The organism is Paenibacillus sp. J31P316 (assembly GCF_056269105.1).
In genome coordinates this window covers 57,672-115,342 of sequence record NZ_JBWDNI010000011.1, presented here as the reverse complement: position 1 = coordinate 115,342, position 57,671 = coordinate 57,672, and the positions used below count along the sequence as shown (strand labels likewise).

The following is a 57,671-nucleotide window of genomic DNA, read 5'->3' as shown; positions in this document are numbered from 1 at the left end:
CAGGCTGAGATTGTTGATGCAAGCGCGTCGTACGACCGGCAGGCCGCCAGCTTGAAGCGGCAGCTTAGCAGTGTCGAAGCGGCGCTTGACGATTTGAAGCAGGCTGAGGAAGAAAAACAAGATGATGCAGCGATTCCGAATACCGAACCTGCTGATGAAACACCGGATGAGCCGGTAATTGAAGAGCAGCCAGTAGCGTTGCCGGGAACGGAAGAGACGGACGGACAACAGCCTTCAGCCGAAAAGCAAGATCAAGCACGGGATCAGTCGCAGGAGCAACAGCAAGACCAAATAAACGCGATTCCAGCTGCAGGACAACCCCAAGAAACGCAAACTCCTGCTCAAGCGGAGCCGGAAGCAAAAGGCCAACAATCCATCGAATCAGGCGGTGCACCCGAATGAAGCTAGTCAAATCGATTCTAAGCAAGGCTGTAACTGTCATGCTGCTGTGCGTTTTTCTAGTCGTAGCCTACTCAGTTATCGTCTCTAAAGCATCTGGAGGCGAACCGGCATTCTTCGGCTATCAAATAAAAATCGTCCTCTCCGGTTCCATGGAACCAGGCATTCAAACCGGATCGATCGTGGCCATCAAACCCGGCGGTGATATGAACCGCTTTGTCAAAGGCGATGTCATCACGTTCAAGAATGACGAGGATCTAGTCGTGACGCACCGGATTGCAGAGGTTGGGGAAAGCGATGGTCGGAAGCTGTACACCACGAAGGGCGACAATAATGATGCGGCCGATGCGGCGCCCGTTCCATCTTCGAGAGTCATGGGGAAATACGCTGATTTTACCGTGCCTTATGTCGGCTACGGCATGAACTACGCAAATACCAAAGAAGGCAGCCTCGTGCTTATGGTCGTGCCCGGAGTGTTGTTGCTGCTGTACTCCATCATCACCACCTGGAGAGCGCTGTCCGAGCTGGACAGCAAGAAATCGCGGCAGACTCCCCCGAATACGGATGCACCGCTGTCGTAAACTACGGTTGTTCTCCTTACGCAACGTAGGGATGCAATAATATTACTGACCTCGTAAAGAGGATCCTGGGGAGGAAATAGGAATGAGTCTGAAAGTTAAATTGGGCTTGGGCTTGGCAACTGCGGCGCTTGGTTTGTCGCTGATTGGCGGTGGAACGTTTGCATACTTTCAAGATACAGCAACTGATACATCTACATTCGCGTCAGGGCATATCGACTTGGGTGTTGGACAGAACGGCTCGGCAGAATCAGTGGAGTTGAATTTGAAGGATATGTCGCCTGGCGATACCTGGACGAAAAATTTTGAACTTCGCAATAAAGGTTCGGTTGATATTAATTCTCTTGTCTTGCACGTTGCCTTTGAAACGTCAGACGGGGGCGAAGGATTAAAGAGTGCAATCCAATTTAAATATAATGGCGTGTGGATCGATTTGGACAACCTGAAACAAATGGGTGACAATCTAGAACTGTTATCCTTTGTAGGGAAACCTGGTGTATTGGAAAAAAGTGAAATAAAACCGGGAAGCTCGATTACAGCACCTCTTCAGTTCAGATTTAATGATGCGGGCAATCAAAATAGCCTGCAGGATCAAAGTGTAAAACTCAAATTAACTTTCGATGCTCGTAAAGGGGCTAAATCCTAAATAGTCGGTTTCATGTAATTAAGGAACGTCATGCTAATAGTCAATCTTCTTAAAAACAGGCCAAGAGTGTCAATGACGCTCCCGGCCTGTTTTCTATTTCAGGGAAATTTGTGCAACCACCCGGAAAATGATAAACTTCATGGTGCACCGATGCGTGAAAGTTCCGTGACAGACGAGGGATTTCAGGGCAATGCCTGACTTTAATGCGAAACTTTGCTCCAGGGGTGCCGTATAGTAGTAGTATAGCAAGAATGAACTCATAGGAAAGTAGCGTGATAAACCGTGAGCGAAGGGAATGACATCCCTGTGATCGGGGGCAAGAGCTTCACTGCCGTCGCGATTAATTGCGCGGCCAAGGCCGGTGAATGGATCAAGACGAAGCTTGGCAATCACACAAGCCTATCGATAAAGCATTCCGCGCAAGATTTGGTGACGGAAGTAGATAAAGGCGCGGAGATGATGATCCGCAATTTGGTGGGAACGCATTTCCCCCATCATTCGTTCCTCGGCGAAGAAGGCGTGCAGCCTGGTCCCGAAGCATCGACGAAAGCGCTGCAAAGCGTACAAGATGCGGAATACCTCTGGATCGTGGATCCGATTGACGGCACGACAAACTTCGTGCACGGCTTCCCGTTCTTCTCGGTGTCCATCGCGCTCGCTTACCGGGGCGAAGTCATCGTCGGCGTCGTATACGACCCGATGCGAGACGAGCTGTTCGTGGCGGAGAAAGGCAAAGGCGCCTATGTCCGCGGCCGCCGCATGGCGGTCTCCGGGGAGACGACACTCCGCGACAGTCTGCTGGCGACGGGCTTCCCGCCGGATCCGGATTACGCCCGGCCGCTGAACATGAAGCAGCTGCAGGCGCTCGCGCCGCAAGTGCGCAACATCCGCTCGGCCGGCTCGGCCGCGCTGCATATGGCTTATGTCGCCTCAGGACGCTTGAGCGGCTTCTGGGAGATCGGGTTGAACTCCTGGGATTTGGCGGCAGGAGCGCTGCTTGTGAAGGAATCGGGCGGCACCGTAACGGACGTCCAAGGCAATGACTATCATCTCGGCGTTCGCCACGTCGCAGCCTCCAACGGCCGTGTACATGACGAGTTCGTGAAAGCCTTGCAGCAGGCAGAGGCCGACAGCTGACAATCGAAGAACGTCTCTCATTCCGTCCGCATATGACGGGAGAAGAGGCGTTCTTTTGCATAGAATAGCATAAGACGCTATGGGATGGGGGCTGGCGGGATGTTTATCGAGCTTGACGTGCAGGGCGATGTGCCGCTTCACGAGCAGATCGCGCAGCAAATTATCGCGGGCATTGCTTCAGGGACGCTGAAGCCGGGCAAGACGCTGCCATCGGCCAAACGGCTGGCGGCGGACCTGCGCATTAAATCGACGACGGTGCATAAAGCCTATCGGAGCCTATTCGACGAAGGCTTTCTCGTGGAACGCTATGACGGGCGGCTTGGCATGCTCGTGCCGCCGAAAGAGGAAATGCCGCGGCTCACGGAGCGGTTCTTGGAACGGATGCAAAACCAGCTGCGCGCATTAGCGGTTGAAGGCAGGGCGAGAGGCATGACGGAGACCGAATTCAGTAAAGCCTGCGTGAAGATTTACCGCAGCGATTTATCAAGGATGGGAGATTCGCTCGAATGAAGAAAGGAACAAACAACCATGGAAGCGTGCTGTCGCTGCACTGGTACTGGGTGCAGGCACTGCTGATTGCAGGCTCCGCGCTGGCCGCGGCATGGCTGTGGAAGGACATACCGTCTACGTTGACGACGCACTACAATATCCGCTTCGAGCCCGACGGTTATGGCGACAAGAGCTGGGGGACCGTGTTTTTGTTCAATTTCGTGCAGCTTTGTCTGCTGGCGACGTTATTGGGCACGAACGCGGTCATCGCGCAGACGAAGCACGCGGAGGGTTCGGACAGCGGGACAAGCGAGAACAAGCAGCGCAAGTTCCGGTACGTGAACAGCGTATTTCTATACGGACTGTCACTGCTGTTAACAGTATTCTTCAGCTATATTCAAGCGACGATGCTGTACGGATGGCCGACCAAGGCGCTGTCTATCGTGACCATCGTCGTGATCACGCTGATCGTACTCGGCGTCATCGGACTCATCGTGACGGTGAGGCGGCTCGGTTTGCGGGAGGGGTCAGCCAAGGACGAGGAGCACTGGCTTGCCGGCGGCGGCGTTTATTATAATCCCAATGACCCTGCCGTCTTCGTTCCGAAGAAACTGGGCATCGGCTGGACCGTCAACTTCGGCCGCCCGATGGGCTGGATCGTGATCGCCACGCTGATTCTGATTCCTTTCGCCATCGTCATGCTGGTTGCATTGATGGTGGAATAGCGTTGGAGCTTGATTGAGCGGACTGCCTGCTGGCGGCAATAGAAAACCCTCGATTCCCGCAAGCAAGCGGAGATCGAGGGTTTTTTGGCTTATTCGGCCCCAATTTATTTACTCTTTCATCGCAGCAAAAGCATGCTCCGCCGCCGCGATCGTGGCATCAATATCCTCGTCCGTGTGAGCCGTGGTCAGGAACCAGGCCTCGTACTTCGAAGGAGCCAGGCAGATGCCTTGGTCCAGCATCAACCGGAAAAACCGCGCGAACGCTTCGCCGTCGGTATCCTGCGCTTCATCGTAGTTCGTGATGGGATGGCTGCAAAAGTGAGCGGAGAACGAGCCGCGGATGCGGTTGATCGTAAGCGGAATGCCGTGCTTGTCCGCCGATGACTGCAGCGCATCGGCAAGCCGTGCTGCCTGGGTATCCATGCGGTCGTAGACGCCCGGCTGCCGCAGTACCTCGAGGCAGGCGATGCCGGCCGAGATGGAGGCCGGGTTGCCGGCCATCGTGCCGGCCTGATAAGCCGGTCCGAGCGGCGCGACCTGCTCCATGACTTCCTTGCGGCCGCCGTAAGCGCCGATCGGCAGGCCGCCGCCGATAATCTTGCCGAGCGCCGTCAAATCCGGCTCGATGGCAGCGTGATCCGGGAACGCGGCATAGGTTTGCGCGCTGCCGTAATGAAAGCGGAAGGCGCTGATGACTTCGTCGTAGATGACAAGGGCGCCTGCCTCGCGAGTCATCTTGCAGAGACCCTCGAGGAAGCCGGGCTCCGGCATCACCATGCCGAAGTTGCCGACGATGGGTTCGACCATCACGGCCGCGACGTCATCGCCGAACGTATCCAGCGCCGTGCGCAGACCGTCCAGATCGTTGAACGGAACGGTGATGACCTCGCTTGCGATGCTGACGGGAACGCCGGCGCTGTCGGGAATGCCGAGCGTCGACGGACCGGAGCCGGCGGCCACGAGAACGAGATCGGAATGGCCGTGGTAGCAGCCGGCGAACTTGATGATCTTGCTCCGTTTCGTGTAGGCGCGGGCCACGCGAATCGTCGTCATGACGGCCTCCGTGCCGGAGTTGACGAAACGGACTTTATCAAGCGAAGGAATAGCTTCCTTGAGCATTCTTGCCAGTGTGATTTCAAGCTCCGTCGGCGTGCCGTAGAGCGTGCCGTTCACGGCTGCCGTAGTGATTGCTTCGGTAATATGCGGGTGCGCATGGCCGGTAATGATAGGGCCGTAGGCGCACAGATAGTCGATGTAACGGTTATCGTCGACGTCCCAGAAATGAGCTCCTTGGGCGCGTTTCATGAAGACGGGCGCGCCGCCGCCGACGGCTTTGAAGGAACGCGAGGGACTGTTAACGCCCCCGACGATATGTTGAAGCGCCTCGGCATATAGGGCCTCCGAGCGCGGTCTGTGCTTAGTGGACATGAGTGTTGCCTCCTAGATTCCTGATTCAATGGTCGATGAAATGAAACGACGAACGCAATGCCCTTATTGTAACGCTGCCAAGCCGGCCAGCACAACAAAAGAGAGCGGCCGATCGCATCGGCGCGCTCTCTTAACTGTTCTATTGCCTGCCTTTGTGCTTGAACGCTGTATGGGCTGTCTTGGTTCTTCATCGTTCTATGGGTTGTTCTTCAACGTGCTGGCTATTCTATCTCCGAACTATCGGCTGCCTTCATTGGCGGTATTCCCGCTGCCCGCGGCAGTCGAGTTCGTTCCCGTGTTGGTCACCGTTCCGTTGCCGCTCTGAACGGACGTATCGGTCGAAGCCGGGATCGTGGAATCCTTGGTGAGCTCATCCTGCACGAAGTCCAATACTTTGTCTTCATCCGAAATCGCGAGGACGGAAGCGCCGTTTACTTTCTCGCCGCTGATCAGGTCCATCGGAGGCACTTGGGCTTGGCCGGCGATATGGCTGTTGACGCCGAGTTGGCCGAGCTTGATCATATCGGATACTTCGATGTTCGTTTTGACATAGCCGTCAACGCTGTCTACGATTTTCTTCATTTTCAGCAGGTTCCAGCCGTTCTTCATCTTGTCGGCCACGGCGCCTAGCAGCTTGCGCTGACGCTCGGTACGCGTGAAGTCGCTCATCGCATCATGACGGAAGCGGACGTATTGCAGTGCTTTGGTACCGTCAAGGTCCTGAACGCCCTTCTTCAGATGAATGTCGTACCGGTTGCCGTCCGCGTTGTCGACGTAGTTCATGTCCTTCTCGACCTCGAAGTTTTGAATGCCGCCGATCGCGTCGATGACCGACTTGAATCCTTCGAAGTCCGTGTACACATAATACTGGATATCGAGCCCAAGCACGTTGCCGATCGTCTGCATGGCAAGCTCGGAGCCGCCGAGCGCGAACGCCGTATTGATGCGGTCATCCCCATGTCCCGGAATGTCCACCCACGTGTCACGGAGAACGGAGAACAAGTGAATGTCTTTCTTCACCGGATCCAAGGATACGACCATCATGGAGTCGGAACGGGCTTTATCGTTCTCGGCCAAGCCGCGGTTGTCGCCGCCCATGATGAGGATGTTAACGCGTTCCTTGCCTTCCCATTCGGGAGGCTTCTCGGTTGCGACGACGTCGTAATCGGTGAATTTCGGATCATTCGTCGGATCGCTCAGCTTATTAAGTCCGTTATAGGTGCCGTAAAGTTCGTAGAAGATGTAACCGCCGACCGCCAAAATCACGACGGCAACGCCTAACAGCGCCCATCTCCAGGGTCTTTTTCGTTTTGGTTGCTTCGCTTTCGCACGCGCCATGTTCGTTTCAGTTCCTCCTTGGAATAGGTCCGAATCGGACGAGGAGTTAAACCCCGCTTCGGAACAATAAAGTATGACGTCCAATAGATCGCTATCAGGCAGAGCAGATTGACCAAACTTTTGTAAACAGTATAGCATTACATATCATAAAATTATAAAATGGATTGTCATAGAGAAGCAAGTTTTATCTGATTGGATCGAATGAGGCGGATATTTCCTAGGAAATGTCGAAAAAGGAAGGAGCCGGACGCAGAATGCTGGCGATTGATGTACAAGATTTAAGGAAGCAATTCCAGGTTCAGAAGAATCGCGAAGGTCTCGGAGGCGCGCTCAAGGATTTGTTCAAGCGCGAATATCATTCGATCACCGCGGTGAAAGATATCAGCTTTCAAATTCCGCAGGGCGAGATATGCGGCTACATAGGAGAGAACGGAGCGGGCAAATCGACCACGATCAAGATGCTGACGGGCATCCTCGTTCCGACCTCGGGACACCTCAAAGTAAATGGCTACGTGCCTTATAAAGACAGGGAAAAATTCGTTCGCGGCATCGGCGTCGTATTCGGTCAGCGCAGCCAATTATGGTGGGATATCGGCGTGATCGAGTCGTTCCAATTGCTGCGGAAGGTGTACCGGGTGTCCGAAGCCGACTACCGCAAACGGCTGGACGAATTGGTGGAGCGGCTGCAGCTGGGCGACCTGCTCAATCGTCCCGTAAGGAAGCTCAGTCTTGGTCAACGGATGCGCTGCGAGCTCGTCGCTTCGCTATTGCATAATCCTTCGATTCTATTTCTGGACGAGCCGACAATCGGTTTGGATATTATCGTAAAGACGGAAATCCGCGAATTCTTAAAAAAAATTAATCGAGAGCAGGGCACGACGATTCTGTTGACGACGCATGATTTGCAGGATATCGAGGCGTTGTGCTCGCGCGTCATCATGCTCGACGACGGCCGCATTATCTATGACGGCGGCTTGGAGGAGCTGAAATCGCGCTGGAGCAAAGGCCGGGAGCTGCAATTCCAGTTCGGAGAGCACCCCTCGCTGGATACGCTGCGCAGCCTGACGGAAGGGCTGGAAGGCGTCGAGTGGAGCATCGACAACGAGCTGACGGCCACGATGTGGCTGCCGCATGCGGTAAACGTGTCCGACGCGCTCGCCCGCGTCGTCGGCGGCAGCTCGGATATCCGCGACATCAAGATCATGGAGACGAATACGGATGAGATCGTCCGCGAGATCTATTCCTCCGGCTCGGCTTCAAGCGAGGCGGCCGCGAAGCTTGGCGCCGGCGCCGCGTCCGCAGAAACGGAAACCGCGTCACGAACAGAGGAACAGCCGCAGGCAGCATCCGTGATGTCAAAGCCAGTAACTGCTGCCGCTACGTCCAACGACACTATGGCAGCTGCCGCCGCAGCCAGGGCTGACGATGCAGACGATACCGCGTCATCCGAGTCCGGCGAATCCGCGCAGCCGGAACCGCAAACAGCCGAACCGGTGCTCGCAGGCGCCGACTCCAAGAAGGAGCCCAATTCATGAATAGCGCGTACTTGGACTTGATCCGCATTCGTTTTCTCATGATGCTGGCGTATCGCGTCAATTATTACAGCGGCATCGTCATTTACACGATCAACATCGGCGCGTACTATTTTCTGTGGGAAGCGATCTACGGCGATCAGAAGCTGCTGGCGGGCTTCACCCTGGCGCAGATGACGACGTATGTAGCGGTATCCTGGATGGCGAGGGCCTTTTACTTCAATAACCTGGATCGCGAAATCGCAAACGAAATCCGAGACGGCAGCGTGGCCGTGCAGTTTATCCGTCCCTACAACTATCTGTTCGTGAAGCTGATGCAGGGGTTCGGAGAAGGTCTGTTCCGTCTGCTCCTGTTCATGGGACCGGGCCTTGCGCTCGTATGCCTGATCTTCCCGGTGAAGCTGCCGTCGGATCCGGGCATCTGGGCCATCTATCTGGTCATGCTGCTGTTCAGCTTTCTTATTAATACGCAGATCAATATGCTCGTAGGCTTGTTTGCTTTCTTCGTCGAAAATAACGAGGGCATGCTGCGCTTGAAGCGCGTGCTCGTCGACCTGTTCTCGGGGGTCATCGTGCCGATTACGTTCTTCCCGGGCTGGCTTGCCGTCACGATGAAATGGCTGCCGTTTCAAGCGATTACGTATATTCCGAGTTCCGTCTTCACCGGCCGGATTGCCGGCGCGGAGGTCATGCGTTTCTTCGGCATTCAAGTCTTGTGGTTCGTCCTATTGATTATTCCGATTGCATGGGTATGGCGCCAGGCGCGAACCCGGTTGTTCGTGCAGGGAGGTTGAGGTACTGATGTTTTATTGGTCGCTTGCCGCAGAGTATATGAAGAATTACGTGAAAACAAAGCTGACCTACCGGATGGATTTCTGGATCGAAGTGCTGTCGGACCTGCTGTTCCAAGCCGTCAATCTGATTTTTATCCTCATCGTGTTCCGGCATACGCCGACGCTCGGCGGCTGGACCGAGGCGGAAGTGGTGTTCGTGTACGGATATTTCATGGTGCCGTCGGGTATCTTCAGCGCGCTTTTCAACATTTGGAATTTCAGCGAACGGTATATCGTCAAAGGCGAAATGGACCGCGTGCTGACGCGTCCGGCCTATAACTTGTACCAGGTGCTGCTTGAGAATCTCGATCCGCCGTCGTTGTTCGGCTCGTTCATCGGCCTGCTCATCATGATTTTGAGTTGGGGTGACCTGGGGCTAGCCTTTCATCTGACGGATATATTGATGCTGGCCGTGTTCACGATCGGCTCCGTCATGATCTATGCGGGCATCTTCACGTCGCTCACGGCGATTTCGTTCTATTCCGACGCGCCGACGGGCATTCTGCCCTTGATGTACAATATTTCGACCTACGGTCGTTACCCGGTCAATATTTATAGCAAAATCATCCGGTTCTTCCTGACCTGGCTGCTGCCGTTCGCATTCGTCGGCGTTATTCCGGCCTCGTATTTCCTGGGGCGGAACGAGACGGGCCTGTCGGATCTTGCTCCGTACACACCGGTCATGGGCATCATCGTCATGGGGATTGGGCTGCTCATCTGGAATCACGGCGTCACGCGGTATCGGGGCGCAGGGTCATAAGAACTTGATTGTAAGGGGAGAGAAGAAGCAATGGCAATCAAAGCGAAAGCGGTCGTGGGGAAAAAAGCGCCGGATTTCAAGCTTCCCGCGGGAGGCGGGCGCGAGGTCAGCTTAAGCCAATACGCCGGCCACAAGGTCGTCCTATTCTTCTATCCGAAGGATATGACGCCGGCGTGCACGCAGGAATCGTGCGATTTTCGCGACGCGTACGCGGAGTTCGGCAAGCATAATACGGTCGTGCTCGGCATCAGCAACGATCCGGCGGAGCGGCATGAGAAGTTCGCGGCGAAGTACGAGCTGCCCTTCGAGCTGCTGGCGGATACGGAGCATCGAGTGTGCGAGCTGTACGGCGTGTGGCAGCTGAAGAAGCTGTACGGCCGCGAGTATATGGGACTTGTGCGCTCGACCTTTCTCGTCGACGAGAAAGGCAAGCTGGTGCGCGAATGGCGCAACCTGCGCGTGAAGGGCCATGTGCAGGACGTGTTGGATGCGGCGATCGAGCTGTAACCAGAAATAAGCTGCAAAAGCTGCAAAGACTGCAAAAGATGCAAAAGCTGTAAATAAATAAAGAAACAAAGTGGTAAAGAAAAAGCCTTTGAGGACGGTGCGGCTCGCCGTCTCAAAGGCTTTTTTGTGTTCAAAAGCAGCTTGAACCATGCGCCATCACGAAGCTCCGGCGTTTGCGTCAACCGTTCATCGCTTCGGAATCGGCCGCCGTGGCAGCATTGAATCGCGTCGCGTACTCTTTCGGCGTCATGCCGAATCTCGTGCGGAACAGCTTGTAGAAGTAGGATTGGTTCTCGTAGCCGACCTGAAGGAGGACGTCGTACACGCTGAAGCTGCCGGTTTCGAAGAGCTTGGCCGCATGGCATAACCGCACTTCGTTGATCTGTTCGCCGACCGAGATGCCGGTCGAGGTCTTAAACAGCTTGGCCAGCTTGCGGGAAGGCATCTTGAGCGTCGCGGAAATGCCGTCCAGGCAGAGCCCGTTGTCGGCATAGCTCAGCTGGATGATATTTTGCACGGTCTCCACGACGAATTGCTGCGAGCTGGGATGCTCCGCTTCGACGGAGTCATCCAGAGCGCCTTGGAGCAGGGCCTGCAGGCTCCCGAAGCATTCCTCGAGCGTATCGATCGTGCCGATCGACTTCAGCATGGCAAGCAGGTGGTCTTCGCCGGCTTCGGTCGCCGGAAGCCGGAGATGCTTGAGGCAAGTACGGACTTCGCCGACTAGGCGCATGAACGAAGTGACGAGATGCTCGTAGTTCATGCCGCTCAGTTCCGCTTGCAGCGCGTCGAGCGATTGCTTGACGCCGGGGTAATTGCGTTTTTGTATATGTTCTAACAGAATCGTCTCCGTCCGCTTCGTGTAGGCGACGCTGCGATTGTCGACGTTCGCCTGCACGAGATCGGCGGTGATGACGCTGCCCGTGCCGAGTACGAACCGGTAAGAGGCCAGCTTGACGATGGCGCGGTAAGCGTCGGGCAGACCGGGCGCGCCGTCGATCATGCCGCTTACGGTCATGGTGACGGACAAACGGTAATAGTCCTTGATGAATGCTTGCGCCGAGCGGAGCTTCGCGTACAGCGACGCCTCGTCCTTGGCGTCGCCGCCGAAAGGCAGGAGCAGCAGCAGCTCGTCGTCCTGGAGCGCGGTCTCTTCGGCGCGGCCGAAATCTTGCAGCGACTCGCCGACGATGTTGCCGATGGCGTACTTGATGAGCTCCCGATCCTGCAGGTTATAGCGCTGCTGGAGCTGAGGGAAGCCGTCGATTTTGACGAGAAGGAGCAGGTACAGGCCGTCGTAAGCGAACGGCATGCGCTGCTCGCGGCACAGCTCTTCGAAGCTCTCCTTGGAAAGCGGGCGTTCGCCGACCAGCATGCTCTTCAGGGCATAGGCTTTCAGAATCGATTGCACCGATTGCCGCTGCGAGTCGTAATGCTTCACTTTGGACAAGGTGTCATCGTACATTTTGCTCAGGAACGAGATTTCGTCCCGGGTCGAGAGGGACTCGCCGCCGCTCGCGACGTGCTTGACTAGCCGGCGAATCGGCGTATACACGATGCCCGAGGCCATCAGCGAGAACAGCAGCGCAACGATGACGAAGATCGCGACGATGATGAGCAGGAACGTGCGGAAGGCATAGAGCGAGCCATAGACCGTGGAAATCGGCTGGATTTTGAATATCGTCAATTCCTGGTCTTTCAGCTGAAGGTAGGAAACGACGTATTGCTTGCCGTTCAGTTTACGAACGATCGCGCCGGAGCCGCCCTTCGGCGGCTTCTCTTTATAGTCGCGAATGAGCGAATCGCGCAGTCCGGCATTCGCCTTGCTCTTATCCAGAAAACCGCCGAGATCGCTGTAAATATAAGCGCTTTCACCTTTCTTGTCGTTAACGAAACTGAATTGCTTCAGGTTATCCATGATCCAGTTCGGATTGAGATTAATGGCGACCGCGGAGTCGATCTTGGCCGGATCGCCCGAAGCTTCGTACATCAGATAGGTAATAACGGGTTCTTTGACCGGCTTGCGGCCGTACATGCTTTCGATTTCGCGGAAAATCGGTTTCATTCGCGGCGCGTTCGGATAAGCGTCGATCATGGTTTTCATGCCGAGGTCGTTGTAATACATCTGCTTGCCGGCGTAATAATATTGCTCGTTGTATTCATTATAGAAGCCGATCGATTGAATCGACGTGTTCGAAGTGATGACGGAGGAAGAGATGCGGTTCAGCTTGGAGTAAATTTCGTCTTGGCCGATGTTGCCGGTGTTGTTCAGAATCGTGGCCGCATCCGGAGTGACGAATAAATAGATCGCGATGTTGCGAATTGCGGCGTCCATCTGTTCGATCGAATATTTGGCTTGATTCAGCAGTTGACCGTTCTTCTGCGTCTCGAGCTCGTACAGCTTGTCCTTGCCGTATAAGTACAACGCGCCCGAAAGCGTGCAGACGAGCAAGGTAGCGACAAGGCTGATGGAAAGGATGATGCGCAGATAAAATTTATTCTGCTTTCGGAACGTGGCGTCCAATATTCGCACGATGCTTCCCCCCTGTCCAGCTCCTGGTAGTTCAATCCTATACAACCGACGGGGAAGTTGTAAATAGCTTGAATACAGGGATGCGCCTTTTTGAATACGCTTACGAAAAGTGCAGTCCGCATTTGTGCATAGGTCGACGGAAAGTGCATGCATCAATTGCACTGCCGCGCATGATTTGCACTATTCGCGACGGCGGAGGCAATTACATAATGGGAACAGAAGCAGCCGCCGGGCGAGAGAACGCCGGATTGGCTGGTAAGCAAGAAATGGAGGAATGAAGTCACCATGTCCAAACATCTGAAGTATTTTCGCAACAGCTTCGGGATAACGCTGCTGGCGTTACCGGCAATCGTCTTCATCTTTATCTTCAGTTACGTACCCTTGTACGGACTCGTGCTTCCATTTAAAGAGTACAACTTCGAAAAAGGATTCTGGCACAGCCCGTGGATCGGAACGACGAACTTCGAATTTTTGTTTAATTCCGATCTTCTGCCGATCCTGCGCAACACGGTCGTCATGAACGCGCTCTTCATCTCGCTCAACGTTATCGTGGAAGTCGCCGTGGCGCTGCTGCTTTTCGAACTGGGCAAGCGCGCGACGAAAATATACCAGACGATTTTGTTCCTGCCTTTCTTCATCTCGTGGATCGTCGTCTCCTACGCGGTATTCGGCTTCCTCGATTCCGACACCGGCATCGTGAATAAACTGCTGGAGTCGCTAGGCGTGGATTCGATCCTGTTCTACAACAGTCCGGGCTACTGGACGGTCATTCTGGTCGTCGCCCATGTATGGAAGTTCCTCGGCTACGGGACGCTCATGTATTACGCCGCACTGATGGGGATCGACGCGGAGTATTACGAAGCCGCCCGGCTTGATGGCGCAAGCCGCTTCCAACAAGCCTGGCATATCTCGATCCCGCTCATCCGCCCCATCATTATCATCATGGTGGTGCTGTCGATCGGCAATATCTTCTATTCCGACTTCGGTCTGTTCTACAGCGTGCCGCAGGACAATGCGCTGCTCTACCCGACGACGGACGTTATCGATACGTACGTGTACCGGGCGCTGCGCCAGCTTGGAGATTTCGGCATGTCTTCGGCAGCGGGCTTGTTCCAATCCGTATGCGGTTTCGTCGTCGTCCTGCTCTCCAATTACGCGATCGGCAAATTCAGCAAAGAAGACAAACTTTTCTAAGGCGGTGCAACGATGATTCAATCGCAAAAACGATTCAACGTCTTCCTTCATATCTTCTTCATCGCGCTGTGCGCCATCATCATATTGCCTTTCATCATGATCCTCGCCGCGTCGTTCTCCAATGAACTCGGAATCATCCGTCACGGCTATGCGTTCTGGCCGCGCGGTTTCTCGCTCGATGCGTACCACTTGTTGGGGAAGAATTACGAACAATTGCTGCGGTCCTACACGGTCACGATTATTACGACGGTGGCGGGCACTGTACTCGGCTTATGGCTGATGACGACGCTTGGCTACGCCATCAGTCGCCGCGATTACAAGTACGGCAGCGGCTTGTCGTTCTACATCTTCTTCACGATGCTGTTCCGCGGAGGCCTCGTTCCCAGTTATATTCTCGTTACCCAATGGCTTCACATGAAAGACACCATATACGCGCTGTTCGTGCCGGCGCTCGTCAACGCCTTCTATGTGCTGATGCTCAAAGGCTTCCTGCGCAGCATTCCCGATGCCCTGTACGAATGCGCCAAGCTTGACGGCGCAGGGGAGTTTACGATCTTCACGCGAATCGTCCTTCCGCTGGCGACGCCGGCGATCGCCACGGTCGGCTTGTTGATGGCGCTGCAATTCTGGAACGATTGGTTCTCGAGTCTTCTCTATACGGACAGTCCGACGCTCTTGACGCTGCAGGCGATGCTGCAAAAGATGTTGACCAACATGCAATTCCTCGCCATTATCAAGCCGGTGAGCATGTCGAGCGGCGCGCTGCCGCAAGCGACGTTCCGCATGGCCGTCTGCGTCATCGCCGTCGGACCGCTGCTGCTCGTATTCCCGTTCTTCCAGCGTTTCTTCACGCGGGGCTTGACTGTAGGCGCCGTGAAAGGGTAGGTTAATTCAGCGCAGTCTAGCCTCGCCGCTAGCCGCTGTTAACACATATGCCGAAGGGGGCAGGGCCCGCCGCCTTCGAATTGCTAGGCATACAAATTAGGGGAGGGTACACGAATGACAAGCAAAACGAAACGCAATTCGTCTTTACTATTGCTTGCTACGATGCTTGCCGCGACAACGGCGCTGACCGCTTGCGGAAGCAGCAACAACAACACGAACGATAGCGCGAATTCCGCGAACGCGACGAACAACGACAATACCGCATCGAACGCCGGATCCGGCAACGACGGCAGCGCGAACAGCGGGGCTACAAATGAAAACGCTTCCGAAACGGCTGACACGAAAGACTTCGTCAACCTGACTTGGTATATTCTTGCGCCGCTCGATCCGCGTCCGAACGAAACGAGCGTTATGAAATATTTGAACGAGCAGTTGAAAGAAAAGCTGAACGTTAACCTGGAGTTCAAATTTATCGACGGCGCGACATATGCGCAGAAGATCAAAGTCGCCGCGGCATCGGGCGAGAGCTTCGATATCTTCACGGATATCAACAATATGCTCGGCTTCGCCAATAACGTTTCGAGCGGCATCGCGCTGCCGCTCGACGATCTTCTCGGCAAATACGGCCAAGACATCGTCAAGAAAGTGCCTGAACAAGCATGGAACGCCGTTACCACGCAAGGCAAGAAATACGGCATCGCCAACCCGAGCGCATGGGTGACGTCCTATAACATCGCGTATCGCAAAGACATCGCGGACAAATACAGCATCGACTACGGTGCCATCCATACGTGGAAAGACCTTGAGCCGACGCTTGCCATGCTCAAAGAGAAAGAACCGGATCTCATTCCGTTCATGGGCACCATTAACATGCCGCAAACGATCGACAGCATATCGCCGATGGTTGGCTACAGCATGACGGACAACAAGTGGGAAAGCATGGTCGAAAATACGGACTGGATCAACGTGACGAAGCTGAAAGCCGACTGGTACCAGAAAGGCTACTTGCCGAAGAAAGTCCTTCCGGTCGGCACCGACCCGGCCACCGAATTCAAAACCGGCCGTTATGCCATTACCGGCTACCATGTGTACGACAAATCGTTCGTTAAACCATCTTCCGACTACGGTACCCCGATGGTGCAATCCTTGCTCGACGAGAAAGCGGTCGTAACGGGAAGCTCCATCCGCACGGTCGTCAGCTACGTCAGCAAGACGAGCAAAAATCCGGAACGCGCGATGATGCTCCTCGACCTGCTTTACGCCGACAAGAAATTGTTCAACGAATTCTGCTACGGCGTTCAAGGACAAGATTGGAACTACGTCTCCGGCGAGGGCACGGACAACCCGACGGTAAAGACGCAAGATCAACTGGGCTGGGCGATCTGGCATCCGTTCATCGGCAGCCTGTGGGATCAATGGCCGTCCAACTGGAACAGCCAAGAAGTGCTTGACGGTCTGAAAGCGGCGATCGACAAAGCCGATTACTCTCCGTATGCTGGCTTCGTGTTCGACTCCACGCCGGTTAAGAAGGAAATGGCGCAAATCGACGCGCTGCAAGCAGAGGCGAACGCCATCTACGTGAGCAAAGACGTCGACGGCAAGATCAAAGAATACCAAGACAAAGTGAAGAAAGCCGGGTTGGACAAAGTACTGGCCGAAATCGACAAGCAAGTCGCGGCATGGAAGGCGGCTAATGGCCAATAACGGCCGTACAACGTAATCTCAAGAATAACGCGCGGCATGGTTAAGTCGCGACGCGGGTGCATGCTCTCCATTCGGCGATACGGCCGAGTGGAGAGTTTTTTTGCGTTCGTCGTTGCTCTCGTTCATCTTCGCAGCACCTCATCTCCATTAGACCCTCGTCTTCGTATCGTCAACCCTCGCATCTCCGACACCCGTGAAAGCTTCGCTCACCTCTAATCACTGACAGCCCTGAAGCCTCGACCGCCTCGCAATGCCGCCACCTTCCGCCTTTGAACGCTCGCTCAGGACCGCTACAGTTGCTGCTCATTATGCGCATAGTCACAAGGCGAATCGGATTTTACATCTCCCAAACCAATTCGTGCCGTTTTGTCTCGCTGCGCAGGTGTAAAGGCGGCGTTAGATGGCGAAACTAGCAACTAGAACGATTCAATAGGTTGGAAGAGTAGGAGATGACACGTAATGCTACCAAAACAATCGGTGCAGCTCGGGGGAACCGGGGCTGAAGCCGGGGCCGGAGAATCGCTTCGCGCTTCGGATCCGGACATGTGGCCGGAAGCTGCGCAGCAGTCGCTTCAGTTGATGCTGGCTCGGGTCAATAGCGTACTGCTCGGCAAAGAGCAAGTGGTATCGCAAGTATTCGGCGCGCTGCTGGCCGGCGGCCACGTGCTGCTCGAGGACGTGCCGGGCGTCGGGAAGACGCTGCTCGTGCGCGCTATTGCCCGGGTAATAGGCGGCGAGTTCCGCCGTATTCAATTCACGTCGGACATGCAGCCGGCGGATGTCGTCGGCGGGATGGTATGGGACGGCAAACGCGGCGAGCTCATTTTCCGCCAAGGGCCGCTGATGGCGAATGTCGTGCTTGCCGACGAAATCAACCGTACGCCGCCGCGTACGCAGTCTGCGCTGTTGGAGGCCATGGAGGAACGGAGCGTGTCGGCGGACGGCGAGACGAGGCCGCTGCCGGTACCTTTCATGCTGCTCGCGACGCAAAATCCGCTGCGCGACGACGGTACGTATCCACTGCCGGAAGCGCAGCTGGACCGATTCATGCTGCGGCTATCGATCGGCTATCCTTCGCCAGAGGACGAGATCGGCATGCTGGCTTCGGGACGCCAGCGCCTGCTCCCCGAGCTTCTTCGTCCGGTCATCGTACCGGAAGAGTGGATGCGGATGCAGAAGGATGCGCAGTCGGTGCATGTCCACCCCGCGCTGCTCGCGTACGCGGTGCATATCGTCGGGACGACGCGCACGTCGCCGGAATTGCAGCTGGGGGCCAGCCCGCGCGCGACGCTGGACTGGATCCGAGCTTCGCAGGCGGCGGCTTACGTTGCGGGCAGGCGGTACGTCGTGCCGGACGATATGAAACAGATGGCCGAGCCTGTGTTGGCCCATCGCCTGCTGATGAGGGACGAGGCTTGGGCAAAAGGGAAAACGCCAGCCAAGGTACTGGACGATATTTTGTCGGCGGCTCCGGTTCCGATGCCGGCCTCCGAAGGCGGCCGTCGCAGATGAGCAGGGCGTGGACGGCGCGAAGGCGATTGTCGCTCGTCATGAAAGCGGTGGGATCATGAAGGCTTCAGGAACGGCGAAGAAACGGAAGCAGATGAAATCCGCGGCGGCGGGAAGCCTTGGCAGCGGCATGAAAGGCTCAGCAGTTCCGGCATCATCAGACGGTACGGACGCGGCGACGGTATCGCAAGGCATCGGCAACGGTGCTGCTTTAAAGATTGCCACGCCATCGTCTATTTCGGGTTCTCACCGGCTGCGCAGCCGGGTGATGACCCGGATCATGGCCGCTGTCGTGCTCGTTATCGGCATCTTTGCGCTTGTCGAACGGGGAGGCGCGGTCGAGTGGTTGTTCGCGGCCGTGGCGATCTTGACCGCGGGGGGAAGCATGCTCCTTCCTTACGTAGCACTAGGCCGTGTCGAAGCGGAACGAATCGTTCATGAGGCGGGCGAGCTAGTCGACGGAGGTTCGATGCGCGTTGCGGTGACGCTGAAGCTGAGCCGGATGCTGCCATTCCTGTGGGTAAGCCTGCAGGAAGAAATCGTGAATGCCGTTGCTCCTCAAGGCAGCGATATCCGTATCATGCGGGCAATGCTGCCAGGTTTTGCCCGTCAGTTGACGTTGTCCTACACGGTGAAGGATTTGAGACGGGGCGAGCTGGAGTTTCGCTCATTGACGATTGCTGCCGGGGACATGCTGGGGCTGACGGTGCGGAACATCGTCGTCGATTGCCCCGGACGGGCGATCGTAAGACCGGTCCCGCCTGCCGGAGAGGGGATCGGCGAGCTGCCCGGGTTCGAAGCGGAACGGACCCGGCAAGGGGCGCAGCCGATCGCTGTGTTCGGCGGGCAGATGATGGCTGCGGCATCCCGGCTTCGCCGGGACGGCGCGGGGCCGGAGCTGCGCGGCTATATACCCGGCGATTCTCTGCGGCGGGTCGATTGGCGGGCCATGGCGAGAGGGCTTGGCATGCAGACGCGCATGAACGAAGCGGAGGCGGCGGGCACGGTTATCATCGTGCTGGAAACCTCCGCGTCCGCATACGGCAAGCAAAGCCGATTGTTCGATGCGAACGCAGGCCGTGCTGCGGCTATGATGAGGCAGGCGGTGCAGGAAGGCAAACGAGTGAAGCTGATCACGAATGCGGTCGCGGAGAGCGTCGTTTATGACGGATCCGGCGCGAGCAGCGAGCTGCGCGAGGCAGAGAATCGTCTTGCGCGGCTGCGGCTCGGAGCGCTGGCCAAGCCAATGTCGCAGCGGCTGTCCGATGTCATTGCAGGCGCACCTCGCGGCGCTTCCGTACTATGTCTGACGGCGGGCAAGACGGGAAGCGCGGATGCGATCGCCAGGCCGTCGGGAGAACCCGGCAATATTTCGTACGGTGCCAAGCTGGCCGGCGTGCGCGGCATTAAGCTTATGCTGCTGCTGTCCGTTCCGGCATCCGGAGGCGAAGAAGCCGCGTTGAGCTGGCAGGAACGGCTGCAGGGAACGGGCTGCCGCGTCAGGGCCATGCCGATGACTGCAAGTTATGGAGGCATGAGGCCTTCCGCGGAAGATGCGTCCGTGCGCTCAGGCAAGGGAGGTGGCGGAGTACATGTCGAAGCCGCAAGGGGATCGTAACGGGAACGGACAGCAGAGCATGGGATCGGCCGATACGAGCGCTTTTTCGGCGTCTGGAGCTGGGAAGGGAACTTCGGGATCAAGCGTGATGGCGGCGACAAAGGCAAGTGCGAGATCGGCCGGAATAAGCGGGACAACGGGCCAAGGCATCGTACGCCCTTCCAAACGCGCGGAGGAGCGGGAGAGCTTGTACTTCTTCCGCTTCGGCTCCCGGCGGCTCATCACGAGCTTGCTGCTGTTCGGACTGATCGTGGAATGGCTGCTGCCGTTGAATCAATTGAAATCCTATACGGAGCTGTACGAGATCAGCCCGCTGCTTACGGCCGTCGGGTTGTTTCTGACCGTCGGATTGTTCGTACCGCCGACTTGGGCAGCACTGCTCGCGAATGGCATGATCGCGATCGGAGCGGTTCTCTTCTTGTTTCAGCCTCATTACGGTTCGCTGGCGCAGTCTTTGCAAGGCTTCGTGCGGGCTGCTCAGCATGATGCGGCGGGCATTACCGACGGTAATTTCATGCTCAGCGGGGAAATCAGGACGCTGCTGCTCATCGGCGGTCTCGGCATGATGGCGATCGCCGTGCAGTCCTTGATGTGGCTGCGACAGTGGGGGCTTGGATTAACCGCGCTGACGGCCGTTTATTTGCTGCTGCTGTATGGTTTTCTGGGTTTGGATGTATTTCCCGGCTTGCTGCGCGCCTGCGCGGAAGGGTTGGTGCTGAGCGCGCTTGTGACGGTACCTCGCATCGAGCGGCTGTCTGGCATGCCGGATTTGTTTGCGAAAGGAAACGGCAGCTCGGGTAGTCTGGCCGGCTGGACGCTCGGATGGTGGAGCGGCGCGGCTTGGCTGGCCGTACTCATTCTGGCGGTAAGCGTCGGAGCGGCCTGGGGCTGGTCGAACGGAGTGACGTCGAAGCAAGCGCCGTGGGCCGCGGATGCGATCGAATGGGGCGAGCAGCGGTTTCAAGGGACGGATAGCCATTCCGCGCCGGCGGCCATGACGGCCGAGGAGGCGATGGCCGAAACCGGCTTGAACGGTTCGGGGAAAACCGGCTACGGCTTCGATGACCGCCGCCTGGGCAGTCCGTTGACGTCGGACGATACCATCCTGTTCACGGTGGCATCCAAGGAAGCGGGGTATTTGCGCGGAGACAGCGAAGCGTTCTATAACGGGAAGGGCTGGGAGCAGGAGGACCACGATTGGCAGAAACGAAGCGTAACGGACGCGCCTCAAGCATCCGAAACGGACGTATTCGTGCAAACGGTGACGCCTGCGAGGCCCACGGTCGGTTATCCGCTGTTCGCCGGCGGGGCGGATGCGAGAATCACGGCATTGAAGCTGCAGAACGCGCCGAGCAGCGACGCGGGCAAGTATTGGCAGGATGCCTTCACGGGCGCCATGTTTGCGTCCGGCGACGAGAATCGGGTCGTGCAGTATACGGTGGAGACGTATCTGCCGAACGAAGCGGCCGTGCAGGGAGATGCTGCTTCAACAGCTGCTTCCGATCATGAAGCAAGCGGCAGCGACTCGGTTCAGCTGACGGATCAAGAGACGCGCGCGTATACGCAGCTGCCGGCGGGGCTGCCTGCTCGCGTCGGCGACCTTGCGGCGCAAATCATCAAGGATGCCGGAAATCCGACCGATCGGTATGCGCAGGCAGAGGCCATCGTCGATTATTTGAAGTCGAACTATCCGTATACGCTGGCGAACACGCAAGTGCCGGGGGCGGGAGCGGATTTCGTCGACGATTTCTTGTTTCGGCAAAAGCAAGGCTATTGCGTGCATTTTGCTTCCGCTTTGACGGTCATGCTGCGGACGCAGGGCATCCCTGCCCGGTACGTGAAAGGCTTCGCGCCGGGCGAGCCCAGCCTGGCGGCGCTCGGAGGCGCAGCCTCCCAGTACACCGTGCGCGCGAGCGACGCGCATGCATGGGTGGAAGTATGGTTTCCGGGCGTCGGCTGGCTCACCTTCGAGCCGACGCCGGGTTTTGCGGCACCGGAGGCCGGTGCCGCCAGCGGCGAAGCCGCCTCGCCCGCATTGGCGGGCGAGCAGTCGCAGCCGGATGACGCGGCTGCGGCTGCCGAGCGCGGCGAAGCCGCGGACGCCCGCGACGCAGCCGGGCGCATGGCCGCGCAGCTGCGCGCTGCCGCGGAGCGCGGGGCGCATGCCCTCGCGGACGCGGCCGGCGGCGCCATGGCTTCGCCGCCATGGGCCAAGGCGGCCTGCGCCGCGGCCCTTGCCGGCGCGGCCGGGCTCGCCATGGCGGCGCGCCGCAGGCGCGAACGCTTCGCGTTCGGAGCGGCGCTGCGCCGCTACGGCAGCGCGCTGCGGGCGGGCCGGCACACCGCGGCCCGCAGCCAGTTCCTCCAGCTCGCGGACGCCTTATGGCGCGAGCTGTACAAGCAATGCGGCGCGAGGCCCCCGCACCGCACGGCGCGCGAATACGCGGCGGCGCTTCAACTGCCGCCGCAGACCGCGCCGCTGGTCGCGGATTTCGTGCGCTGGGATGAAGAAGCGCGCTTCGATGCGTTCGCGCATCGCCTGCCGACGCAGCAGCAAATTGCCGAGCTGGTCGCGGGATTGACCGTTGCCAGATAGAACGACAAAAGCCGCAAGCCAGCGTTTATGCTGGCTTGCGGCTTTTTGCTTGTCTTCAAGGGCAGAGCCGGAGGACTTACAAGTAGAGAATCTAGTCTTTCAACGTCGAGGTTCTGTCTATCCGACAGCCTGGAACTGCGCTGCCTGACTGCTCGTTATAAGTTGAAATTCGCTACCAGTTTCTCAGCAGGGCTGCTGCTTCCTCTTCCCTCGGGCCCTTCGACACTTTGCTTGGCAGAGCTTCACTATTCGGCTGAGCCGTCCTGCCTTCAGCAATCGCTGCAAGGGTCGCTGCTGCTTCGCGGGACGGCATCACTTGGCTGATCTCGGCTTGCGCTATATGAGCAAGTGCTATGTCTTGTAGGGGCTCGAAGACAGTCCAACCAGGAACGGATGCTCCGCTGGCCGGAGGCTCTTCTTGCAAGGAAAGGCTCGCGACGATATCAGCTTGCGGGCCTTCAATTGCGGTGGCAGCTGCCAATTCAGCCAACAACGAAGCCTCATCTACGTTCTTCTCCACAGCTTCTGTAATTGCATCCACACTCACAGATCCTGCATTCGCATCCGTTTCTATAACTGTGCTCGGCGTAGATGCTTCCGCACGCGCACGCTTGCTCTCGATCACAGCTTCTTCATTTACATCAGCAGGTTCTGCTGCTGCAGCTCCTACATTTGCATCTGCAATCTCCGCTATAACTTCTTTGCTCGCAACCGCAGCTTCCTCAGCCGCCGTACTCAATGCTTCAATCGTCACCCCGGCATCTTCAGCCGCCATACTCAATACTTCATTCGAAACCGCTTCTTCTACAGCCGCAGCTTCATCGTACACGGCTGCATTCGCAACCACGTTCACCGCCGCAGTTTCCATGTGCGCCGCAGCTTCCGCACTCCCCGCGGCGAATTCCGCAACCGCGCTTGCAATTACGCTGACTGCTGCAACCTCCCCGGCATCTCTCGGACGCACCACCGCTTGACCAGCCGGTTGACCCGGAACGCCCAGCGCGGCCCGTTCTGCCTCGCTTAGGCCTTCGCTATACGTCTCGTGCTGCCGGCTGCTTGCGTACTTGTTCTGCATGAACGCCCGGCCGCTCTCGCGAAGCGGATCAACATAGGAAGCCGACGATCCGCTTACGGTTTTCAATTCTTCGTCTCTCAAGGCCCCAGCGTTTAAATCTCCGTCTTTCGAGCCCACGGCTTTCAACTCTCCGTCACTCGCTCCAACAACCCTCGACGCATCGCCTTTAGCGCTCACGGCTTTCAACTCTCCGTCACTCGCTCCAACAGCCCTCGACGCTTCGCCTTTAGCGCCTGCGTCTTTCAACTCCAAGTCTCTCGAGCCCGAACCCTCCAGCCCATCACCCGCCAAATCTGCGGAAGACGCCTCCTGCTTCTCCGGTGCGCGGAAACTGAACGTTCGCGATTGCAGGGCGGATTCCCGGTCCCGCCGGTCAAAGCCGCTTCGGCGCTCTTCGCCATCGTAGGCAGCCCCGTTCGCGGCGCGGCGGTCGCGTCCGCCGCGCCGCTCGATCGGACTGACGACGGGCGCTCCCATATCCATGGCGCTATTGCCTTGGAAGACGCCGCCTTCTTCGATGGCAATCGTAGCGGCGTCCATGTCGCCGTACAGTTTGCCGGTCGACGTGATCGTCAGCTTGCCGCTGATGCGCACGTTGCCCGTCACCTGGCCGGCGAGATATACGTTCCTTGCCGTAATGTTGGAGATGGCAAAAGCGCTCTCTCCAAGCACGACATCCCCCTCGCTGAATACGTCGCCGCGCAGCTGGCCCTCCAGCCGGACGCTGCCTGCGGAGCGGATCGCGCCTTCGACGATCGTACCTTCTCCGATGAACGTATCGGTCAGCAGCGTGCTAATCTTGTCTCTCTTCCAAAATTTGAACATCGGTCGGCAGCTCCTTCATGGCCATGTTTAAATACGGTTTCGGATCGACGGGCACGCCGTGCTCCAGCACCTCGAAATGAAGATGCGGCCCCGTGCTGCGCCCGGTGGAGCCCATGGCTCCGATAACGCCGCCCTGCTTGAGAACGTCGCCCTTTCGGACGAAAATGCCGGACATATGCATGTATTTGGTCGAAAGGCTTCCTTTATGGCGGATAAGGACATAGTTGCCGAGCGTGCTCGTAAACCCGGTTTCGCTCACCGTGCCGTCGGCCGCGGCATAGACGGAATCGCCGAAATGTCCGGCGATGTCCAGTCCGGTATGCTTGGCCGGATTACCGGTGAACGGGTCGATCCGCACGCCGAACTGCGACGTGATGCGCTGCGAATGCGTCGGCCAAAACGTCGGCACCGCGCGCAGCTGCTGTTTCTTCTTCACGACCGCGGTATGCGCGCGCGTCAGCGTTGCCTTCAGCTCGCCGATCTCGGAGCCGAGCGCGGCGTACATCTCGTCCATGCCGTCCGCCAATTGCCTGTAATCGCTGTCGGTTGCGGTGAAGAGTTCTCCCCCGGTGCCGTCTTCGGATTTCTCCTGCGAGGAGGCATCCTTCAGGCCGACATAGGATTGCATGGCCGATGCCAGCTTGTTTAGCTCGTCCAAGCGCGACTGCACGTCGGCAGCCTGCCCGGCGAATTCGACCACTTGCTTCTGGAGGTTATGGATTGAGGCATCCTTGTAGGCGATTTCGCTTCGGTACGAGCCGGAGCTCATGGCGATTTGCTGATGGAGCCGATCCAGTTTCCATAAGCTGCGCTCATGCAGCAGATAGAGCGTCGATGTCGCCCCGGCCAGCGCGAGAGTCAGAATCGGTATAACCGCCAAGAGGAGGGTGGAAGCCCGAAACTGCTTGGAAGGACCGCCGTCGTCAGGAAGAACGAGAAACGTATACCGGCCGCCCGCAAGACGTCTTTTCTTCTTCATGTCTGTCTCCTTAACGTTTTAGGGTGATTATGCCGAAAACACATATACCGATTAATTTCGGCAGACATTCGCAAAAAGCTTAGCTTTGAAATAAATTCGACATCCATAAAGGAATTTGTCGGATGATGGCGAAATGATGACCCACTATGCAGATTAGCCAGCCGCTGAATCCCGCCATGCAGGCGCATGCGGCGACCCGGCTTCAAGACATGAACGGAGGAACTCATTGTGATCAAGCTCGCAGGTATAGACGTAGGAAACGACAGCATCAAGTTGATGATCGACGGAGCGACCGAGCCCGTCGTCATTCCGAGCATTCTCGCGCCCGGCTACGAACGGCATATTTTCCAAGAGGAAGATTCGCCGCTGAAGGCGCTGGACGTGCGGATCTTCAGCCCGAAGCTGAAAAAGAACAATCAGCGGTATTTCGTTGGAACGCTCGCCATGGAGGACCAGGACAACTCCGAGCTGGAGGAAACCGACAACAAGGCGACCAGCGACCAGGCGCTGATCGTGGCGTTGACGGCGCTTGCTTACGCGGGGCTGACGAGCGGGGCCTACCAGCCGTCCGAGGGACAGATAAGCCAAGTCGTCGAATATATCGTCGGCACCGGGCTTCCCGTCCGCACGTACGCCGGCTTCCATAAGCAGTTCGAAGAGCGTCTCGTCGGCGAGCACGAAGTGACCTTCCTCTCCACGCCGAAGCTGCGCGGGCGCTCCATCAAGGTCGTTATCAAGCGGGCGGTCATATCGATCGAGGGTGCTGCGGCACTGTTCCATATGGCGACGCATGACAATCTGGCGGTGCGCAACGGGGAGCTGTATTACGGCTGCATCGGCATCTGCGAGATGGGCGCGCTGACGACGGACTTCCCGGTCATCAAGCGGATGAGCATCGACAACCAGTTCAGCACGGGCGAGCAGTTCGGGCTGGCCGGTTACCTAGACCAGATCATTCGGGACGTCGAGGATCAATTCGGTCACCGTTTCCCGAGCCGTACGAAGCTGATTCAGAAGATCAAGAGCGGCGACTACCTCATTCATCGCATCGGGGAAGGGCAGGCGGACATCCGTCCGATCGTGGACAATTATTTCGGCCGCGCGGCGAACAAGGTGCTGGACCTGATCGTGAAACGGTGGAAGAAGAACCCGGATATCCAGTGCTTCTACGTCCTAGGCGGCGGGGCCGCTGCGCTGCGGAGCTACCTGAACGACGCGGCGGGTTCCATCCGGCTGCGCTTCGTGGAAGACAGCGAGTTCCAGAACGTCTACGGCTACTTGAAGCTGGCCAAGAACAAACAACAGCAGGCTCTTGCCGCAGCCGCGGTCGAGCAAGCCTGATCGATTCCCTATTCATGAGAGAGCTGGATGGCCCCGCAATGGGTCCGTCCGGCTCTTTTTTGCATGATACGACCCGTATTTTGGCATCATTTATTCAGCGGCAGCGGTTACATTTTTCTGCCTTATAATTGCCGCCTTCGTTTTCTTGACTGTCCCATAACGCCTATATATAATTGACACAATGATTTGAGGGAGGCTTCTACAAAAGTGAACAAGCCAAATGAAATGATCGTTGTCCTCGATTTCGGCGGACAGTACAACCAGCTGATTGCAAGACGTATCCGGGATTTGGGCGTATACAGCGAATTGCTGCCTTACAATACCTCGGTAGAACGGATCCGCGAACTGCAGCCGAAGGGCATCGTGTTCTCGGGAGGACCGGCAAGCGTATATGAGGAGAAGTCGCCGCTCGTAGATCCCGCGATTTATGACTTGGGATTGCCGATCTTCGGTATTTGCTACGGCATGCAGCTGATCGCGCACCAGCTTGAGGGTAAAGTAGAACGCGCCGGCAAGCGCGAATACGGCAAGGCGGAAGTGGATTTCGTAGCGGGCAGCGAGCTCGTGAAGGATCTGGACAACCGTCAAACGGTATGGATGAGCCACGGCGACCATGTCGTGCAGCTCCCTGAAGGATTCCGCGTCGATGCAAGCACGGACCATGCGCCGATCGCGGCGATGAGCCATCCGGAACGCAAGCTGTTCGCGGTTCAATTCCATCCGGAAGTGCGCCACTCCCTTCAAGGGAACGAAATGATCCGCAACTTCCTCTACAACGTGTGCGGCTGCGAAGGCAACTGGAGCATGAGCACGTTCATCGACGACACGATCCGCGACATCCGCGCGCAAGTCGGCAACGGCAAAGTGCTCTGCGCCCTGTCCGGCGGCGTGGACTCCTCCGTCGTGGCGATTCTGCTGCATAAGGCGATCGGCGATCAACTGACTTGCATGTTCATCGACCACGGGTTGCTCCGCAAAGACGAAGCCGAAGGCGTCATGGAGACGTTCGTCGGCAAGTTCGATATGAAAGTGGTCAAAATCGATGCCAAGGAGCGCTTCATGGGCAAGCTGAAAGGCGTCGACGACCCGGAACAGAAACGCAAAATCATCGGCAACGAGTTTATCTACGTATTCCAAGAGGAATCGGAGAAATTCGACGATTTCGAATTCCTTGCTCAAGGCACGCTATATACCGATATCGTCGAGAGCGGCACGGCGACGGCGCAAACGATCAAATCGCATCATAACGTCGGCGGTCTGCCGGAAGACATCAAGTTCAAGCTCGTCGAGCCTCTCAAAGCCTTGTTCAAAGACGAAGTGCGCAAGGTCGGCGAGGAATGCGGCCTGCCTGAAGCGATCGTATGGCGTCAGCCGTTCCCGGGCCCGGGTCTTGCGATCCGCGTGCTGGGCGAAGTGACGGAGGACAAGCTGAAGATCGTGCGCGATTCCGATGCGATCCTTCGCGACGAGATTGCCAAAGCCGGTCTCGACCGCGAGATCTGGCAGTACTTCACGGCGCTGCCGAATATGAAGAGCGTCGGCGTCATGGGCGATGCCCGTACGTATTCCTACACGGTAGGCATTCGCGCGGTGACGTCCATCGACGGCATGACGGCGGATTGGGCGCGTATCCCTTGGGACGTGCTGGAGAAAATCTCCGTTCGGATCGTCAACGAAGTCGAGAACGTGAACCGGATCGTGTACGACGTCACGTCGAAGCCGCCGGCGACGATCGAGTGGGAGTAAGCGATAGCGTGACATTGAAGGCCGTTCGGGGCAATCCCGGACGGTTTTTTTGCGCCGCGAAGCCGATTCTTCCGATTTTTGCCGATCTTGGGGAAAAACCTGCGTTTTTTCGTCTGATTTCCGAACGTTTTCCATTGACAGGCCGTGAATAATCTAGCTAAAATGTTGACAGACTCAATACAAACAAATTGCATGTCTTTTCGTATAATCTCAAGAATCGGCTTGAGAGTCTCTACGAGGTCACCGTAAATGACCTGTCTACGAAGAGCAAGAACGCGCGCGCGAACGGTCCATTCGCGGGCTCCGTGTCTTGTTTTTGCGTAGAACCTAGAGAATAATGCCGAAGCGTCGGCGTTTTTCTCTAGGTTCTTTGTTTGTTCTGACAACATTTTTTGGGAGGGTTTTAGAAAAATGGGTGGTTTCTTTCGATTGAAGGAACACGGAACAAATGTAAGAACGGAAATTATGGCGGGCCTCACGACATTCATGACAATGGCATACATTTTGGCCGTCAATCCTAGCATTCTCGGAGGCGCTGGACTGAACGTGTACTCCGTATTTCTGGCTACGGCGCTTGCGGGCGGCATCTTCACGATCCTCATGGGGTTGTTCGCCAACTTCCCTGCGGCGCTTGCGCCGGGCATGGGCTTGAATGCGTACTTCGCATCGACCGTGTTGGCTTCGAAAGCGACGAATTCGCCGATTTCGCCGGAAATGGCGCTGACGGCCGTCTTCATCTCCGGTATCATCTTCTTGATTCTGACGGTCACGCAGATTCGTCAAATGTTGATCGTCGCCGTTCCGGACAGCTTGAAGCATGCGATCACGGTCGGCATCGGCTTGTTCATTACGATCATCGGCCTCAAGAACAGCGGCATCATGACGGTAGGCGTGGAATCGCTGAACGACATTCCGAAAGGCACGTTCACGGATGTGCTCGGCTTCGAAACGGTGCTGCACATGGGCAGCCTGGAGAGCTCCAGCGTATACCTGACGCTGATCGGCGTTCTGCTGATCGCGGTGCTCATGGTCATGCGCGTGCCCGGCGCGATTCTGTTCGGCATCATCGGCGTGACGATCATCGCGATCATCACGGGCGACGTCAACGTTAGCGAAACGCTCAAAGGCCAAAGCTGGTCCCCGAATTTCAACGAACTCAGCTTCTGGGATTTCGATTTCAAAGGCGTATGGCATACGGGCTTGATCTCCATCATCGCGACGTTCACGTTCGTGGAATTGTTCGATACGTTCGGTACGCTGGTCGGTACGGCTAACCGCGCCGGCGCGATGAAGGATCCGGTCAAAGGCAAGAAGCTCGTCGGCAAAGCGATGTTCGTCGATGCGGTCGGCGTCAGCGGCGGCGCGATGCTCGGCACGAGTACGGTAACGGCGTTCGTCGAGAGCTCCGCCGGTATCGCGCAGGGCGGCCGTACGGGTCTGACTGCGGTTACGACAGGCGTTGCCTTCTTGGCGGCCCTGTTCCTGTGGCCCCTCATCTCGCTCATCCCGGGCTCCGCGACGGCTGCGGCGCTCATCATCGTCGGCGTGCTGATGGTGCAGTCGATCAAAGAAATCGACTTCCAAGACATGGTGTTCGCGATTCCGTCGTTCCTGACGATCGCGCTGATGCCGTTCACGTACAACATCGCCAACGGCGTGTCCGCGGGTATCGTATCGTACGTGGTGCTGGCAACGGTGGGCAACCTGTCCGGCAAAGGCAAATACAAAGTCCACTGGCTCATGTGGGTGCTCGCGATTCTTATCATCGCGCGCTACGGTTGGATCGGCAGCCAGGGCTAATAGAGAGAGAGACTTGAGGCACAGCGCGGACCGGCGCTGTGCTTTTTTGTGCGTTCATTTTTTGCGCGTTCATTTCGCGTTCATTTATAGAAGCTTCATTTTATTATTCCAATGTTCGGGAATCGGTACTATAGTGAAGCTAGAGAATGAGGAATGTCCGGGTGAGATCCGTGTCTTGCAGCTCCCGTCCTCGTTCCGATGTTCAGGGTGCTTTAGAATGAAGGCTTCGACATGAATTCGTTCCAGCGGTTCAAATTCAAGAAAGAGGTGTCTGCCCATGGATGCAAGGCTGAAGGAGCAGTTTGCAACGAACGGCTATGTTGTTCTTAAACAGCTCTTCAACGAGGACGAGGCGATTAAGCTGAAGGAGGAGGCCAAACGGGTACTCGAAGAGAACGGCGTCGATAAGTCGGGCGTGTACGTCGGCATGGCGGTCGCGAGCCCCGCCTTCAAGGAAGCGGCGGCACATCCGGTGCTCGCGAGTGCGCTGGAGCAAATCATCGGAGACCATGTGCTGTTCCTAAGCGACAAGGTAGTATTCAAGAGCGCATCCACGGATTTCGGGTCGCCGTGGCATCAGGACTATCCATATTGGCATGGCAGTCATAAATTTTCCGTGTGGATCGCGCTGGACAACGCCGTGCCCGAGAACGGCTGCCTGCGCATCGTGCCCGGTTCGCATCACGACGACGTGGAGCATGCGGATTTTACGGGCAGGGAAGAAGGCTTCAGCAACCGGCTGAAGGATGAAGACATCGATCCGGAGCGCATCGTCGATCTCGCCGCTTCGCGGGGGGACGCGATTATTTTTCACGACTTGCTGTTCCACGCTTCGCATCCGAACCGTTCCGGCGAAGAACGCTGGGCGCTGATATCGACGTACAAGGACGGCAGCCTGGAAGATCCCGATTACAGCTGGGCGAAAGCCGCGTTCCGGGTGGACGGTCCGTCGAAGCAGAATGCTTAATACGTTAGCTTACTGCTCCTCAGTTCGCTGCTCCTGAGTTTCCTGCTCCTGAGCTTGCTGCAGTCGGATGATTTCGGCCGCGTCGAAAAGCAGGTTGCCGCTCCGAATGTTTTTGCCTTTCGAGAACGTAATTCGAATGGAATCGCCATTAGCGAACTCTTTTAACGTAAGCGGCTTCCCGTCGGCGTCCGTAAGCTTGGTCTCGTCCGTTACCTTAATGTTGCATAAGTAGCCGATGTCTTCGATGGGACCATGTTTGCCGCGGTTGACTTGATCCGAGCAATTCACGAGAAAGCCATGATTCTGCATGGTGTCGACGGTCGACTCGAAGCTCTTCACCGTCCCTTTTCCGCCCGATGCGAACCAGAGGACAACGAGAAGAATAACGAGAAGCGACAGCGCCAGCTTGACGAGCGTCTGTTGTTGAATAGGAATTCCCCCTTATATACGTCTTACGTGGAGCTTTATGGATAGTTATTAAACGCAATCGAGGCAGTTGAAGTTGCATGACCGGCAAAGCCGGTGCATTCGACATTCGGCCAAACAAAAAGGCGTTCGGCTGCATCCCTGACTTCGGCAGGAACGCAGACCAAGCGCCTTTATTGCTTATACACCCCGTACTTCACCATATCGATAAAATCCTCGGACTCCTCGATCAGCATCGCCTGCAGCGACTCATGCGTATAGCCGCCGCCTTGATACAGCTGCAAGTATTTGGCGGAGTATTGGTTCAGCACCATCATGACCATGCGGAACACCTTATCCGGCGTGATGCCTTCGCGGAGGGGACCGGAGGCCAGCAGCTCGGTCTTGAACAGGCCGTTCAGCATGAACGGCTCCGTGTACTTGGTACGATGCGTGGCGAAGAACGCATCGAGTTCTTCCTTTACTACCTTCGGCGGATGGAGCATGGCCCGCTGCACCAGCTCGGCCTCCGGCAAGTACCGCAAGGTCACCCGCTGCTTGGCGAGAATGATTTCCTTCAGACGGTCGAAGAAATCCGCCGTTTCGATGCGTTCCACTTCCTCCATCGTCCGGTCTATGAGCAGTTGCGTGCAGTGAGTGACGACGGCCATATATACGTTTTTCTTGCTTTTAAAATAATGGAACAAAATGCCCTTGGAGATGCCGGCGCGCGCGGTAATCGTATCCGTCGAGGCATTGTCGTATCCGTTCTTGGCGAACTCTTCGATACATATGGTCATGATGAGCTCCTGTTTCTCTGCAGGAGCCTTCGCGAATGCGGGATAGATGCGGCTCACCTCGTTCTGCGCGTTAGACGGCAATGTCTTTTTTACTATAATACCAGTACGCGGACAGGAAGCAACCGATGATGACGACCCCCATGATGACGCCGTAGACCGGATGGAACCTGCTCTCCGTCAGGATCTGCGCGGAATCGGCGTATTTGAAAGGACTGACGTATTTCAGCCAGGACAGCCGGCCCGAGATGCCTGCGACGACGCTGAGGAAATACATGATGAACACGGTGCCGAGCGACAAGGAAATGATCGACCTCGTCCGGCGCGCCACGGCGGAGAACAGGAAAGCGATGCCGGCGAAAGTCAGATGCATCATCAGCACCGCCAGCTCGAGCAGGAAGAACGCCTTGTAGGGCAGCTCCTGGTCCGCCGCGAATTGGAAGCCGAGGAGCGACGACGCGACGATGACGAGGTTGAACAGCAGGACGTTCGCGAGAACGGCAAGCCCTTTGTGCGCGATGATCGTCTGGCGCGAGATCGGCAGCGCGAGCAGAAACTCCGCCGTCTTCTCGTTCTGCTCCTTGGCGACGATGCCCGATGCCAGCATGGCCGCGTAGATGCTGCCGAGCAGCGTCGTCATGAGATGGATCTCGATTCCGTAGAAGCCGAGCAGCGTGCCGAGGCTGAGCCGGTCCATGCCGAATGCCTTCTGCATGCCTTCCGGAACGGCGTTGACGAGGTTATCCATATTCGCCTGCTCCTTCGCCATCGAGGGGAAGATGCTTAAGTACATGAGAATAATGCCCGCGATAATGATGCTCCATATGATCAGGCTCCGCAAATTCCGTTTGAACTCTCTTCTGAACAGCATGGCGATCACGCTCCGTTATTTCATGTAATAGTGCAGGAAAATTTCGTCCAGCGACGGCTCTTCGATCAGCATATCGGTGAACGGACAATCGGCCACGCCTTGGACGAAGCTTCGCATATCGCCTTCGTACAGCAGCTTCAGATGCGTGCCGAGGATCTCTTGCTTGACGATGCCGCGGATTCCCGACAGGTCGATGCTCTCGGGCTGCAGAGCGGTGAGCGTAATATGCCGAAGGTTATTGCGCATCAGGTTCTCGATCGTCTCGACTTTGATCAGCGCGCCTTCCTTGACGATCGCGACGCGGTCGCACATGCGCTGCACCTCGCTCAGAACGTGCGAGGAGAAGAAGATCGTCGTCCCTTTGGCGCGCTCTTCCTTGAGCAGCTCGAAGAACGTATTTTGCATGAGGGGGTCGAGTCCGCCCGTCGGTTCGTCCAGAATCAGCAGCTTGGGCTCATGAAGCAGCGCTTGAACGATGCCGGCTTTCTTCCGATTGCCGAACGAGAGGTCCTCGATTTTGCGATTCAGGTCGAGGTCGAGCCGTTCGGCGAGCTCGGCCATTCGTTTCTCGTTCCGGCAGCGGTGGAAGGAGGCGGAGAAACGGAGCAGGTCGACGACCTTCATGTCGTCATAGTAGAAAACCTCCGAAGGCAGGTAGCCGATTCCCTCCCGGATCTCCTTGGAATGCGCGACGATGTCCTTGCCGAAGATGCGCGCGCTGCCCGAGGTCGGGAAGATGATGTTCAGCAGCGTTCGGATCGTCGTGCTCTTGCCCGCGCCGTTCGGACCGATGAATCCGAATACTTCGCCCTCTTCGATGGAGAAAGTAATGTCATTGATGCCCCGGCTTTTGCCGTAGGTCTTGCTCAAACGTTCGATGTCCACGATCGGTTTCAAGGGGATAACCTCCTTAGAATAACAGGGAGACGAGCCGTATTGACTGCTCAGTCAACTTAGTTATAGCTCGAATTGACTCGTGAGTCAACAGAAAGTTGGTTGAGTTTTCTGACAAAATAAATCAACTCAAGGACAGGATGAAATGCAATTGGTATGAAATGGTGCCTAAATACGAACTATTGGAGATAATTCGTTGTTAATGTTCGTGTTTTCGCGTTGACATTCCACGTGAGGATTGATAAACTAGGAGTAGCTAATGAGATAAGAAATTTGTCGAAACATCTCGTATATCCTTGGGAATCAGGCCCGAGAGTATCTACCCGAAAACCTTAATTTTCGGACTACGAGACATTGCCGCGAAGGACCCAGGTTGCCGCCAAGACGGGGCAGCCTGATGTTGTCTTCACGTACCTGCCACTCATCCGGGTTGATCGGATGGAGCAGCCGGGAACGCCTTCGCCGCAGGTCTTGGAGATCCCGAAGCATGCCAGGTTTTTGGAGCGATGCTGAGGGATTTTTTTGCGGAATTTTACCTATGAAAAGGTGGTCGTAAGCAAATGGCGGTACAAGTGGGCGTTATCATGGGCAGCAAGTCGGATTGGGAAACGATGAAGCTTGCCTGCGACGTTCTGGACGAACTGCAAATTCCGTACGAGAAGAAGGTTGTCTCTGCGCACCGGACGCCGGATTTGATGTTCGAATACGCGGAAAGCGCCGCGGAGCGCGGCTTGAAGGTCATTATCGCCGGAGCGGGCGGAGCCGCTCATTTGCCCGGCATGGTCGCTGCCAAGACGATCCTGCCGGTTATTGGCGTTCCCGTCAAATCGTCGAATTTGAACGGCCTCGACTCGCTGCTCTCCATCGTGCAGATGCCTGGCGGCATCCCGGTGGCAACGGTGGCGATCGGCAATGCGGGCGGCACGAATGCCGGACTGCTTGCGGGTCAGATCATCGGCGCCTTCGATCCGGCGGTACAAGCCCGCGTGCAGGCGCGCCGCGATCGGATTCAGCAAGAAGTGCTGGAAAGCAGTGAGACGCTATGAGCGGAACGGCTAGAGACGCGAAAGTGATTTTGCCGGGATCGACGATCGGTATCTTAGGCGGCGGCCAGCTGGGACGGATGATGGCGAATGCGGGCAGCGCGATGGGGTACCGCTTCGTCGCCCTGGATCCGACGCCGGACGCGCCTACCGGACAAGTCGCGCAGCAGATCGTCGCGGCTTACGATGACCGCGACGCCGCCAAGGAGCTGGCAGAGCGCGCGGACGTGATCACGTACGAGTTCGAGAACGTCGATGCCGGCGTCGCGGCGATGCTGATGGAACAGTCTTACGTGCCGCAGGGCAGCGAGCTGCTCTATACGACGCAGCATCGTCTGCGGGAGAAGCGGGCCATCGAAGCGGCAGGCGTGAAGGTGGCGCCGTATGCGGAGGTTCGCAGCGCGGACGAGCTTCGCGAGGCGGTCTCGCGGTTCGGACTCCCTTGCGTGCTGAAGACGGCAACAGGCGGTTACGACGGCAAAGGCCAGTGGGTTATCCGCAGCGAGGACGAGATCGGCGAAGCGTTCGAGACGTTGAACCGGGCCGGCACGGAGCTGGTCGTGGAGCAATTCATCCGCTTCCGGAAGGAGCTGTCCGTCATCGCGGCGCGCAGTCCGCAAGGCGAGATTCGAACGTTCCCGGCAGCGGAGAACATTCACGTCGATAATATCTTGCATCTGTCCATCGTGCCGGCGCGCATCGACGCAGAGCTTCAACGGGAAGCCGAGCGGCTCGCGGCGCGCATCGCGGAAGGGCTTGGAGCCGTCGGGCTGATCGCGGTCGAGCTGTTCCTGACGGAGGACGGCGAGCTGTTCGTGAACGAGCTCGCGCCGCGTCCGCACAACAGCGGGCACTATACGATGGAAGCTTGCCGGACGTCGCAGTTCGAGCAGCATGTGCGCGCGGTATGCGGATTGCCTCTAGGGGATACGGCGCTGCTGACGCCGGTCGTCATGGTGAACGTGCTCGGCGAGCACGTGGAACCGCTTCTGGAGCTGGTCGCGCGGCAGGATCCTTCGGCCGAGCGTTTGGGCGTCGCGCCTAAAATTCATTTATATGGGAAACATGAAGCCAAACATAAACGCAAAATGGGACATGTCAACGTGCTTGCCGAGAATGTCGAGCAGGCGCTGGCGTGGATTTCCGATACGAATATTTGGAGGGTTTAATTGATGCTACAGCGTTACAGCAGACCGGAAATGAGAGCGATTTGGACCGAAGAGAACAAATTCAAGGCATGGCTCGAAGTTGAGCTTTGCGCGTGCGAGGCTTGGGTAGAGCTGGGTATTATTCCTCGCGAGGACGTCGAGGCGCTGCGCGAGAAAGCGACGTTCGACATCGACCGCATCAATGAAATCGAGCTGGAAACCCGCCATGACGTCATCGCGTTCACGCGCGCGGTGTCCGAGACGGTCGGCCCTGAACGCAAATGGGTGCACTACGGCCTGACGTCCACCGATGTCGTCGATACGGCGATGGGCTACCTGCTCCTGCAAGCCAACGAAATCCTCGAGAAAGACATCGAGAACTTCATCGAAATCCTCCGCGGTCAAGCGGTTACGTATAAAGACACGGCCATGATGGGCCGTACGCACGGCGTGCATGCCGAGCCGACGACATTCGGCCTGAAGCTTGCGCTGTGGTACGAAGAGATGAAACGGAACCTGGAGCGCTTCCGCCATGCGGCGAACGGCGTGCAATTCGGCAAAATCTCCGGCGCTGTCGGCACGTACGCCAACATCGATCCTTTCGTAGAAGAATTCACTTGCCGCAAGCTCGGCATCACGCCGGCTCCGATCTCGACGCAAACGCTGCAGCGCGACCGCCATGCCGAATATATGGCGACGCTGGCGCTGGTCGCAACGTCGCTCGACAAGTTCGCGACGGAGATCCGCGCCCTGCAGAAGAGCGAATTCCGCGAGGTGGAAGAGCCGTTCGCGAAGGGCCAGAAGGGCTCGTCCGCGATGCCGCACAAGCGCAACCCGATCGGCTGCGAGAACATCTCCGGCTTGTCCCGCGTCATTCGCGGCCACATGCTGACGGCATACGAGAACGTAACGCTGTGGCACGAACGCGACATCAGCCACTCCTCGGCAGAACGTATCATCCTGCCGGATGCGACGATGCTGCTGAACTACATGCTGAACCGTCTGGGCAACATCTTGAAGAACCTGCAAGTGTTCCCCGAGAATATGAAACGCAACATGCAGCGCACGTTCGGCGTGCCGTTCTCCGGCCGCGTCATGACGAAGCTGATCGACAAAGGCTTCAGCCGCGAGCAAGCGTACGACACGGTACAACCGCGCGCGATGCAGGCTTGGGAAGAACAGCGCCAATTCCGCGACATCATCGAGTCGACGCCGGAGATCACGAGCCAGCTGTCCGCCGAGGAGATTGCCGATTGCTTTAATCCGGCTTGGCATTTGAAGCATGTCGATACGATTTTCAAGCGGCTTGAGTTGATTTAAAGGCAGACTCCGCATGCGAGAACGTCCTACGATCGCTGTTGTACTCGGAATTTATTGATTTCACCCTCGCGGTGAAATTCCGAGTACAAAGGCGAATGCTTCAGTTGATTGGTTTGCGTTTCCAGGCGGATGCCTGGGAATGCAGCATTCACCTTCGCTTCTTCGGACTGTTCTCGCCTGCTCCGTCCTATTACCTTTAAAAACAAAGACAAGCCCTTGAATGGGGCAGGAGGAGAGGGAGAAATGACGCAAGCATTGTCTACGGCAGCAGAGTATATCAAGGCGCCGCTTATTTATAAAGGCAAGGTTCGTGAGCTGTATGATCTCGGCGAGCATTTCCTGATCGTCGTAACCGACCGCATCAGCGCGTTCGACTACGTGCTGGATCCGGCCGTGCCGGAGAAGGGGAACGTACTGAACCGTTTGTCGGCTTTCTGGTTCGAGCAGACGGCGGACTTGATGGCCAATCACGTCGTTCACACGGACGTGCACAAGCTGGGGGGTCTCGTGACGGAGCCGGAATTGCTCAAGAACCGCATCATGGTGACGAAGAAAGCGGAGCGGATCGACATCGAGTGCGTCGTGCGCGGCTATATCACCGGCGGCGGTTGGAGACAATACGTGAACGCATCGGCAATTAACGGCATCGAGCTTCCGGCCGGACTGCGGAAGAACGAACGCTTCGCGGCGCCGCTCTTTACGCCGGCTGCCAAGAACGACGTCGGCCATGACGAGGACATCCCGTTCGCGCGCATGCAGGAAATGGTCGGCGCCGAGCTCGCCGAAGAGCTTCGCGACAAGAGCATCCGGCTGTACGAATTCGCCCGCGCGTTCTGCGAAGAACGCGGCATCATCCTGGCGGACTGCAAATTCGAATTCGGCCTGATCGACGGCAAAGTTATTCTGATCGACGAGATTTTCACGCCGGACTCCTCCCGTTTTTGGGCGAAAGCCAACTATGCGTTCGACATCGAAATCGACAGCATGGACAAAGAACCGGTCCGCACGTACCTGCTCGGCTCGGACTGGGATCGCGACAGCAAGCCGGCTCCGTTGCCGGATGCGGTCGTTCAAGAAACGACGAACCGCTACCTGGCGATCTACGAAGCGCTGACGGGCAAGCCGCTGAACTAGGGGCTGGACGCCGGTCAGGAGGATCTTATTTGCAACAACTCCAACAACACGCGGGACAAGCAAAGATGTCCCGCATCACATAAATCGCCAGCGGCGTAGAGCCTGCCGGCACAAAGAACAATACCCCCAAAGCGGCACGAGACCGCTGGCGCGAAGAAATTCGCCGCGCGGCGCAAGCCCGCGGGCACCAAGCAATCCCGCAAGCGAGGCGGAAGCCAGCGCAGCGCGCATGCTGCTCCCAAGAGCATCATGCAAAGTTTGATCTTGAAAATGGGTGGAGCAAATAAGCGGGTTGTCGAGCCGAAGAGCGAAAGCGATCGCCTTTGAACTCGGGAAACAACCGCAAGGTTATTGTTCAAGTTTCCCGAGTTCAACAGCGACGGAGGCCGACAAGTCCGCGTTTTGCGGAACGTTCCCATTTTAAATTGAAAAATATCAGGAGGCGACCCCCCTAATGAAGGCTAAAGTCTACGTAACGATCAAAGAAAACGTGCTCGACCCGCAAGGCAGCGCCGTACAAGGCGCCCTGCACACGATGGGCTTCGAGGAAGTCGGCAAAGTCCGCATCGGCAAGTACATGGAGCTGAACCTGGACACATCCGACCGTGCAGAAGCCGAAGCGCGCGTGACGGCAATGTGCGAGAAGCTGCTCGCGAATACGGTCGTTGAAGACTTCCGCTTTGAATTGGAGGGGTAACACGATGAAGTTCGCGGTACTCGTATTTCCAGGCTCCAACTGCGATATCGACTGTTTCAAAGCCGTAGAAGACACGATCGGTCAAGAGGTCGACTACGTCTGGTACACGGCGACGGACCTGTCCGCTTATGACGCGATTCTCGTGCCGGGCGGCTTCTCGTACGGCGATTACCTGCGCTGCGGCGCGATCGCGCAATTCGCTCCGGTCATGAACGAAGTAGTGAAAGCGGCGGAAGCCGGCAAATTCATCCTCGGCATCTGCAACGGTTTCCAGATCCTGACGGAAGCAGGCCTGCTCCCGGGCGCGCTGCTTCGGAACAACGGCATGAAATTCATTTGCCAGCAAACGCCGCTGGAAGTCGTGAACAATAACACGGCATTCACGAGCCAATACAGCCAGGGCGAGATCATCAACATTCCGATCGCGCACGGCGAAGGCAACTACTTCTGCGACGACGCGACGCTCGCGCAGCTGGAAGCCAATAACCAAATCGTGTTCCGCTACGCGGGCGAATCCAGCCCGAACGGATCGCTTAAGAATATCGCCGGCATTAGCAACGAGCGCGGCAACGTGGTCGGCATGATGCCGCATCCGGAGCGCGCGGTGGATCAGCTGCTGGGCTCGGAAGACGGCAAACGGATGTTTACATCGATTTTGAACGCATGGAGGGAACAGCATGGCGCAGCAGTTAACGGCTAAGGAGCCGACGGCGGAACAAATCGCGGATCAACGCATTTACACGCAGTTTGGCGTAACGGATTACGAATACGAATTGATCGTCGGGTTTCTCGGGCGCAAGCCGAACTACACCGAGATCGGCGTATTCAGCGTAATGTGGTCGGAGCACTGCTCCTACAAGAATTCCAAGAAAATCCTGAAGAAGTTCCCGATCGACGGCCCGAAAGTCCTCATGGGACCGGGCGAAGGCGCGGGCATCGTGGATATCGGGGACAACCAAGCGGTCGTGTTCAAAATCGAATCGCATAACCATCCGTCCGCGGTCGAGCCGTACCAAGGCGCGGCAACGGGCGTCGGCGGCATTATCCGCGACATTTTCTCCATGGGTGCCCGTCCGGTAGCGCTGCTCAACAGCCTGCGTTTCGGTAACCTGGAAAATGCGCGCGTCAAATATTTGTTCGAGCACGTGGTCGGCGGTATTGCCGGATACGGTAACTGCATCGGCATCCCGACCGTAGCGGGCGAAGTCATGTTCGACGAAAGCTACGAGGGCAACCCGCTCGTTAACGCAATGTGCGTCGGTCTTATCGACCACGACAAAATCCAGCGCGGCGTGGCAAAAGGCGTGGGCAATCCCGTGTTCTACGTTGGCCCTGCAACAGGCCGCGACGGCATCCACGGCGCGACGTTCGCTTCGGTCGAGCTCTCCGAAGAGTCCGAAGAGAAACGCACGGCTGTCCAAGTCGGCGATCCGTTCATGGAGAAGCTGGTTATGGAAGCGACATTGGAACTCATCGATTCCGGCATCGTTGTCGGCATTCAAGATATGGGGGCAGCGGGTCTGACTTGCTCCAGCGCGGAAATGGCATCCAAAGCCGGCAACGGCCTGGAGCTGTACCTCGACGAGGTGCCGCAGCGCGAAGAAGGCATGACGCCATACGAAATGATGCTGTCCGAGTCGCAGGAGCGCATGCTCTTCGTCGTCGAGCCGCAGCATGAAGCGCAAGCGCAAGAAATTTTCGACCGTTGGGGCATTATCTGCGTGAAGGTCGGCAAAGTTACGGATGACGGCCGTCTCCGTTTGTTCCACCAAGGCGAAGAAGTTGCCGACATGCCGGTCAAGGCGCTCGTCGACGAGTGCCCGATGTACGACAAACCGTCCAAGGAGCCTGCGTACTACGCAGCGAACGCGGCGATCGATACAACGGCTTACCCGGAAGTAACCGATCTGACGGACGCATTGAAAAAAGTGCTTGGTTCGCCGACGGTGGCGAGCAAAGAGTGGGTATACAATCAATACGATTACATGGTTCGCACGAGCACGGCGGTTCAACCGGGTTCCGACGCAGCGGTAGTCACGATTCGCGGCACGCGCAAGGCGCTCGCGATGACGACGGACTGCAACGGCCGTTACGTTTACCTGGACCCTGAAGTGGGCGGTCAAATCGCAGTCGCGGAAGCGGCGCGCAACATCGTCTGCTCCGGCGCGGAACCGCTCGCGATCACGGATAACCTGAACTTCGGCAATCCGGAGAAACCGGAAGTGTTCTGGCAAATCGAGAAAGCCGCGGACGGCATCTCCGAAGCCTGCCGCGTGCTGGATACGCCGGTTATCGGCGGCAACGTCAGCTTGTACAACGAGAATGCCAAAGGCGCGATCTACCCGACGCCGGTTATCGGCATGGTCGGTCTCGTGCAAGACGTCGACCATATTACGACGCAAGGCTTCAAGGCAGAAGGCGATGTCATCATCCTCGCCGGCGAAACCAAGCATGAGCTTGGCGGCAGCGAACTGCAGTACGTCCTTCAAGGCAAGAGCGAAGGCCGTCCTCCGCAAATCGACCTCGCGGTCGAGAAGAAGCTGCAGCAAGGCGTGCTCGGCGCAATCAAGCAAGGTCTTGTCGCTTCGGCGCATGACCTTTCCGAAGGCGGCCTAGCCGTCGCGGTTGCGGAATCCGCAATCAGCGGCAAGCTTGGCGCCGAAGTCAATGTCGTGACTGACCTGCGCGCGGATGCTGCGCTGTTCAGCGAAACGCAATCCCGCATCCTGCTTTCGGCGAAAGCGGATCAAGCGGACAAGCTAGCGCAATACTTGACGGAGCAAGGCGTTCCGAATGCAATCGTCGGCGTCGTACGCAGCAGCGGACTGATCATCAACATCAATGGCAAACCGGGCGTCAATACGCCGGTTGAGCAACTGGAGAAGGTCTGGAAGGATGCGATTCCATGTCTGATGAAATAAAACAGCTGCCGAAGCTGTGGTTGGGCGATCATTATAACGAAGGCATCGGCCGCGATGATATTTTCGATAAATTGCGCGAGGAGTGCGGGGTGTTCGGCGCGTTTAACGTGCCGGAAGCCTGCTCGCTCGGCTACTACGGCCTTCACGCTTTGCAGCACCGGGGCGAAGAAAGCGCCGGAATGGCAACGGTTGAATCCGCCAGCGGCAAGTTCTCGTATCACCGCAACATGGGTCTCGTGAAGGAAGTATTCGACCAAGCTACGTTGGAAGGGCTGCCCGGCGACCGCGTCATCGGGCATGTCCGTTATTCGACGGCAGGCGAGAGCAAGCTGGGGAATGCGCAGCCGCTGATTTTCAAATACCGTGACGGCGACCTCGGCGTCGCGACGAACGGGAATATCGTCAACGCCCCTTCGATTCGCAAGGAATTGGAGATGCAAGGCTCGATCTTCCAAACGACGAGCGATACGGAAGTCATCGCGCATCTGATCGCGCGTTCGAGCAAGGACTTCGTCAGTGCGGCGAAGGACGCCCTGCAGCGCATTATCGGCGGCTTCGCGTTCCTCATCATGACGAACGACAAGCTGCTCGTCGCATCCGATCCGCACGGCCTGCGTCCGCTGGTTATGGGCCGGTTGGGCGACGGGTACGTCTTCGCGTCGGAGACCTGCGCGCTGGAAACCGTCGGCGCCGAGTACGAACGCGACGTCCAACCGGGCGAGCTGCTCGTTCTGGACAAGGACGGCCTGCGCGTCGATCGTTTCGAGAAGCTGGAGCGCCGCGCTACGTGCGCGATGGAATACATTTATTTTGCCCGTCCCGACAGCGACATCAACGGCATCAACCTCCACTCCGCCCGCAAGCGGATGGGACGCCAGCTGGCGTTGGAGTCGTTTATCGATGCGGATATCGTGACCGGCGTGCCGGATTCCAGTATTTCCGCGGCGATCGGCTACGCCGAGCAGACGGGCATTCCGTACGAGCTGGGACTCATCAAGAATAAATACACGGGCCGGACGTTCATCCAGCCTTCCCAAGAGCTGCGCGAGAAGGGCGTCAAGATGAAGCTGTCCGCCGTCCGCAAAGTGGTGGAAGGCAAACGCGTCGTCATGATCGACGATTCGATCGTACGCGGCACGACCTCCCTGCGTATCGTCAACATGCTTCGCGAAGCCGGCGCGACTGAAGTGCACGTGTGCATCACGTCGCCGCCGTTCAAGAACCCTTGCTACTACGGCATCGATACGCCGGATCGCAAGGAGCTTATCGCTTCGCAGAAGACGGTGGAAGAGATCCGTCAAGCGATCAACGCCGACACGTTGTATTTCCTGAGCAACGATGGCTTCGTCGACGCGGTCGGCGGCAACGACGGCGAATACAACCGGGGCATGTGTCTCGCTTGCTTCGACAACGATTATCCGACGCCCGTGGATCCGACGTCGGAGAAGAGCTGCAGCTGCTAGCGTGCGGAATGCGCCTGCGGGGCGGGCGGCCTCCGGCCGATGTGGGTCTCCGATCGCTGTTGTAGATGGATTTCTTGATTATCAACCTTGGCGGTTGAAATCCATCTACAAAGGCGACCACTTAAGGATTTTCGCGAGAAAATCCACTTCGGAAGCATAAGCTGTTTCTCCGACTCCACATCGGCCTCCGGCCTCTCCGCTGCGCTCAACCATTTTATATACACAGAGGGAGCTTACGCGTTTACTATGTGCGCTCTCGCTTGAATAGAGATTCAATAAATCTTCGGGAGACCGGAGGCGGGATTGTCCCGCAAAAACCTTTGAAGGAGCTGACCCAAGCGTGGCAGAAGCGTATAAACAAGCCGGCGTCGATATCGCGGCAGGCAACGAAGCGGTCGAACGGATGAAGAAGCACGTGAAGAAAACGTTCCGCCCGGAAGTGCTGACGGACCTTGGCGGTTTCGGCGGATTGTTCGGACTGAACAAAGACAAGTACGAGGAGCCGGTGCTCGTATCGGGTACGGACGGCGTAGGCACGAAGCTGAAGGTCGCTTTTGCCATGGACAAGCATGACACGATCGGCATCGACGCGGTCGCGATGTGCGTCAACGATATCATCGTACAAGGCGCGGAGCCGCTGTTCTTCCTGGACTATCTGGCTTGCGGCAAAGTCGAGCCTGCCAAGATCGAAGCGATCGTCAAAGGCATCGCCGACGGCTGCGTGCAGTCCGGCTGCGCCCTAATCGGCGGCGAAACGGCTGAAATGCCCGGCATGTACCAAGGCGACGAATACGATATCGCGGGCTTCACGGTCGGCATCGTGGACAAGAAGAAAATCATCGACGGCAAAACGATTGCGCCGGGCGATGTCGTACTCGGTCTCGCATCGAGCGGCATTCACAGCAACGGCTACTCCCTCGTTCGTCGTTTGCTGGTCGACAACTCCGGCTACGGCTTGGACGAGAAGCTGCCTGAGCTAGAAGGCAAGACGCTGGGCGAAGTCATCATCGAGCCAACCCGCATTTACGTGAAATCCGTGCTGGAGCTAATCAACCGCGTGACGGTTAAAGGCATGGCGCATATCACGGGCGGCGGCTTCATCGAGAATATTCCGCGGGTGCTGCCGGAAGGCGTCAACGTGGAAATCGCATACGGCTCGTGGCCGATCCAACCGGTCTTCAAGCTGATGCAGGAGAAAGGCGGCATCACGAACCGCGATATGTTCACGACGTTCAACATGGGCGTGGGCATGGTCGTCGTCGTTGGCGCCGAGCAGGCGGAAGAAGCGCTTCGCGCCGCGAAAGAGCTCGGCGAAGATGCTTACATCATCGGCAAAGTAACGGAAGGCAGCCGTATCGTGACGTTCACGGGAGCGGACGTCTAATGGCAGGACTTCGTGTTGCCGTCTTCGCCTCGGGCCAAGGAACCAACTTTGGCGCGCTGGCGGAAGCGGCAAAACAAAACAGGCTCGATGGCGCAAGCCTCGAGCTTCTTGTTTGTGATCGGCCCGGGGCTCCCGTGGTCGAGCGGGCGCAGAAAGCCGGCATCGAGACGTTCGTGTTTCGGCCGAAAGACTATGCTACTCGCGAAGCGCATGACGCGGAGATTCTGGCGGAGCTTCAGCGCCGCGGTATCGAGCTGATCGTGCTTGCCGGCTACATGCGGATTATTACGCCAGTGCTGGTGGAGCCGTTTTACGGGCGGATGATCAACGTGCATCCGTCGCTGCTGCCGGCTTTTCCGGGCGTAAACGGCATGAAGCAGGCGCTTGACTACGGCGTCAAGCTGACCGGCGTCACGGTCCACTTCGTGGACGGCGGCCTCGACAGCGGGCCGATCATCGCGCAGCGTATCGTCGAGATCGCCGAAGGCGAGACCTTGGAGACGCTGGCGCCGCGCATGCACGCGACGGAGCAGCAAGTACTCCCGTGGGTCGTGGGACGGATCGCCGCTGGCGCGGTTGAACTGGACGGACGGAACGTCAGGGTTAGGTAGGCGGTTTCGATCGCATTAGGGTGATTGGATCACCCACATGAGCGGAAATCGACGGTATTGATCGCAAGAGGGTGATTGAATCACCTACATGAGCGGAAATCGACGGTATTGATCGCAAGAGGGTGACTGGATCACCCACATGAGCGGAAATCGACGGTTTCGATCGCAAGAGGGTGATTGAATCACCCACATGAGGGGAAATCGACGGCATTGATCGCAAGAGGGTGAATGGATCACCCACATGAGCGGAAATCGACAGTTTCGATCGCAAGAGGGTGATTGGATCACCACATGAGCGGAAAACGGCGGTTTTGATCGCAAGAGGGTGATTGGATCACCCACGTGAGCGGAAAACGGCGGTTTCGATTGCAAGAGGGTGATGGGATCACCCACGTGAGCGGAAATCGACGGTATTGATCGCAAGAGGGTGATTGGATCACCCACATGAGCGACAACCGAAGGGTTTTAATCGACTGGGACACACATAAGCGGGCTCGCGGCAGCCGCGCATCAAATCATTCAGGAGGTATCATTGTGACTATTCGCAGAGCATTAATCAGCGTATCGGACAAGACGGGGATTGTGGAATTTTCGCGGGCGCTTGCCGGCCTGGGCGTACAAATTATTTCGACGGGCGGAACGGCGAGCCTGCTGGAAAAAGAAGGCGTACCTGTGATCGGCATCTCCGACGTAACGGGCTTCCCGGAAATCCTCGACGGACGCGTGAAGACGCTGCATCCCGCGGTACATAGCGGCTTGCTGGCCGTTCGCGACGACGAAGAGCATCAGAAAGCGATGCAAGAGCTCGGCCTGGACTACATCGACCTCGTGGTCGTGAACCTGTATCCGTTCGCGGCGACGATCGCCAAGCCTGACGTATCGTACGAAGACGCGATCGAGAACATCGATATCGGCGGCCCGACGATGCTTCGCTCGGCTGCAAAGAACCATGCGTTCGTCACCGTTGTCGTAGACGCGGCGGATTACCAAACCGTGCTCGACGAAGTGAAAGCAGGCGGCGACACCACGCTGGACACGCGTAAAGCGCTCGCGGCGAAAGTATTCCGTCACACAGGCGCGTACGATGCTCTCATCTCCGACTACCTTTCCAAGCTGCAAGGCAACCCGTTGCCGGAGAGCCTAACGGTTACGTACGAGAAAGTACAAGACCTTCGTTATGGAGAAAACCCGCATCAGAAAGCTGCTTTCTACCGCAAACCGCTTGCCGCGCAAGGCAACATCACGACGGCGGAACAGCTGCACGGCAAAGAATTGTCCTACAACAACATCAACGACGCGAATGCGGCGCTGGCCATCGTGAAGGAATTCAACGAGCCTGCCGTCGTCGCGGTGAAACATATGAACCCTTGCGGCGTGGGTATCGGCCAAGACATCCACGAAGCGTATCAAAAAGCCTACTCCGCGGATCCGACGTCCATCTTCGGCGGCATCGTAGCGGCGAATCGCGAGATCGGCGCGGCAACGGCGCAATTGCTCAGCGAAATCTTCCTGGAAATCATCATCGCGCCTAGCTTCACGCAAGAAGCGCTCGATATCCTCACGAAGAAGAAAAACATTCGCCTGCTGAAGCTCGGCGAGCTGCAAGCGGCCGGCGAGCGCAAGCCGGAATGGCTCGTCACGAGCGTGGACGGCGGCATGCTGGTGCAAGAGAGCGACGTGCACAGCTTGACGGAAGACGACATCAAAGTCGTGACGAACCGCAAGCCGACGGAAGAAGAGCTGAAGCAGCTGCTGTTCGGCTGGAAAGTCGTGAAGCACGTGAAATCCAACGCGATCCTGCTCGCGACGGACGACATGACGGTCGGCGTAGGCGCAGGCCAAATGAACCGCGTCGGCGCAGCGCGCATCGCGATCGAGCAAGCGGGCGATAAAGCGAAAGGTGCCGTGCTGGCCTCCGACGCGTTCTTCCCGATGGGCGATACGCTGGAAATGGCAGCGAAAGCAGGCATTACGGCAATCATCCAGCCTGGCGGCTCCATCAAGGACGAAGAGTCCATCGCGGTCGCGAACGCGAATAACATCGCCATGGTTCTGACGGGCGTTCGTCATTTCAAACACTAGCACGCGGACAGCGGCTTGAGGAGGTTTTCCATTGCGTATCATGGTTATTGGCGGCGGCGGACGCGAGCATGCCATCGTTTGGGCGCTCGATAAGAGCGAGAAGGTAAGCAAAATCTTTTGCGCGCCGGGCAACGCGGGTATCTCGGAACTGGCGGAATGCGTGCCGATCCCGGTTAATCGGTTCGATGATCTCATTCAATTCGCGTGCGACAACGAAGTCGATCTTGTCGTGGTCGGCCCCGACGATCCGCTCGCGGACGGCATCGTAGACGCGTTCGAAGAACGCAACATCCCGGTTTACGGTCCGCGCAAGAACGCGGCCGAAATCGAAGGCAGCAAGATTTTCATGAAAAACCTGTTGAAGAAGTACAATATCCCGACGGCAAAATACGAAACGTTTACCGATTACGAGTCCGCGCTCTCCTATTTGCGGGAGCAGCAGGCTCCGATCGTCGTGAAGGCCGACGGCCTGGCGGCAGGCAAAGGCGTAACGGTCGCTTATTCCATCGAAGAGGCGGAAGAAGCGCTGCACGGCATGATGGTCGGCAAAGTGTTCGGCGAATCCGGCGGACGCGTCGTCATCGAGGAGTTCCTGGAAGGCCAAGAGATGTCCATTCTCGCTTTCGTGGACGGCGCAACCGTTCGCGCGATGGTGCCGGCACAAGATCATAAGCCGGTCTACGACAACGACAAAGGACCGAATACGGGCGGCATGGGCACATACTCCCCGCTGCCGCACATCGATCCCGCGCTCGTCGAGGATGCGATCGAGAACATCATCAAGCCGACGGCCAAAGCGATGGTCAGCGAAGGCCGTCCGTTCCGCGGCGTGCTGTTCGCTGGTCTCATGATGACGAAGAACGGCGTCAAGACAATCGAATTCAACGCGCGGATGGGCGATCCGGAAACGCAGGTCGTGCTGCCGCGTCTCAAAACCGATCTGCTCGACATCATCCTCGCTTCGCTCAACGGCCGCTTGGAGCAGCTCGACATCGAATGGAGCGACGAGGCTGCGGTGTGCGTCATCGCCGCATCGGAGGGCTATCCGGGACCGTATCCGAAGGGGCTCCCGATTACGGGGCTTGAAGCCGCCAAGGAACAAGGCGCGCTGGTCTTCCACGCCGGTACGGCGCTCAAAGACGGCGATATCGTCACGAACGGCGGACGCGTGCTTGGCATCGTCGGCCGCGGCCGCGACATCGCCGAGGCTCGCGCCCGCGCGTATGAAGCGGTCTCCGTCATTCATTTCGACGGCATGCACAGCCGTTCCGACATTGCTGCGAAAGCGTTGAAGTAAGCCTCGCCATCCATAGGGATGAATGAAACTGAAAAGCTGTTCCGTTCGTCATTGCCGACGACGGAGCGGCTTTTTTGCGTTTATTGGAAAGCCTGCCATCGGATACCTGCGACATGTTACTTCTTTGTAACGACTGCTTGCTTCGAATCTAGTAATATGGGGGGATAGAACCTAGAGACTAAGTAGACTGCGAGGGGATAACTTCATGCGGCTCACGGGGATGAGGGGAACTATCGGGCGTTTAGCCTGTTCGATATTGGCAACGATGATGATAGGCAGCTTGGCACTGACGGCCGGCTGCGGCTTGCAATCAATAAAGCCGCCGCACGCGGGTGCTGGAGCTAATCATGCAGATAACGGCGATGTCGCGAATGGATCTTCGAACGCGGGGTCTTTAGCCGGCGGCGGAGGTTCGGGTAGCTCTCCCGGCACAGGGACATCCGGCGGTAATGGGACGGATACCGGCAACAGCCAAGACAACGGTGCGAATACAGGTACAAATACAGGAACAAACACAAATACGGAACCAAGCGGTTCCAACGGGGGTTCCTCTCAGGATGGCGGATCCGATGCCGGGGGCAAACCTCCGGACGGCCATGCCCAGACGCCTGGGGGAAATTCAGGCGCGGCCAAGCCGCCGCAGACGGGCTCGAAGCCTCCGGATTCCAAGCCTTCAGGTTCGGGCACGAATGGAGCATCGAAGCCGGATTCGGATCCGAAACCGCCTGCGACTCCGGTCAAGCTGGACAAGCCGACCGAGCCGGCGATGCCTTACAAGGGCAAGCCCGGCGCCAAGCTTGTGGCGTTGACGTTCGACGACGGGCCGGACAATCGGTACACGCCGGCGATTTTGGATGTATTGAAGGCGAAGGGAGTCCATGCGACTTTCTTCTGCGTCGGCCTTCAGGTCAAGCGCTACGGAGGCATTTTGAAGCGGATTGTGAAGGAAGGCAGCGAAATCGGCAATCATAGTTATTCGCATCAGGATTTGTCCAAGCTTGACAGCAATCCTATTTTAAATCAAATTAAATGGACGGACACCTTGATTCAGAGACAAACCGGGTTCGTGCCAAGATTGGTTCGGGCACCGTACGGAGCGTCGTCTCCACTGCTGAAGAAAATCGTCGCGAACAATGGGCGATCGCTCGTATTTTGGACCGTGGATACGCGGGATTGGGAAGGCAGCACAGTAACCGCGATGCGGGCCAACGTGAGCAAGCACACGCATCCCGGCGGCATCATACTTATGCATTCGTTCGGAAGCAAGCATATTAGCAATACCGTGCAGCTGCTTCCGTTGATTATTAAAGACTTGCAGGCCAAAGGTTACACCTTCGTCACGGTCAGCGAGCTGCAGGACGCGAAGGCTAAGGCACACGCGAAGACCGATGCAAACACCAACGCAAATGCGAAAACGGACGCTAACGCAAAGACCGACGTCAACGCGAAAGTAGAGCATGAAGCAGGCGCCAAGGCGGAGCCCGACGCAGATGCTAAGACAGAACCTGATGCAAACGACAAGACAAACACAAAGGCAGACGCCGATAACACGACGCCTGCCAAGAAGTAAGGGGAAGGAGCGCCAAACGATTGAGTTTATTACGACGATATGTGCGAGCGGCGTTCCTTCTCGCGGGACTGGTCGGGCTGCTGGTGACCGCAGGCTGCCGGTATACGAAGACGCCGGCCGATCTGCTGATGGCACCGCGTTCGATGCCGACCAATACCGCATTGGCCGCCGCGCTGAAGAACATTTTGCCTTTGCGCGCCAAGCTTGCGGTCGTCACTCAAGAGGCTGCGAACTCATCCATTCTCCAATTCGACGGCGACGGGGACGGGACGAAGGAAGCTTTTGTCGTCTTCGCCGACGAGAGCGGCACGCAGCATGTCATGGTGCTTGAGCAGTCGGCGGGCAGCTGGCGGCAGCGGGTTACCTTTGCGGAAACGTCCGCCTATGGCGTGGACGTGCTGCGCGCGGCGGATCTTGACCGGGACGGCGTGCCCGAGCTGATGATCGGATGGAACCAATTCGGCGAGCCGCAGCATATTTTGACCTTGTACCATCTGAACCCGGATCCGCGGGATATCAGCCCGCCGAAGCCGATCGCGGAGCTTCCGTACGATACGATGGGCATCGGCGACGGCAACGGGGACGGCACTCCGGAGATCGGCCTGATCAATCTGCAGCGGATCAAAATGACCGCTACGATCGGCATGTATCGATTCCGCGGGGACAGCGTAAGCAAGATCGCCTCCGCCGGGCTGGACGGTTCGGTGAACGCGTACATGCAGGTGAAGCTGGGGAAGCTCGCGCCGGGCAAATTCGGCATCGTAACGGATGCCGCGATCGGGTCGAACTCCTCTACCTCGACGATGCTCGTATGGAACGCAGGCAAGCTTATTCAGGTCTTCCCGCCGCCGACATCCGGTGACGAGAACGTGCAGACCAATGCGAACGTGGTGCTGAGCGGCGACAGCAACGGCGACGGAATGCTCGAGGTTCATCAGCTTCGCGAAGCGCCGGGACAGTCGGAAGGCGTCCCTTACAGCGATCTGCTGTGGATCGAGGAGTACAAGCAGTGGAATGGCTCGGAGGATTTCGCCGTCGTCGGCAGCCGGTATACCGATGCGGCGAGCGCGTACGCGATCCAGATCCCGCCGTCGTGGAGCGAGTTTACGTTCAGGAGGCCGCTCGTAGGCGGCAGAAGCGATATAACGCTGGATGCCTATAACGAAGCCACCGGCGCCCGGGAAGAAGTATTGACCGTGCACGTCGTGCCGATCGCCGACTGGGGCAGCCAGGAGCGGAAGCTGCAGGATGCGGACAGCCGCTATCTGGAGCTGGGCGGTGGAAACGGGCTCGTGTATTATGCCGTTTGGCACGATAAACTGCCGGATGAGCAGGAGCAGACCGGGACCGCGGCGCAAGGGATGTTCCCGCCGGACGAGGCGGAGATGAAGCGGCTGTTCAAGCTGTTATAAGTGGATTGGTTTGCGTGCTGAGGGTCGGGCAAGCAGCATTCCACGCAAGAAGATAGATTGAAGGGGGGACGGCCGCATGCGGGTACTATTTTTGGAGGACGAAGAGGCGATACGCGGTTTTGTCCGCATTAATTTGAAACGCAACGGCATGGAGGTCACGGAGGCCGAGGACGGAGAGACCGCGCTAGCGCTGGCGGAGTCGGCCGTTCCTCCTTTCGATATTGCATTGCTGGACGTGATGCTGCCGACGATCAGCGGCTTTGAGGTGTGCGAGCGGCTGCGGCAGCTTTTTCCGCGCATGGGCATCATCATGCTCACGGCCAAGTCTCAGGAAGAGGACAAAATCCGGGGACTGGAGCTTGGTGCCGACGATTACGTGCAGAAGCCGTTCAGCCCGGGCGAGCTGATCGCAAGGCTCAATGCGTTGAAGCGGCGCATGATGCCGGTTGGCGAGGAGCAGGCCGGCGTCGGCTCGGCAGAGGCTTGGGGGCTTGCCGTCGGAGTTGTCGAACCGAACCGGGAAGGCGTACTTTCGGATGGAGCAGCAGACCGGCCTAATGAAAATGCTGCGGTTCATGGTCATGGCGCTCCTAATGGCATCAGCGATGGACAGGCAGGCACTGCCGGCATGCAGCCGGGGGCAGCAGCAGGGCATGCCGGCTCGGCGGGCGGCGCCGCCGCCGAAGCGCAGCCCGAACCAGCGGCGAGCCATGCCGGCCAGCCAGGCGGCTACCAGCGCCAGGCCCGTGCCGGAGACATCGCGTCCGGCCCGTTCTTGCTGTCATCGGCAGAGCGGCGCTTGTGGAAAGATAACGCCGAGATCGTGCTGACCCCGACGGAATGGACGCTCGTGAAGCTGCTGATGGAGCGGGAGGGCGAAGGCCTTAGCCGGGACGATATTTTGAACGCGGTATGGGGACGCCATTACGTCGGGGATTTGAAAATCGTCGACGTGAACATCCGGCGCATCCGGCAGAAGATCGAGATCAAGCCGTCCGATCCGAAGCATATCGAGACGCTTTGGGGCTTCGGCTACCGTTGGAACCGGAGCGACGGGCAATGAGCGGGATCAGCCTCCGCACCCGGATCGTCTGGAGCTACGGCGTGCTGATCGTGCTCGTCGTGGTCATGCTGGGCTCCTTGTTCGGCACGCTGGTGTGGAACTACTACTACTCCAGTGCCGTCAGCTCCGTGCTCCAGCGTGCGCAGACGGAGGCAGCGCTTCATAATCGGATGATCGCCGACGAGCCGATGAAGGAGAAGGCGCGCTACATGCTGCAAAACATGACCGTCGGCACGGCGCATCTGCAATTGCTCACCGGCTCCGGCGTGCTTGTCGTCGACAGCGATGGCTTCGGAGGCGGCGGCGCGACGCTGGATACGCCGGATGTCCGCCAGGCCATGGCGCATGACAAAGGCATTTGGCGCGGCCGGGATCCCATCACGAACGAGCGGATCATCGCGGTGACGCTCCCCGTCAAGGAAGGGAACCGCGTTACGGCCATGTTCCGGTACACCGCGTCGCTGGTGACGCTGGATCGGATCATACAAAATATTTTGTGGCTGACGGTACTGGTCGGCTCGTTTGTCGTGCTGCTGTTCTTTACGATGAGCGTCCTGATCGCGAACCGCATCGCGAGGCCGATACGGAACCTCACGAAGGTCGCCGAGAAGATGGCGGAGGGCGACTGGAGCCGAAGGGCCGCGCTGCATGACCGCGACGAGATCGGCCGGCTGGCGGATACGCTGAATACGATGGCGTCGGAGCTGACGCGCAGGGAGAAGCTGAAGGAGGATTTCATTTCCTCCATCTCGCATGAGCTGCGCACGCCGCTGACGTCGATCAAAGGTTGGAGCGAGACGCTTGCATCGGGCGACTTGGCCGATGTGGAGGAGCTGAACTTGGGCCTCTCGATCATCGACCGGGAGACGGTGCGGCTGTCGGGGCTTGTCGAGGATTTGCTCGATTTCTCCAAGCTGTATGCCAAGAGCACGGTGCTGCATCCGGAAATCATGGACATCCGCAAGACGCTCGGGGAGACGCTGCGGCAGTTCGAGGCGCGCGGGCAGCGGGAAAACGTGGCCATTCGCGGCGACATCGGCGATGTCCCGCTGCTGGCGAAGGTCGACGCCGACCGCATGAAGCAGGTGTTCATCAACGTGCTCGACAACGCGCTCAAGTTCACGCCCAAGGGCGGATCGATCAACGTGATCGCGGGGCCGGAGGACGGCTTCGTCCGCATGGCCATTCGGGATTCCGGCATCGGCATTCCGCCCGAGGACTTGCCGCATGTGACGGAGAAGTTTTATAAAGGCTCCAGTCAGCGCTCCGGAAGCGGGCTCGGGCTTGCGATCTGCAAGGAAATCGTCGAGCTGCACGGCGGCGAATTCCGGCTCGAGAGCGTCGTGGACGTAGGCACGACGGTCACGATTCGTCTGCCGCTGCTGACCGAAGTGAAGCAGCAGGACGAGTAACGCGAGGCGGCGGGCGGTTCAAGGCAAGGCAATTAACCGCTCAGCATAGATAATCAACCGCGCAGGAGAATGAAAAAAGCCCGGCAGGTATCGCTCGAACGACGAGCGAAGCTTAGCCGGGCTTTTGCGTTATTCTTTATACAACAGAGACTTGCGCTTGTTCGAGACGTACGCGATGGCGATGACGGCGAGACAAATGACGCTGACAGGCAGCCAATGATGGCCGATCCAATGGAGCAAGGTTTGCATAGAAGCGCCTCCCCTGGCAAGGTTTACAAGTAGAGGTAGTATGCCACGACCGTCCGCTCCTATGCGGTGCGGCGGTTGACTCTCTAATGATATCCGCACATTCCCCGCGCCCACCAGCTGCAGCCGCTAAGTCGCACGCTCCACCAGCTACCAACCGCATTCGTCTGCTGTCCTCATCTCGCATCCCCTCATCTCAAGCACCTCAGCGTTGGATAAGGATGGGCAAAATGGAGATGCTTTTATAGGATGGCGGACTCGGTTTGGTCTGTATGATTTTGCTTAGCCCCGGCTTCTTCGCATGCTTGGCGCTGGCAGAAGGCAGCCAGGTATCCGATAGCCAGCCATCCGAATATGGAGAACTTGCGGAGGGACAACACATGGATCCACTATATACCGCTTCTGTAATGGTCACGGGCGGGCGTGAAGGCAAGCTCGCATCGAGCGACGGCGTGCTGAACCTCGAACTTCGGATGCCGAAGGAGCTTGGCGGCGCAGGCGGTGCGGCGACGAATCCCGAGCAGCTGTTCGCGGCCGGATACGCGGCTTGCTTCGAAAGCGCCTTGAACCTCGTCTGCCGGCAAAAGAAGGTCAAGTACGAAGGGACCTCGGTGACGGCTCATGTCACCATCGGGAAGGACGACACCGGAGGCTTCGTGCTTGCGGCCGCGCTGGACGTCTCGCTCAAAGGCGTCGACGGGGCGCTCGCCAAGGAGCTTGCGGAGGAGGCGCATCAAGTATGCCCGTATTCCAAGGCGACGAGAGGCAACATCGACGTGACGGTCAACGTCGTCTGACGAACAGGAGCACCGTTCGGGCATGAGCCCAGGCGGTGCTTTTATATGTCAATGAATAGAGCCGAAGGAGAATAGCCGACTTTGAAGCAGCATAACAGCCGCTGAGAGGTTGATGGATTCAGCAAAGGGAACGCGGCAATCCACATGTCATGTCCATATACGCCCAGTCTTGGATCACCGTATCCTTGGCTGCGGCGTTTTATTTTGTGCGAATGAAAACTGTTTCCGCTCCAGCGGCGTCTAATATTCATCATAAATATCATCATGTCGGGGGCGGGAGGTGCTAGGACTGGATACGAGCGAGCAAGTGAAGGCAGCCAAGGCCGGGAATAGCGAGGCTTTTCTTCGGCTTCTGGAGGGCAGCAAGGAAAGGCTCTATCGGATCGCGCTGGCCTATCTTCATCAGGAGGCGGATGCCTTGGACGCGGTGCAGGAAGCGACGTGCCGGGCTTTTCAAAGCTTGCGGAAGCTCAAGGAACCGTCTCATTTCGACACGTGGATGGTGCGAATCGTGCTGAACGTGTGCGCGGACGAGTACAAGAAGCGCAAGCGGAGGCGACCAGAAGCGTGGATGGATAAGGCAGGCGTGTCGGGGGGCGCAGGGACGACAATTCCCTTCAGCGATGAGAGCGATACGCGGGTGAGCCTGCGGCAGCTTGTCGACGGGCTGCCCAAGGAGCAGAAGGCCATCATCATTTTGAAATATTACCAGCAGCTGACGCTGACCGAAATCGCGGCTGTTCTGGAATGTCCGGAAGGCACGGTCAAGACGCGCCTGCACAAAGCGCTTGTGGCCTTGCGCGCGGTGCTTGGAGAGGAGGGAATTCATGACTTTGCGCGAGCATGATAGTCGAGTAGAGGAATTGCTGAACGAGGAGAAAGCTGCGTGGGACGCGGCGCCGCTGCCTGCCGGGCTGGATGAGGCCGTGCTTCGCGGGCTGGTGAGCGCGAGAAGGAAAGGCAGGCTGCGCACGAGACGCGCTGCGGCGGCGATGTCCGTGATACTGGTCGTGGTGCTGCTGCTCGGCATGGTGCGGGTATCGCCGGCCTTCGCCGCGGCGGTGGCGGGACTGCCGGGTCTATCGGGCCTCGTCTCGCTGGTGGCGGGGGACAGCGGGCTCGAAGACGCGGTGCGCAACGATTACGTGCAGCCGGTGAACGTCAGCGACAGCCGTGACGGCGTTACGTTTACGGTGAATGGCATTATCGCGGACGAAACCAGGTTGAACGTGCTGTATACGATTGCGATGCCGACTGCGGCGGAGAACGTTCCGTTCAAGCAGTTCCGCGTATACGACGCGGATGCGCCGAACCAACCATTGCCCGTGTCCATCGGTTTTAGCGGGGAATCTGCCGGTCATCCGACCAAGAAGCTTCAAGGGCGGTTGGACATCAACCTGTCCGCTGGGGACGTCATGCCGGATCGGGTTCGGCTCGGCATCCAGCTGTTCGGTTATGAGGATTCCGCGGACTGGAGCGTCGAACTTCCGATCGACAAAGCCCGGTTCGAAGGGATGAAGGAAGTGATTCCGCTTGATCAGACCGTCATCCTTCAAGGCCAGCGCGTGCTGTTCAAGCAAGCGACGATCAATCCGACGAGCATAATGGTAGACGTGGCATTCGACAAGGCGAACAGCATGCGGTTGTTCTGGTTTGACGACCTCGTTATCGTGACGGACACCGGCGAAGAGCTGCACAATCATGGGTCGACAAGCATGAATGCCGAAGGCATGACCTTGCAATTCGAGAGCAGCTTCTTCTCGAAGCCGAAGCACTTGACCTTGAAAGGCAGGCGGATGATGGCGCTCGACAAGTCGAAGCTGGAGATGAAGCTTGACCTGGAGAAGCAGCGAATCATCCAAGTGCCCGACGACAAGGTGCGTTTCGTGTCCGCCGAGAAGACCGGCTCCGGCGTCTATGAAGTAACGCTTGCCGTGAAGTCGAACAGCGAGGAAGACCA

47 protein-coding genes, 2 pseudogenes and 2 riboswitches (2 of these 51 cut by a window edge) are annotated in these 57,671 nt (G+C 57.7%); of the genes and pseudogenes, 40 read left to right on the top strand and 9 right to left on the bottom strand.

The window, feature by feature from the left end; all coding sequences use genetic code 11:
- From AC0YNU_RS24160 to AC0YNU_RS24135, 6 genes are all read left to right on the top strand, one after another.
- Positions 1–402: the 3' portion of a hypothetical protein gene (locus AC0YNU_RS24160; protein WP_475761244.1), read on the top strand. It extends 819 nt beyond the left edge of the window; only the last 402 of its 1,221 coding nucleotides appear in the window; the start codon falls outside the window, past its left edge; the stop codon is at positions 400–402.
- Positions 399–980 (top strand): signal peptidase I SipW, encoded by a 582-nt coding sequence (gene sipW / locus AC0YNU_RS24155; RefSeq protein ID WP_475761243.1) that lies wholly within the window; start codon positions 399–401, stop codon positions 978–980. Before AC0YNU_RS24160 ends, sipW begins: the two co-directional genes overlap by 4 nt.
- A gap of 82 nt (positions 981–1,062) precedes the next feature.
- Positions 1,063–1,623: a TasA family protein gene (locus AC0YNU_RS24150; protein WP_475761242.1), complete on the top strand. Its 561-nt coding sequence runs from the start codon at positions 1,063–1,065 to the stop codon at positions 1,621–1,623.
- A gap of 282 nt (positions 1,624–1,905) precedes the next feature.
- Positions 1,906–2,760 (top strand): inositol monophosphatase family protein, encoded by an 855-nt coding sequence (locus AC0YNU_RS24145; protein WP_475761241.1) that lies wholly within the window; start codon positions 1,906–1,908, stop codon positions 2,758–2,760.
- A gap of 99 nt (positions 2,761–2,859) precedes the next feature.
- The gene (locus tag AC0YNU_RS24140; protein ID WP_475761240.1) at positions 2,860–3,270 is read left to right on the top strand and encodes a GntR family transcriptional regulator; all 411 of its coding nucleotides are present in this window, start codon (positions 2,860–2,862) and stop codon (positions 3,268–3,270) included.
- Complete coding sequence (locus AC0YNU_RS24135) at positions 3,267–3,974, top strand: DUF5808 domain-containing protein (protein WP_475761239.1); 708 nt, start codon at positions 3,267–3,269, stop codon at positions 3,972–3,974. The genes AC0YNU_RS24140 and AC0YNU_RS24135 overlap by 4 nt, the downstream gene beginning before the upstream one ends.
- Positions 3,975–4,082: 108 nt before the next feature.
- Here AC0YNU_RS24135 and AC0YNU_RS24130 read toward each other — a convergent pair whose 3' ends face one another.
- Both AC0YNU_RS24130 and AC0YNU_RS24125 read right to left on the bottom strand, forming a co-directional pair.
- Positions 4,083–5,402, bottom strand: a complete 1,320-nt coding sequence (locus AC0YNU_RS24130; protein WP_475761238.1) for a glutamate-1-semialdehyde 2,1-aminomutase — start codon at positions 5,400–5,402, stop codon at positions 4,083–4,085.
- Between the two features lie 237 nt (positions 5,403–5,639).
- Complete coding sequence (locus AC0YNU_RS24125) at positions 5,640–6,740, bottom strand: LCP family protein (RefSeq protein ID WP_475761237.1); 1,101 nt, start codon at positions 6,738–6,740, stop codon at positions 5,640–5,642.
- A 254-nt stretch (positions 6,741–6,994) separates the two neighbouring features.
- Here AC0YNU_RS24125 and AC0YNU_RS24120 point away from each other — a divergent pair.
- The 4 genes and pseudogenes from AC0YNU_RS24120 to bcp form a co-directional block, all read left to right on the top strand.
- Positions 6,995–8,023, top strand: a pseudogene (locus AC0YNU_RS24120) (ABC transporter ATP-binding protein); the annotation flags it as partial.
- A 248-nt stretch (positions 8,024–8,271) separates the two neighbouring features.
- Positions 8,272–9,066, top strand: coding sequence for an ABC transporter permease (locus AC0YNU_RS24115; RefSeq protein ID WP_475761236.1), 795 nt, complete (start codon positions 8,272–8,274; stop codon positions 9,064–9,066).
- Positions 9,067–9,073: 7 nt separating this feature from the next.
- Entirely contained in the window at positions 9,074–9,865 is a 792-nt protein-coding gene (locus AC0YNU_RS24110; protein ID WP_475761235.1) for an ABC transporter permease, read from the top strand.
- Positions 9,866–9,895: 30 nt separating this feature from the next.
- Complete coding sequence (bcp, locus tag AC0YNU_RS24105) at positions 9,896–10,372, top strand: thioredoxin-dependent thiol peroxidase (protein WP_475761234.1); 477 nt, start codon at positions 9,896–9,898, stop codon at positions 10,370–10,372.
- Between the two features lie 178 nt (positions 10,373–10,550).
- Here the strand turns inward: bcp and AC0YNU_RS24100 are convergent, their stop codons facing one another.
- A complete protein-coding gene (locus AC0YNU_RS24100; protein ID WP_475761233.1) occupies positions 10,551–12,905 on the bottom strand; it encodes a helix-turn-helix domain-containing protein in 2,355 nt (784 codons plus the stop codon).
- Positions 12,906–13,190: 285 nt separating this feature from the next.
- On the opposite strand from AC0YNU_RS24100, the gene AC0YNU_RS24095 reads away from it, so the two are divergent.
- From AC0YNU_RS24095 to AC0YNU_RS24070, 6 genes are all read left to right on the top strand, one after another.
- Positions 13,191–14,099 (top strand): ABC transporter permease, encoded by a 909-nt coding sequence (locus tag AC0YNU_RS24095; protein ID WP_475761232.1) that lies wholly within the window; start codon positions 13,191–13,193, stop codon positions 14,097–14,099.
- Positions 14,100–14,111: 12 nt separating this feature from the next.
- Positions 14,112–14,984, top strand: coding sequence for a carbohydrate ABC transporter permease (locus tag AC0YNU_RS24090; protein WP_475761231.1), 873 nt, complete (start codon positions 14,112–14,114; stop codon positions 14,982–14,984).
- A gap of 114 nt (positions 14,985–15,098) precedes the next feature.
- On the top strand, positions 15,099–16,688 hold the full coding sequence (locus tag AC0YNU_RS24085) for a DUF3502 domain-containing protein (RefSeq protein WP_475761230.1): 1,590 nt from the start codon (positions 15,099–15,101) through the stop codon (positions 16,686–16,688).
- Between the two features lie 459 nt (positions 16,689–17,147).
- A complete protein-coding gene (locus AC0YNU_RS24080) occupies positions 17,148–18,200 on the top strand; it encodes an AAA family ATPase (RefSeq protein ID WP_475761229.1) in 1,053 nt (350 codons plus the stop codon).
- A 55-nt stretch (positions 18,201–18,255) separates the two neighbouring features.
- Positions 18,256–19,815, top strand: coding sequence for a DUF58 domain-containing protein (locus AC0YNU_RS24075; RefSeq protein WP_475761228.1), 1,560 nt, complete (start codon positions 18,256–18,258; stop codon positions 19,813–19,815).
- Entirely contained in the window at positions 19,790–22,411 is a 2,622-nt protein-coding gene (locus tag AC0YNU_RS24070) for a DUF4129 domain-containing transglutaminase family protein (RefSeq protein WP_475761227.1), read from the top strand. The genes AC0YNU_RS24075 and AC0YNU_RS24070 overlap by 26 nt, the downstream gene beginning before the upstream one ends.
- Positions 22,412–22,583: 172 nt before the next feature.
- On the opposite strand, the gene AC0YNU_RS24065 is transcribed toward AC0YNU_RS24070, so the two are convergent.
- Both AC0YNU_RS24065 and AC0YNU_RS24060 read right to left on the bottom strand, forming a co-directional pair.
- A complete protein-coding gene (locus AC0YNU_RS24065) occupies positions 22,584–24,311 on the bottom strand; it encodes a bactofilin family protein (RefSeq protein WP_475761226.1) in 1,728 nt (575 codons plus the stop codon).
- Positions 24,280–25,290 carry a peptidoglycan DD-metalloendopeptidase family protein gene (locus AC0YNU_RS24060; protein ID WP_475761225.1) on the bottom strand — a complete coding sequence of 337 codons (1,011 nt, stop codon included), beginning with the start codon at positions 25,288–25,290 and terminating at the stop codon, positions 24,280–24,282. Before AC0YNU_RS24060 ends, AC0YNU_RS24065 begins: the two co-directional genes overlap by 32 nt.
- Positions 25,291–25,518: 228 nt before the next feature.
- Between AC0YNU_RS24060 and AC0YNU_RS24055 the strand changes: the two genes are divergently transcribed.
- The 4 genes from AC0YNU_RS24055 (at position 25,519) to AC0YNU_RS24040 (ending at position 31,144) form a co-directional block, all read left to right on the top strand.
- A complete protein-coding gene (locus tag AC0YNU_RS24055; RefSeq protein ID WP_475761224.1) occupies positions 25,519–26,631 on the top strand; it encodes a ParM/StbA family protein in 1,113 nt (370 codons plus the stop codon).
- 207 nt (positions 26,632–26,838) lie between these two features.
- Positions 26,839–28,377: a glutamine-hydrolyzing GMP synthase gene (gene guaA / locus AC0YNU_RS24050; RefSeq protein ID WP_475761223.1), complete on the top strand. Its 1,539-nt coding sequence runs from the start codon at positions 26,839–26,841 to the stop codon at positions 28,375–28,377.
- A gap of 180 nt (positions 28,378–28,557) precedes the next feature.
- Positions 28,558–28,658: riboswitch (purine riboswitch) on the top strand.
- A 130-nt stretch (positions 28,659–28,788) separates the two neighbouring features.
- The gene (locus AC0YNU_RS24045; RefSeq protein ID WP_475761222.1) at positions 28,789–30,177 is read left to right on the top strand and encodes an NCS2 family permease; all 1,389 of its coding nucleotides are present in this window, start codon (positions 28,789–28,791) and stop codon (positions 30,175–30,177) included.
- Positions 30,178–30,454: 277 nt separating this feature from the next.
- Complete coding sequence (locus AC0YNU_RS24040; RefSeq protein ID WP_475761221.1) at positions 30,455–31,144, top strand: phytanoyl-CoA dioxygenase family protein; 690 nt, start codon at positions 30,455–30,457, stop codon at positions 31,142–31,144.
- 9 nt (positions 31,145–31,153) lie between these two features.
- On the opposite strand, the gene AC0YNU_RS24035 is transcribed toward AC0YNU_RS24040, so the two are convergent.
- The 4 genes from AC0YNU_RS24035 to AC0YNU_RS24020 all read right to left on the bottom strand — a co-directional run bounded on the left by AC0YNU_RS24035 (position 31,154) and on the right by AC0YNU_RS24020 (position 34,114).
- On the bottom strand, positions 31,154–31,483 hold the full coding sequence (locus tag AC0YNU_RS24035; RefSeq protein ID WP_475761220.1) for a hypothetical protein: 330 nt from the start codon (positions 31,481–31,483) through the stop codon (positions 31,154–31,156).
- A 260-nt stretch (positions 31,484–31,743) separates the two neighbouring features.
- Positions 31,744–32,349, bottom strand: a complete 606-nt coding sequence (locus tag AC0YNU_RS24030) for a TetR/AcrR family transcriptional regulator (protein ID WP_475761219.1) — start codon at positions 32,347–32,349, stop codon at positions 31,744–31,746.
- A 70-nt stretch (positions 32,350–32,419) separates the two neighbouring features.
- The gene (locus AC0YNU_RS24025; RefSeq protein WP_475761218.1) at positions 32,420–33,217 is read right to left on the bottom strand and encodes an ABC transporter permease subunit; all 798 of its coding nucleotides are present in this window, start codon (positions 33,215–33,217) and stop codon (positions 32,420–32,422) included.
- A 15-nt stretch (positions 33,218–33,232) separates the two neighbouring features.
- Positions 33,233–34,114, bottom strand: a complete 882-nt coding sequence (locus AC0YNU_RS24020; RefSeq protein WP_475761217.1) for an ABC transporter ATP-binding protein — start codon at positions 34,112–34,114, stop codon at positions 33,233–33,235.
- 263 nt (positions 34,115–34,377) lie between these two features.
- Positions 34,378–34,478, top strand: a riboswitch (purine riboswitch).
- A gap of 193 nt (positions 34,479–34,671) precedes the next feature.
- Here AC0YNU_RS24020 and purE point away from each other — a divergent pair.
- From purE to AC0YNU_RS23920, 20 genes and pseudogenes are all read left to right on the top strand, one after another.
- Positions 34,672–35,157, top strand: a complete 486-nt coding sequence (gene purE / locus AC0YNU_RS24015) for a 5-(carboxyamino)imidazole ribonucleotide mutase (RefSeq protein WP_475761216.1) — start codon at positions 34,672–34,674, stop codon at positions 35,155–35,157.
- Entirely contained in the window at positions 35,154–36,323 is a 1,170-nt protein-coding gene (gene purK / locus AC0YNU_RS24010; protein ID WP_475761215.1) for a 5-(carboxyamino)imidazole ribonucleotide synthase, read from the top strand. The genes purE and purK overlap by 4 nt, the downstream gene beginning before the upstream one ends.
- Positions 36,324–36,326: 3 nt before the next feature.
- On the top strand, positions 36,327–37,622 hold the full coding sequence (gene purB / locus AC0YNU_RS24005; protein ID WP_475761214.1) for an adenylosuccinate lyase: 1,296 nt from the start codon (positions 36,327–36,329) through the stop codon (positions 37,620–37,622).
- Between the two features lie 243 nt (positions 37,623–37,865).
- Entirely contained in the window at positions 37,866–38,756 is an 891-nt protein-coding gene (locus tag AC0YNU_RS24000; RefSeq protein ID WP_475761213.1) for a phosphoribosylaminoimidazolesuccinocarboxamide synthase, read from the top strand.
- A 454-nt stretch (positions 38,757–39,210) separates the two neighbouring features.
- A complete protein-coding gene (gene purS, locus AC0YNU_RS23995; RefSeq protein ID WP_161704382.1) occupies positions 39,211–39,453 on the top strand; it encodes a phosphoribosylformylglycinamidine synthase subunit PurS in 243 nt (80 codons plus the stop codon).
- Between the two features lie 4 nt (positions 39,454–39,457).
- Positions 39,458–40,153, top strand: coding sequence for a phosphoribosylformylglycinamidine synthase subunit PurQ (purQ, locus tag AC0YNU_RS23990; protein WP_475761212.1), 696 nt, complete (start codon positions 39,458–39,460; stop codon positions 40,151–40,153).
- Positions 40,131–42,374: a phosphoribosylformylglycinamidine synthase subunit PurL gene (gene purL / locus AC0YNU_RS23985; RefSeq protein ID WP_475761211.1), complete on the top strand. Its 2,244-nt coding sequence runs from the start codon at positions 40,131–40,133 to the stop codon at positions 42,372–42,374. Before purQ ends, purL begins: the two co-directional genes overlap by 23 nt.
- Complete coding sequence (purF, locus tag AC0YNU_RS23980; protein WP_475761210.1) at positions 42,359–43,837, top strand: amidophosphoribosyltransferase; 1,479 nt, start codon at positions 42,359–42,361, stop codon at positions 43,835–43,837. Before purL ends, purF begins: the two co-directional genes overlap by 16 nt.
- A gap of 340 nt (positions 43,838–44,177) precedes the next feature.
- A complete protein-coding gene (gene purM, locus AC0YNU_RS23975) occupies positions 44,178–45,221 on the top strand; it encodes a phosphoribosylformylglycinamidine cyclo-ligase (RefSeq protein ID WP_475761209.1) in 1,044 nt (347 codons plus the stop codon).
- Entirely contained in the window at positions 45,221–45,832 is a 612-nt protein-coding gene (purN, locus tag AC0YNU_RS23970; protein WP_475761208.1) for a phosphoribosylglycinamide formyltransferase, read from the top strand. The genes purM and purN overlap by 1 nt, the downstream gene beginning before the upstream one ends.
- A gap of 534 nt (positions 45,833–46,366) precedes the next feature.
- A complete protein-coding gene (gene purH, locus AC0YNU_RS23965) occupies positions 46,367–47,914 on the top strand; it encodes a bifunctional phosphoribosylaminoimidazolecarboxamide formyltransferase/IMP cyclohydrolase (protein WP_475761207.1) in 1,548 nt (515 codons plus the stop codon).
- Between the two features lie 31 nt (positions 47,915–47,945).
- Positions 47,946–49,211, top strand: coding sequence for a phosphoribosylamine--glycine ligase (purD, locus tag AC0YNU_RS23960; RefSeq protein WP_475761206.1), 1,266 nt, complete (start codon positions 47,946–47,948; stop codon positions 49,209–49,211).
- Between the two features lie 205 nt (positions 49,212–49,416).
- Entirely contained in the window at positions 49,417–50,781 is a 1,365-nt protein-coding gene (locus AC0YNU_RS23955; RefSeq protein ID WP_475761205.1) for a polysaccharide deacetylase family protein, read from the top strand.
- 20 nt (positions 50,782–50,801) lie between these two features.
- Positions 50,802–52,193, top strand: a complete 1,392-nt coding sequence (locus tag AC0YNU_RS23950) for a hypothetical protein (RefSeq protein WP_475761204.1) — start codon at positions 50,802–50,804, stop codon at positions 52,191–52,193.
- A gap of 76 nt (positions 52,194–52,269) precedes the next feature.
- Positions 52,270–52,653, top strand: a pseudogene (locus AC0YNU_RS23945) (response regulator transcription factor); the annotation flags it as partial.
- Positions 52,630–53,256, top strand: coding sequence for a winged helix-turn-helix domain-containing protein (locus AC0YNU_RS23940; RefSeq protein WP_475761289.1), 627 nt, complete (start codon positions 52,630–52,632; stop codon positions 53,254–53,256). The pseudogene AC0YNU_RS23945 and the gene AC0YNU_RS23940, both read left to right, overlap by 24 nt.
- Positions 53,253–54,668: a sensor histidine kinase gene (locus AC0YNU_RS23935; RefSeq protein ID WP_475761203.1), complete on the top strand. Its 1,416-nt coding sequence runs from the start codon at positions 53,253–53,255 to the stop codon at positions 54,666–54,668. Before AC0YNU_RS23940 ends, AC0YNU_RS23935 begins: the two co-directional genes overlap by 4 nt.
- A gap of 626 nt (positions 54,669–55,294) precedes the next feature.
- Positions 55,295–55,711 carry an organic hydroperoxide resistance protein gene (locus AC0YNU_RS23930; RefSeq protein ID WP_475761202.1) on the top strand — a complete coding sequence of 139 codons (417 nt, stop codon included), beginning with the start codon at positions 55,295–55,297 and terminating at the stop codon, positions 55,709–55,711.
- 280 nt (positions 55,712–55,991) lie between these two features.
- Positions 55,992–56,558: a sigma-70 family RNA polymerase sigma factor gene (locus tag AC0YNU_RS23925; RefSeq protein ID WP_475761201.1), complete on the top strand. Its 567-nt coding sequence runs from the start codon at positions 55,992–55,994 to the stop codon at positions 56,556–56,558.
- Positions 56,539–57,671 carry the 5' portion of a DUF4179 domain-containing protein gene (locus AC0YNU_RS23920; protein ID WP_475761200.1) on the top strand. Its footprint extends 217 nt past the window's final position, so only the first 1,133 of its 1,350 coding nucleotides appear in the window; the start codon lies at positions 56,539–56,541; its stop codon lies beyond the right edge, outside the window. Before AC0YNU_RS23925 ends, AC0YNU_RS23920 begins: the two co-directional genes overlap by 20 nt.

Coding starts and splice junctions, on each gene's coding strand:
- sipW (WP_475761243.1), top strand. CDS start 399: ATGAAGCTAGTCAAATCGATTCTAAGCAAGGCTGTAACTGTCATGCTG.
- AC0YNU_RS24150 (WP_475761242.1), top strand. CDS start 1,063: ATGAGTCTGAAAGTTAAATTGGGCTTGGGCTTGGCAACTGCGGCGCTT.
- AC0YNU_RS24140 (WP_475761240.1), top strand. CDS start 2,860: ATGTTTATCGAGCTTGACGTGCAGGGCGATGTGCCGCTTCACGAGCAG.
- AC0YNU_RS24135 (WP_475761239.1), top strand. CDS start 3,267: ATGAAGAAAGGAACAAACAACCATGGAAGCGTGCTGTCGCTGCACTGG.
- AC0YNU_RS24130 (WP_475761238.1), bottom strand. CDS start 5,402: ATGTCCACTAAGCACAGACCGCGCTCGGAGGCCCTATATGCCGAGGCG.
- AC0YNU_RS24125 (WP_475761237.1), bottom strand. CDS start 6,740: ATGGCGCGTGCGAAAGCGAAGCAACCAAAACGAAAAAGACCCTGGAGA.
- AC0YNU_RS24115 (WP_475761236.1), top strand. CDS start 8,272: ATGAATAGCGCGTACTTGGACTTGATCCGCATTCGTTTTCTCATGATG.
- AC0YNU_RS24110 (WP_475761235.1), top strand. CDS start 9,074: ATGTTTTATTGGTCGCTTGCCGCAGAGTATATGAAGAATTACGTGAAA.
- bcp (WP_475761234.1), top strand. CDS start 9,896: ATGGCAATCAAAGCGAAAGCGGTCGTGGGGAAAAAAGCGCCGGATTTC.
- AC0YNU_RS24095 (WP_475761232.1), top strand. CDS start 13,191: ATGTCCAAACATCTGAAGTATTTTCGCAACAGCTTCGGGATAACGCTG.
- AC0YNU_RS24090 (WP_475761231.1), top strand. CDS start 14,112: ATGATTCAATCGCAAAAACGATTCAACGTCTTCCTTCATATCTTCTTC.
- AC0YNU_RS24085 (WP_475761230.1), top strand. CDS start 15,099: ATGACAAGCAAAACGAAACGCAATTCGTCTTTACTATTGCTTGCTACG.
- AC0YNU_RS24080 (WP_475761229.1), top strand. CDS start 17,148: ATGCTACCAAAACAATCGGTGCAGCTCGGGGGAACCGGGGCTGAAGCC.
- AC0YNU_RS24075 (WP_475761228.1), top strand. CDS start 18,256: ATGAAGGCTTCAGGAACGGCGAAGAAACGGAAGCAGATGAAATCCGCG.
- AC0YNU_RS24070 (WP_475761227.1), top strand. CDS start 19,790: ATGTCGAAGCCGCAAGGGGATCGTAACGGGAACGGACAGCAGAGCATG.
- AC0YNU_RS24065 (WP_475761226.1), bottom strand. CDS start 24,311: ATGTTCAAATTTTGGAAGAGAGACAAGATTAGCACGCTGCTGACCGAT.
- AC0YNU_RS24060 (WP_475761225.1), bottom strand. CDS start 25,290: ATGAAGAAGAAAAGACGTCTTGCGGGCGGCCGGTATACGTTTCTCGTT.
- AC0YNU_RS24045 (WP_475761222.1), top strand. CDS start 28,789: ATGGGTGGTTTCTTTCGATTGAAGGAACACGGAACAAATGTAAGAACG.
- AC0YNU_RS24040 (WP_475761221.1), top strand. CDS start 30,455: ATGGATGCAAGGCTGAAGGAGCAGTTTGCAACGAACGGCTATGTTGTT.
- AC0YNU_RS24030 (WP_475761219.1), bottom strand. CDS start 32,349: ATGACCATATGTATCGAAGAGTTCGCCAAGAACGGATACGACAATGCC.
- AC0YNU_RS24025 (WP_475761218.1), bottom strand. CDS start 33,217: ATGCTGTTCAGAAGAGAGTTCAAACGGAATTTGCGGAGCCTGATCATA.
- purE (WP_475761216.1), top strand. CDS start 34,672: ATGGCGGTACAAGTGGGCGTTATCATGGGCAGCAAGTCGGATTGGGAA.
- purK (WP_475761215.1), top strand. CDS start 35,154: ATGAGCGGAACGGCTAGAGACGCGAAAGTGATTTTGCCGGGATCGACG.
- purB (WP_475761214.1), top strand. CDS start 36,327: ATGCTACAGCGTTACAGCAGACCGGAAATGAGAGCGATTTGGACCGAA.
- AC0YNU_RS24000 (WP_475761213.1), top strand. CDS start 37,866: ATGACGCAAGCATTGTCTACGGCAGCAGAGTATATCAAGGCGCCGCTT.
- purS (WP_161704382.1), top strand. CDS start 39,211: ATGAAGGCTAAAGTCTACGTAACGATCAAAGAAAACGTGCTCGACCCG.
- purQ (WP_475761212.1), top strand. CDS start 39,458: ATGAAGTTCGCGGTACTCGTATTTCCAGGCTCCAACTGCGATATCGAC.
- purL (WP_475761211.1), top strand. CDS start 40,131: ATGGCGCAGCAGTTAACGGCTAAGGAGCCGACGGCGGAACAAATCGCG.
- purF (WP_475761210.1), top strand. CDS start 42,359: ATGTCTGATGAAATAAAACAGCTGCCGAAGCTGTGGTTGGGCGATCAT.
- purN (WP_475761208.1), top strand. CDS start 45,221: ATGGCAGGACTTCGTGTTGCCGTCTTCGCCTCGGGCCAAGGAACCAAC.
- AC0YNU_RS23955 (WP_475761205.1), top strand. CDS start 49,417: ATGCGGCTCACGGGGATGAGGGGAACTATCGGGCGTTTAGCCTGTTCG.
- AC0YNU_RS23940 (WP_475761289.1), top strand. CDS start 52,630: ATGATGCCGGTTGGCGAGGAGCAGGCCGGCGTCGGCTCGGCAGAGGCT.
- AC0YNU_RS23935 (WP_475761203.1), top strand. CDS start 53,253: ATGAGCGGGATCAGCCTCCGCACCCGGATCGTCTGGAGCTACGGCGTG.
- AC0YNU_RS23930 (WP_475761202.1), top strand. CDS start 55,295: ATGGATCCACTATATACCGCTTCTGTAATGGTCACGGGCGGGCGTGAA.